A 50,807-nucleotide genomic window follows, 5' to 3' on the forward strand; every position below is an offset into this window, starting at 1 on the left:
TGGCTCCTCGAGCTGGACTCGAACCAGCGACCAATAGATTAACAGTCTACTGCTCTACCAACTGAGCTATCGAGGAACAACGTTCTCACTGTGGCGGAGGGGCAGGGATTCGAACCCTGGGAGGGCTATCAACCCTCGCTGGTTTTCAAGACCAGTGCTTTCGACCACTCAGCCACCCCTCCAGTGAGGTCGCGTATATTAAAGGATTCCGCGTTTGTGTCAATACTTTAAAAGGGAAAAAATTAATTTTTTGTAGAAATTCCCCAGATCGGTATGCTGATAAATACTCACACCCATCAGTTCATTCCCAGGCTGTACTTCTCACCGTAGGTTTCACTACGGCGGTATTCCCCCGGCGTCATGCCGGTCCACTTTTTGAAAGAGCGGAAAAACGCCGAGGGTTCATCAAAGCCCATCAACGCCGCCACATCATTAATCGATAACTGTGGCGAGTCCATATAGTTGATCGCCGCTTTCTTACGACAGTCATCTTTAATTTTCTGATAGGAACTGTTTTCTTCTGCCAGACGGCGCCGCAGCGTAGAGACCGACATATTCAGTTTAAAGGCGACCTCTTCCGCTCCGGGTAGCTCGCGACTGAAATCTTTCCCCAGCATCGCCTTCACCTGAGAACGCAGACTCTGATCGTTGTCCACCATCACAATCAGCTGAAACGGTGCGGTTTGCAAAAACCCCCGCAAACTCTCATCGTTCTGAATGATCGGATAATCCAGATAACGGGCGGGGAAAACGATCGCGTTATCGTGCTGATCGAATTTTATCTCCGACTGAAACAGAGTCTCATAATGGTAGCTGTCCTCCTGCCTGGGAAAGGTGAAGTAGGCCGCTTTCAGATCCAGCCGGGAGCCGATCAACCAACTGATAAAGTGGTGCCACATAGACAGCCCTGTGCGCACAACCCCGGGGGCTTCATGCTCAAGCATCTCTCGCACCTCTTCTGCCGGCACCGAACTCACCGGTGCAAACGAGAGTTTGGCATAACGACCTTTGCGAATCAGATAGGGCTTAACCTTTGTCCCCCGACAGATCTCGTAAAAAGCGCTGCAGCGATAGATCGCCCGCTCCAGGGTGGTGCAATGAATAATCGCATGACACATCATCCGGAAGGTACCGTTCGGCACCCGGCCACCGGATACCATGCCAAAAGACTCATCCTGCGCAGTCCACATTATCCGCTGATACAACTGACCGAATTTGACAGCAGAAAACTCCGTTCGCTGCTCTATTTCGGTCGGATCAATACCCACCTCTGCCAACAGTTCTTCCAGGTTATAGCCCTGTTTCTCGACCTGCGAGAACAGGTATCTTACATATCCTGTTGGCACGGTGATGGTCTTTTCCATCATAATTGCTCTACTTCGCTAGTGTTATTGTCATTTTTATCTGTAAAAAACTATTCTCTTAACTTATATCATTAAAAATCAAAAAAACAGCTGCGACAATTTTTGTCAGTAAAAATGACAGCTATTGTTATTGTGGACATAGCGGCAGATAACCGATTATCTAATCTGCCTTAATTTCAAATAACGAGTGCCTTCGTCTGTTAGCAGAGCCTGCCAGCAGATCAACAGGCAGGCAGCACCCGGCCAAGCCGGCTGAAGCCGAACAAACAAAAATAACAAGTTACCGAGAAGGTGAACTAAATGGCAAAGAGATCGATACGGACGTCAGCATCCTGGCGCACCGCTCCTGTACGCAATAAACTTGCGCAAAGCGTAACCCTTGCACTGCTGACAGCCTCAATCGCTGCTCCCGCTAACGCGGTAGAATTTAATCTTGGTGAGATCGAAGGACGATTTGATTCGCAGCTGTCCATTGGCTCGAGCTGGCGAATGAGTGATGCCAATAGCGATCTGATTTCTGCACCTAATGGTGGCACCGGACTAGGAGGTGGCAGTTTTGATGATGGTACTCAGAACTACGCCAAAGGCGATGCATTTTCGACTGTGTTTAAAGGTGTTCATGACCTTCAGCTGAGTAAAGACAATGTCGGTATCTTTATGCGCGGAAAGTACTGGTATGATTATGCCCAGAGTGAAGGCAACGCAAATCACGGGCATATTCCCAATGGCTACGCCTCCAACAGCCAGTTGGATGATAGTGGTTTTAATGACTACGCCAAGTTCTCCGGTGCTGAAATCCTGGATGCCTACGTTTTCGGTTCATTTGATATCAATGACAAACCACTTGATATTCGTCTCGGCCGTCAGGTCGTAAACTGGGGAGAGAGCACCTTTATTCAGGGCGGTATCAATGTTATCAACCCGTTTGATGTCAGCGCCTTCCGCCGGGCTGGAGCTGAGATAAAAGAGGGGCTGCTACCGGTTAACATGGCCTTTGCGTCCTTTGGACTAACCGATAACCTAAGCGTTGAAGGTTTCTATCAGCTGGAGTGGGAAAAAACGGTAACCGAAGGCTGTGGTACGTATTTCTCAACTGCAGATATTAGTTCTGAGGGTTGTGATGGAATTCGGGTAGCACCTACTAATCCGCTGCACCCTTTATACGGTCTTAGTAGTTTGAATGACCAGGTTTACTATAATAACTTCAGCAGCCGGGTTGTTTTTCGTTCAAACGAAGGAATCAGAGAAGCTGATGATGGCGGGCAATTCGGTCTGGCCTTCCGCTACTTTGCAGAAGAGCTGAACAGTACTGAGTTCGGTTTATATTTTGCCAAGTACCATAGCCGCCTTCCTTTGATCAGTGGCGTTAATACTACAAGCCTGAACCCCTTTGCTTCTCAATATTTTATTGAATATCCAGAAGACACAAAAATGGTCGGCATTAGCTTTAGCTCTAATATCGGAGATGTTGCCTGGTCTGGAGAGATCAGTCATAAACAAGATGTCCCTATACAACTAAACGGCGCAATGCTGGTTGGCGCAATATTGACAGGAGGTGCAGACCCAAGCAACCCAGCCAGCAGCAGAGTCAGTGCAGCAGGTGCTGGTGGAGAAGTCAGTGGTTACGATATGTTTGATGTAACGCAAGTACAAACAACCTTTATCAAATATATCGACCAGGTCATGGGAGCCAGCCGCATGGCGTTGATTGGCGAGTTGGGCTGGACCCATATTCACGATCTGGATGAGAACGCCTCTGCTATAAAATATGGCCGCAACAGTGTCTTTGGCTTTTCTAATAACGACACGGATGGCTTTGTAACTCAGGACTCTTTCGGCTATGTTGTTCGTGCAAACCTGTCTTACTCTGATGTTTTTGCCGGTGTTAATCTGAAGCCCGAGATCAGCCTTAAACAAGGCATTGATGGTAATGGCCCTGAACCGGGAGCTGCTTTCCGCGAAGGAGAATCTTCAGCAACTTTAAGTCTCACCGCGGACTACCTGAATCAATACCAGGTACAACTGGGCTACACCAGCTTCTTTGGTGGTGATTATAATGCGATTGATGATCGTGATTATCTATCGCTCAGCGCTTCAGCTTCTTTCTAAGAGTTAAGGATTACAGGAGAACATTATGAATTACAGATCGACCGCCCTGATCCTTGGCTCAGCCCTGGGATTAAGTTTTAGCCTGCAGACACTGGCTGCTGTGTCAGATGCCGAAGCCGCCAAGCTGGGTGCATCATTAACCCCGATGGGGGCCGAGATGGCCGGCAATGCAGATGGCACCATCCCCGCCTGGAAGGGTGGCATGGTTGCTGGTGGAGAACGTTTTAAAGACCCCTATGCCGGTGAGCAGCCTTTAATAACAATTACGGCTCAGAACGCGGCAGAGTATAAGCAACACATGACACCGGGCCAGCTGGCACTGTTTGCTAAATACCCTGACACCTTCCGGATGAATATCTATCCAACCCATCGCAGTGCCTCCCTGCCCCAGTCGCAGTATGACAACGCCCGTCAGAATGCGGTGAAATCAGAACTGGTAGACAACGGCAACGGACTCAGTGCGAATACCCTTGAGGGGATCCCCTTCCCGATCCCGCAAAATGGCCTCGAAGTTATCTGGAACCATATGTCCCGCTACCGTGGCGGCGCACTTGAGCGGACGTTTGTTCAGGTGCCGGTGCATGAGAATGGTAACTTTGTACCGGTCAAAATCACCGAGAAGATGTCCTGGCCCAGCTACCTGAAAGAGGGACGTACCGAGCAGGATGATAATATTCTGTTTTACTTCGTTCAGGAGATTCAGGCACCCGCCCGTCTAACCGGTAATGTGTTGCTGGTACATGAAGCACAGAACCAGATCGCCAAGCCTCGTCAGGCATGGATCTACAATGCCGGACAACGCAGGGTACGCCGCGCACCACAGATCGCCTATGATGCACCGGGAACCGCCTCCGATGGCCAGCGTACCTCTGACAATCTGGATATGTTCAACGGTGCGCCTGATCTGTATGACTGGACGCTGGCAGGTAAAGAGGAGATCTATATCCCCTACAACAGCTATAAGCTGGCTGACCGCAACCTGAAATACAGCGATATTCTGCAGAAAGGACATATGAACCCTGACTACAGCCGGTATGAGTTGCATCGGGTATGGAAAGTAGAAGCCACCCTGAAAGAGGGCGCCCGGCATGTTTATGCTAAACGGGTTTTCTATATTGATGAAGATACCTGGCAGGCAGCCGTTGTCGACCACTATGACGGTCGCGGCCAGTTGTGGCGTGTCGGGGAAGCCCATCAGATGCAGTATCAGGATGCACAGGTGCCATGGTTAACCGCTGAAACACTCTACGATCTGCAATCCGGACGTTATCTGGTCGGTAGCCTGACCAATGAGGAAGGTGATGGGTTCGACTTTAATGCCCGCTTCAAGCATAGCGACTTTACGCCGCAGGCGATCCGCCGGATGGGCATCCGTTAAACGTAATTCCTGACGAGTTAAAAATCCTCGTGCGTTAAAATAAAAGAAGGAGCCTGTGGCTCCTTCTTTTTTACACTTCTAACGTATCTGAATGCCTAACCGTGACGATGCATAACGCGCGCCTGAACCGCAGAGGCCGTTCGTGCCCCCTGCTGCCAGGCCGCCAGGGCCTCTTCACAGCCACTGCACACTCCGACATTCAGTTCCCGATCAACAATAATCCAGGTACATTTTCCATAATCCGTGTCGCAGCTATGATGATCATCACAACCACAACCGATACAATGCGCCAGCACTAACTGACTTTGCTTCATGAGTGTCTCCCACTTTTTTGTTTTTATCTTTACTGCAGGGAGATAATGATAGGCTAAATATGTCTGACTTGCCGTTCTACTAAATAGTTATTCTGAATGAAAAAACATCAACGAATGAGATAATAGTTGCGCAGGTTTACACTTCAGCCTAAAAACACTGACACAGATCAATGTCCGCACTGCGGTGCAACATCGATTCCTGAGAGCCAATCAGAAAACTATCGACCGTCAATCCGTAAACCGTTTTAAAACTTTTTTGGAGAGCATCTGTTGAACGCTATGCAGGGAACCGAGATCGCCCGTAATTTTGATGAGTACGGTCCTATTTACGTTTACGATGACGGCCCCTATCGCTACATGAGTTTTGGCTCCGGGGGGGAACAGAGTCGTATTGAGCGCAGTCGCCCGGAATACCCGGTCTATCAATATCTGCAGGCGATGTTGCTGGGGCTGTTATACCAACCCGACCCGCAACGGGCGCTGATGCTGGGTCTGGGCGGTGGCTCACTGGTGCACGCACTGCTGAGTTATTCTGACAACCTGCAGATCAGTGTGGCTGAATTGAGACCGCAGGTACTGGCGACGGCCAGTGAGCATTTTTTGTTACCGGATACCGGACGACTGACCATCACCATCAGTGATGCCCTGGAATACCTCTGCAAAGAGACAACAGCCTCCGACCTGATCTTTACCGATCTGTTCAGCGATGCCGGGATGCAGCACCTGCAGTTACAGCAAGAGTATCTGCAACAGTGCTTTCGTCTGCTGACAGATCAGGGAGTACTGGTGTTGAATCTCTGGGATGAGGGTCATGGTTATCATCCCCTGGCCAGCCAGCAACTCTCGGACCTGTTCGGCGACAACTGGCTCTGCTGCACAGTCGACAGCGGCAACCTGATCGCCTTTGCATTTAAGAGCGGCAAGCCTGAGTCCAACCCCAGAGCGCTGTTAAACGGCGCTAAAAAGTTAGAAAAGCGGTTGGGGTTTCCTGCCCGTAAGCTGCTCAACCGGTTGCGTGAAATCTGAGTGAGGCAGGATTGAAAAGAAATCCTGCCTAAGGGTTAATTTCCCAGCCTAATACTGGGATAATCTGCACCTATACTATGTGTTATTCCCTGTTATTGCCGAGAGATTCAGCCATGCCTCTGTTAGATAGCTTTACTGTTGATCATACCCGCATGAATGCACCAGCGGTTCGCGTTGCCAAGAAAATGACCACCCCCGGTGGCGATACCATTACGGTATTTGATCTGCGCTTCTGCCGCCCGAACGAAGAGATCCTGAGCGAAAAAGGGATTCACACCCTTGAACACCTGTTCGCCGGTTTCATGCGTGATCACCTCAACGGCAACGGCGTTGAGATTATCGATATCTCGCCGATGGGTTGCCGTACCGGTTTCTACATGAGCCTGATCGGTTCACCGGAAGAGCAGAATGTCGCAGGCGCCTGGCTGGAAGCGATGGATGATGTACTGCAGGTTGAACAGCAAAACCAGATTCCTGAACTGAACGAATATCAGTGCGGCACCTACAACATGCACTCCCTGGCTGAAGCAAAAGCGATTGCTGAAAATATCCGTGGACGCGGCGTTGGTATTAACAGCAATGATGAGCTGAAACTTGATCCTGAATTTCTGCAGTCTCACTCCTGATTTAACGCAGATTTCTGATCCGGAAACGGAGCCTGGCAAAGCCCGCTCCGTTGTTATTTTTTAAGAGGCAAAGACCCCCATGGCAATGATCGGCCGGTTCAACAATCTGGAAGTAACCAAACAAGTTAAATTCGGCGTTTATCTTGATGGCGAAGAGCTCGGCGAAATTCTGCTGCCCCAGCGTTACGTGCCTGAAAACACTCAACCAGGTGACCGGCTGGAGGTGTTTATCTACCGTGACTCTGATGACCTGCTGATCGCCACCACTGAAACACCAAAAGCGCAGATCGGTGAATTTGCCTGCCTCAAAGTGATCGATCTGAACCGCACCGGCGCGTTCTTCGACTGGGGACTGTCAAAAGATCTGCTGGTACCCTTCAGTGAGCAGAAAAAAACCGTTGAGAAAGATCAGGAACAGATCGTCTATCTCTATCTGGATCAGGAAACCGACCGCATTGCCGGTTCCACAAAACTGAACAAGTTTCTCGATAACTATCCTCACAGCTACGAGAAGGGTCAGCAGGTTGACCTGATCATCGAAGAGCACACCCATATCGGCTATAAGGCGATCATCAACGGCCAGCACTGGGGCGTGATCTACGACGATGATCTGTTCAAGCCGGTGCGTTATGGTCAGCGCATGAAAGGTTTTATCAAACTGGTTCGCCCGGATGGCAAGATCAACCTGAGCCTGCAACAGCTGGGCTATGGCAAGACCGATGATCTGGGCAAGCGGATTCTGCATCTGTTGGAAGATCATGATGGCTATATCGCGGCGAATGATAAAACCTCTCCGGAAGAGATCAAACGGCTGTTCAGCTGCAGTAAGAAAGCCTTTAAGTTGTCTATCGGACGTCTCTATAAAGAGCGTAAATTAGCCATTGAAGAGAGCGGCATCCGCCTGCTGACAAAGTAGGAATATAGCAGAGGCCGTAGCGCTTACCTCTTACAAAATACAGGAAAACCCTGATAAGATAGCCCTCACCTTATTTAAAGAGAGTGCGCTATGACCCAGGCCCTGATTATTGCCTCCGCAAAAACCGTCGATGACAGTGGCTCACTGAAGCACTGCCTCGCACTGGAAGCCACCCTGCATCAGCAGGGTGTCCGCTTTATCGAACTGGTCATCGACCCTCTCAGCACCCCCTGGCACAGCGAACTGGAACAACATCACTACCGCAGCGGCTGCGGCCCGATTGAAGCACTGGCGGACGCCCGACAGCTGATTAGCAGCGGCGTAGCCGATGCCGTAGTGATCAGCGGTAAAGATATGTTGCGCACCGGCTATGAGCGCCAGCAACGGCTTGACCTGATGGCGATCTATGGCGACAACTATCCACTCACCGCGGCCTATAACGAACTGGCAGAACAGTTTATCCACCGCCACGGTGCCGATGACAAACTATTTCAACAACTGGCTCATCATCTGTTCGAAAACTATAAGTGCAGTTACCGCAATGTGGTATCAGAACGTCTGTCAGCCGAACAACTGCCGGATGAACGCTGGTATAACCATATTACGCCACTCTTCAGAGGCGTTGACTGCGCCAACCCCCTGATCGATTTCTCCGGCCGTTTACTGATCAGCAGTCAGGAAGTAGCACAGCAATTATCCGTACCAACCAAGGAATGCCTGGAGATCGCGGGGGTGGGACTGGGCTTTCTCCCCGGTGATGGTCAGCAACATGTCGAGGATATTGTGAGCTACGCCCACCTTGAGACCGCCTACCACACGGCTTGTGAACAGGCAAATACCGACTTCGCCCAACAGTTTCGCAACGGTGATGCGCTGCTGGAGGTCTACACCTGCTATCCGGTGGTGCCAATCGCATTCTTGCTGACCAGCGGACTGGTGGACCTGTTAGAACAGGTGCCCGCTTTTCTCGAACAGCATCTGATCACGATCACCGGAGGGATGAACCTGGCGAAAGGCCCATGGAACAACCCCGCCCTTAACAGCCTGATCGAAATGCACCAGCAACTCACTGCCAGCCCCGACCATCACCTGGGCGCAGTTCATGGTAATGGCGGACTGGGTTATAAACAGGGTGTTGCGCTACTCAAAACGTTATCCTGAAGCGGTCACAAACCACCGGTAAAGTTACCCACAGAATCTGTGTATAACCTCTGGGGAAAACTATGCATAACCCCCGCATAGATTCTCCTACGCCCGCCAACAGGGGCTTTCAGGTTGTTGCGTAGATTCTATTCAAAGGGTAACTTAGTCGCTTTATCAATCACCTGATTGAGTTCAATATCGGCGCAGGCATAGAGCAGACAGTCACTGATGGCGATGGCCGGATTCGTGGTGATCATAAACAGCTTCAATTGTTGGGCAGAATACAAACCCGCCCCCCGACTTAAAAAATAGTGCGGCATAACCGCCTCCCCCTGAGCACTTTGCACCCTGAAAACCGACATACCCCGCGGGCCTAACCAGCCCAGTCGGGTCAGTGCCGGGATCACGCCAAAATTAAACTTTTCCACATCAAAAGGTACGGTCAGATCCGCACCCGCGACCGGCTGCTCCGCAAACGCGATGTGGCAATCAGCGGATAACTGCAAGCGTACTGCATCCCGGTAGAGATCCATCACCAGCCCTTCTGCTGGCTGCAACACATCCGTATTAAACAGATAGCGCTGTAACCCCTCCTCTGCCAGTTGATCTGCTTGCGGTTGTTTTGCGCCGCCACACTCGATCGTCACCACCGGCAAGTGCTCACTACTCAGCTCCATCAGCGCCCCTAAACGTAGCTCTGTGACAATCATTCGCCGGGTAAACAGTGAAACCAGGGCTTCATGTACCGGGCTTTCACAGGTTACCACGCCAAACCCGGGGCTCATGCCGGAGGTGTTATGGATATCCAGCAAAGCCTCAGGCTGATACTGCTGTAACAGTTCCATAAAATGCCGGGCGATATGCCCCTGATGGTCATCAAAAGGCGGGGAAAAACAGCGGTTCATATCCCGCTGTCCGGGGATCTGACGATGACAAAACAGCGTTTCATGCAACGCGGTCTGTACTGAGGCGATAAGGCAGATCAGTTTAACCGCAGGACGTTCACCGCTGCGCAGCCATTTAAGCAGTGCTTTAACGCCGGAGGGTTCATTGCCGTGCAACAGGGTAGCAACCGCCCGGCAACGACGGTTATCCCGGCCATCGACAACGATCAGAGTCGGGCCGCCAAGACGCCGGAGAAACTCACCCGTGTCCTCAGGAAGCGAACCGGGCTCGGGGTTATGCATAAACTGTATCGGCTGAGACTGCCGCTGCATCAGATATCCTCCCACTGTGCCACCGGGCGATTATTAGCGCAGTGCTCGATATAGTGTTCCAGCATCCGGCGCAGCGCCCGGCGTTTTACCAACTTGGCGGATAACCGCTCAAACTGGCGCAACTGCCAACAAGCACCATTGGTTTTCGCCTGCAGACGCTGGCGGATTATCCCCAGATAGTGATCCACCTCTGCTTCATCAATTCCAGCACCCCGTAACCCTTTATGGGCAGTGGGTAGCAAACTGGCAACGATATCCGCAACCGGAAGCCGGGTTGACTGCTCGCGGGGACCATTTGGCCACATCAACTGAGCCCTCATCCCAAACCGGGCCGCCTGATAAAAGTTATATTCCAGGGTTTTGAAAGGCAGCGCCGGAATGATCTCCTCGATGCGTGAACGCAACCCCTCAGCCAGACCGATCATCAGTGCCGCATTTGCCATCATATCGCAGGCGCTCGGGCCTGCGGGTAGCGAACGGATTTCGATACGCAGATGACCGCCGTCAGCGGGGTCATACACCGGGCGGTTCCAGGGCCATACCGTGCCTTGGTGCAACGTCAGTTCGAACAGGGAGGGATTCTCCCCCACCCCAGCCACCCTGCCTGCACGGTTATGACTTTTTTCACACACCGGCAAAATCGGTTTATGTAGGTATACCGCTTCAGCAAACAGCTCATGCACACCATTGCGCACCCAGCCATGGCCAAAACTTACCCGTTCAGCCTCGCCGGTTTTCACCGAACGGTGACTACTGCCATCAATCGCATGCTGAAACAACGGCACCCGGGTTTCATGCCAGAGTCGGTTACCCAGCAGGAACGGCGAGTTTGCCGAGATTGCCAGGACCAAGGGTGTCACCAGTTGGATCGCATTGAAACTGGCGGCAAACTGCTGTGGTGTTACCCGATAATGCATCTGCAGAGAGGTATTGGCGCCCTCCAGGGTCACATCCGAAGCTCGCAGGGAGATCGGATCTTCGCCATCAATTTTTATCGCGACTGTTTCGCCACGCATCTTTGCCAGTGCCTGGGTAAGCGCATGGTAACGGGACAGATCGGTCATCGCGTGCAAACCAAAATCTTTACGCTGCAATGTCGGCAGGATACCAATTGGCAGCACCCGGCCCTGATGGGCTTCTGCCAGTGTATTGAGCCGCGCCAATACTCTCAGAATCTCAGACTCTATATTTGAAAATGGGGTACCCGCCATCGCCACCGGGGTCAGATTGTACTCAAGGTTGTAGCGGTTCAGTTCCAGCGTCAGTTTTGGATCCCCCAGTTGTTGCTGTATTTCACTGTTGACCGGCAGCGGGCAGCCCGACTTATCAACAATATAGAGTTCCAGCTCAGCGCCAAGCGTTGCCGCACCCACACCAAAACCGGGCTTTTGCAGCAACTGAGCCAGCTCATCCAGATTAGCAAACAGCTTACGGGTGAAGCGCTCATAATCCTGCTGAGTGAAGTCAGACTTTTTAATCTCAAGTCCCATAATCTGATCCATTCCGGGTAACACCGTTACACTCAGTTAAGACGCAGGCCGATCATTCTTCAATATTAATACCCACTGAGACCGGTTTTTATCCCCGAATTCTGTGGATATCCTATGGGAAAACCTTTGTATAGCCCGTTATAACCCGGCTTAGAGCAGACCCCGCGCTGCCGATAAAAAGCGGTTCAGTTTATGAACAGCACACATGCGGCGGTCTGAAGCGTTACCTGAATGCCCAAAAGTAATACCAATAACCGAGGCGCAACCCCCTTTGCTGCGGTGCTGATAGCGGGCAACATTGACCGGATGCAATGACAGATAAGATTTTTCTTATTTAAAGATCATTATTCGCTAATATATAGCGAACTTTCCTAACAGGCTCACCCGTAATGCAACAGGATCTGACTCCGGCTAATAAACACCTTATCTTTATCGGAGGCGGTCACGCTCACGCGCTCGCCCTGCTGATGATGGCGATGAACAAGCCTGCAGGTGTGCGTATTACACTGATCTCTAATCTGGTTCAGACCCCTTACTCAGGCATGTTGCCCGGGCTGATTGCCGGACACTACAGCTTTGATCAGGTGCATATCGACCTGGGGCGTTTCTGTCGTTATGCGGGCATCGACTTTATCGAGGACACCGTAACCGGCATCGATCCTGTTGCGCGAACGGTGCAGTGCCTCAATCATCCGGCTTTCAGCTACGATCTGCTAAGTATCGACACCGGCTCGACACCGGACCTGAGCAGCATTCCCGGTGCCGCAGAGTTCACTATCGGTGTTAAGCCGGTAAAACAGCTGCTGGATTACTGGGAAGACCTGCAAAACCGTGTAATGCAGGGGGATGACCGTGTGGACTTTCATATTGGCACCGTCGGCGGAGGTGCCAGCGCAGTCGAAGTATTGCTGGCGATGCAATATAAACTTCACAAAATGCTCAGCAAAGAGCAGCGCCGTACCAGCCACCTGCACTTTCATATCATCTGCGGCCCGCAACAGATTCTCACCGGCCATAACAACCGGGTTATCAATCGCTATCTGCAGGTGCTGAAGCAGCGCAATATTGAGCTGCACACCAACTTTCGCGTCGATCAGGTGAAACAGGGCCGGGTGATCAGCGACTCAGGCGAGACCATCGAGCTGGACGAAATTATCTGGGCGACCTCCGCGACCGGTGCTGAATGGCCATCCCATGCCGGGCTTGAATGCTCGGATAATGGTTGTATTCGGGTCAATGACTATCTGCAATCGCTGTCTCACCCGGAGATATTTGCGGCCGGCGATATCGCCGAAATGATCAACTATCCGCGCCCCAAAGCCGGTGTATTTGCCGTGCGCCAGGGCGCACCACTATTGCATAACCTGCAGGCAGCGCTTGCCGAACAGCCCTTGACCCGCTTTAAACCGCAGAAACAGTTTCTCAGCCTGATCAGCACCGGAGATCGCTATGCGGTCGCCTCCCGTGGACCCTTCAGTTTCGCCGGAGCCTGGGTGTGGCGCTGGAAAGACCGTATTGATCAGAAATTTATGCAACGCTTCAGCGATCTCACCCAACTCCCGGGTCAGGTTCCCGGTGCAGAGCTGAAAATTGAAAACCCGGATATGCGCTGCGGTGGCTGTGGTGCGAAAGTGGGCCATAGTATTCTCAACCGGGTATTGAAACAGTTACCCGCGCCACCTAACGAAATTGAGATCGGCCTTAACCGCCCCGATGATGCCGCTGTGATTGACGTACCTGAAGGCAAGTTACTGGTGCAATCGGTTGATAGCTTTCGTCAACTGGTGAACGATGACTTTCTCTTTGGTCAGATCGCAGCAAACCACGCACTGGGAGATATCTTCGCTATGGGAGCCGAACCCCACAGTGCCCAGGCGATTGTCAGCCTGCCCCATGCCAGTGATGAGATTATTGAGCAGCGACTGCGCCATCTGTTACTCGGCGCGAGTAAAGTATTTACCGAGTGTGGTATTGGGTTAATCGGCGGCCATACCTCTGAAGGCACCGAACTGACACTGGGCTTCACCATCAACGGTCTGGCTGACCGTCGGCAACTGCTCACTAAACAGGGGCTGCAACCGGGCGACCGGTTAATCATCACCAAACCACTGGGCACCGGCACCCTGTTTGCCAGTGATATGCGTAGTCAGGCCCAGGGGCGCTGGATCAGCCAGGCGCTGCACCATATGCTGCAGTCCAACTATCAGGCCAGTCAAATATTCACCGCCGCAGGTGCGCACGCCTGCACCGACATCACCGGTTTTGGCCTGCTGGGGCACCTGCATGAGATGCTTGACGGTACCGACCTGGGTGCACGTTTGTGGCTGGAAAAACTGCCCGCCATGGATGGAGCGCTGGCCTGCCTGCGGGCAGGCTTATTCAGTTCACTGCATACTCAAAATCGCAAATTTGAACACTCACTGCTGAATCTGGATGAGTTTAATACCGACACTGCGATCGAGTTGCTATTCGATCCACAAACCGCAGGTGGCCTGCTGGCGGCGGTCAGTTCAGAAAAGGCGGACGACGTGGTGGCCGAGCTGCAGGCAGCGGGTTATACCGAAGCCTGCGCCATCGGCAGCGTCCGGCAAGAGGGTAACGACTCCGTCACGCTAATGTAAATAGACACGCTTTTAGCTGTACAGGTAAGTTTTATCGGGATTTTAAACGATCAGCGGCATCAAAAGTGATCGCTGATCGATTCCAGCTTCAGCGCGGTGATATAACGCAGAATGACATCCCGGTCAGCGGTAAACGCCAGACCAGACTGCTGATCGGGTACGGACAGCGACATCACCCGACAATGCACTTCAGAGGGTTGTTCATCGAATGGCAACTGCAGTTTAAGAATGCACTCCTGCTGCTCACTTCGGGCTTGTTGCAGGAGTTCCGGATCCTGCTCCTTAGTCAGCTTCAGCAAGCCCCCACTGGTGCTGAAATTAATCATGATGCCACTGATCGTAACCTCGCCAATCACCAGCTCAGAGGGAATCGCACAGGGATAGCGTGGCTCTTTGCGGAGCATACGCGACTGAATCTTTTTCGGGTACGTTGACATCAGCAGCCTGCCTCCCAGCAGAAACAGATCAACAACCTCCGTTTCAAACGCATACACCCGGCCATGAGAGATCATCCGCATCACCAGCTTACGCTTCTTGGTAAAGGTATCTCTGTAAGTCAGTTCATCAGTACCCATGCCACTTTTTTTCAATTGTGAAACAGCGGGTAAGCGGGTGACCAAAACTTTCCCCTCAATGCCGAAGAAGCGGGAGATATACTTAATACCACTGACAGTATCACTAACCTGAATAACACAACCTTGTTCAATAGCAGGGAATTCATCCAAAAGAACACTCTCATTATTACTCAGCATGAATACCCCTCTACTGCACAATTTATTTCCATAGAAATACTACATTGCCCCATCAGGGTCAAAAAGCATCTCACCATTTTGGTATTTTCAGGTTGATTTCATTGCCTGGCGGTAGGCTTAACCAATTCAGTGATATTGTTTGGAGAGATAACCGATGAAAACCAAGATAGCGGTGTTGTTAGTCGCCCTGACGGGTATTACCGTACTCAGTGTAACGGCAGGCACAGAAACAGTCGTTCGCGCCGACCTTCAGCAACAGGGGCTCAAAGTTGCTACCTTTGCCGGAGGGTGCTTCTGGTGTACAGAAGCGGGCTTTGAAAAACTCCCCGGTGTTAAAGATGCAGTCTCAGGCTATGCCGGTGGTCAGAAAGCGGACCCAACCTACAAGGAGGTCTCTTCAGGCAGCACCGGCCATACCGAAGTGGTTCAGGTGTATTATGACCCGAACATTATCAACTATGAGGGTTTGTTGCAGTCACTCTGGCGACAGATGGATCCTACGGATGGCAATGGTTCCTTTGTCGACCGGGGCAACCAATACCGTCCCGCGGTGTTCTATCACAATGAACAGCAACGTATGATCGCAGAAAAATCGATGCAGGAGCTGGCAGCGTCCGGACGCTATAGCAAACCCTTAGCGACCGAACTGACAAAGTTAACGGTGTTTTACCCGGCGGAAGATTACCATCAGGACTACTACAAACGTAATCCGCTGAGATACAAATACTACCGTTTTAACTCAGGCCGCGATCAGTATCTGGAAAAAACCTGGGGCGATGATCTGCATCCAGACTTCACCCAGTTCGGCCGTGGCCAAAAACAGGGGGCTAACGGTGAAGAGGCCAGTGCCGATGCAACAGAAACTGTGACGACTTACCGTCAGTTCAAAAAACCCTCCGATGCACAGCTGCGCAGCAAACTGACCGATCTGCAGTATCAGGTTACTCAGGAAGATGCCACCGAGCGAGCATTTCAGAATGAGTTCTGGAATGAGAAGCGGGAGGGGATCTACGTCGATATCGTCAGCGGCGAACCGCTGTTCTCGTCAAAGGACAAATATAAATCCGGCACCGGCTGGCCAAGCTTTACCCGGCCGATCACCTCCGAAGCGGTTGCTGAGCATAGCGATACTAAGTTCTTTATGACCCGCACCGAGGTGCGCAGCCGGTATGCTGACTCCCATCTGGGGCATCTGTTCAATGATGGTCCAAAACCTACCGGACTGCGCTACTGCATCAACTCGGCCTCATTGCGTTTTGTTCCCCGGGAACAGATGGCTGCTGAGGGATATGGCGAACTGCTCAGCCAGCTTGACAACTAATGCGATGAATAACGCTCAGACAGTGGCCATCACTGCTGAGCGATTCTTAAAAATAGGATAAACTGCGGTAAAGATTCCCGACCGGAGCCGCAGTTTGTCCCACTCACAACGATATACATCTGATGATCGACCCATTGCTCGAGTGCTGATATTAACAACACTGCTGTTAATCGCCTGGCCGCTCTCTGCGATGCAGCTGAATGATCCGCGCTCTGCAGCGGTTTATATCCTTAAGTTGCGACCTCTGATCAACGCCTGTCTTAACCAGGCAAATGCCAGCAGCCGTCTGGCTGAAGTATGGAACAGTCCACCCTGCCAGCAGTTGCTGGATGAAGAACCCCAATTTACCACCGCCTGGCAGCTAATACTGCCAGAAGGCGAAATTAGCGCACTCGCCGAAGTACCCTATCCACTGCGTAAACCCACGATGGATACCTATTCTGAATACAAACAACTGGCGGAGCGGATTGCCCGACTCAGTCGCTAAGCAAATTTATTTTAATATTTTTTCGCCAGCGCTATTTACCCCGAAAGCCTGAATAAACCATTAAATCAGATAGATAGCGCACACCAATTTAAAGTCTGAAAAAAAACTAAATATCAAGTCTTACCTTTGCCTTTCTGATCTCTATAATACTCCCTCTTTTTGCCAGCGGTACCGGGTAATATCTTGATTATTTTCACCATCACCAACACAGTTTCAAAACAGGTCTATGTCGGCTCCACACGTAACGATATCGATAGTCATTGGGAGACGCTGTTAATTGCAGCGGAGTCCGGAGTTGAGGCCGAGCTTTATAATGCTATACGGCATGACGGAGCGCAGAGCTTCGCCATCACCGAATATGGTTTCGCAGACAACCTCAGTGAAGCACGCGAACTGACGGCTGACGCACTGGAAACCTTTGGCGGTAAAAGTCTGCAAGGACTCATCACCAAACCAAAGCCCAGTAAAGTTCACCGTCAGAGCCCTGCAGAACGTAAAGCCGCACTCGCCCTGCTGGAAGAAGCTGAGCAGAAAGCGTTGCTGAAAGGTGAGATCGAAAAACCGACCGGTGAAGTTGATCTGAAACTGCTCGCGCAACAGCGTGACGCAGAACTTGAAGCCCGAATTGTGCGTGAGCGTCAGGAAACCATGGCGATGAACAAGGTGCTTGCCGCAATGGATTCCCGTAAACGGAGCAAATCCTCGAAAGCAAAATCCAAGGCATCAGCCCCGACACCGGTCAGCCGTGCAGCCGCACCCAAACTGGCAACAGGCAAAGTCGCATCAGCAACTCAGGAAAAACTGATCCGGGAAAAGATTGCCCTGGAACGTGATGACCGTGAGTATAGCAAGATCTCCCGGCAACAAGCTGAAGCTCAGGAGATGGCAACGGTGATGGCACGGATTGATGCCCGTGCTCAGGGCATGCGTAAAACCGCACCCAAAGCGAAACCGAAATCAGCCATCCGCAGCAGTCTGCCGCTGACAGTGAAAAAGCCTGCTGAAGCGCTCAAAGAGACTCGCCTGGAGCTGGATCGGGATACGGTCAGGAGTGCCGAGATAGCGATCATGCAGCAGGAAAAATCCCGCGCAGCTTCGGGTATATCTCTGAGTGCGAAACAGACCACTCCGGCGCGTCTCAATCTGCGTCCAGGCCTGGATAAAGATCAGAAGATTGCCCATACCATTGCCCGCTATCGCAATACCGCTGAGCCGACGGTCACCAAGACCGGCCATGGTAAGCAGGAGCTGATTAGCTCCCTGCAGGCCAGACTGGCCCAGCGTAAAAGCTAAGTACTCTGCCAACAGACTCAGTTCCCGGTATCGATCAGTGGTGACGGGAACTGAGCTGTCAGATCTGTAAAAAATAGCTGAAATCCTGCTTCAAACCGAGGATAGTGCAGCGCCAGTTCCTCGCCCACTCCCTGAAACTCATTGTTAAAGCGTATCCGTCCGGCGATCCGGTCCAGCGCGTAGACAACCCCTTCCAAGCTTTCATAACTACCAAACCAGTCAGATTCAACTATCCGTCGGGTGACTCGCTGCATCCGCTGTGGCATCAGTGGCTGACCGGCCATCAGATCCCCATAAAACGCCTCAATTACCTGATCTTTTGGCTGCGAGCTGAACTGTTGCCAGTGATTCAACAGATAGTGATCAAACAGGACATCCAGCGCAATACCGGCAAACCGGCGTCGCTGTTGACTGAAGTGCGGTTTCATCTGCCGCACCAGCGGGTGCTGATCGGTAAACTGATCCACTCTGCGATGGTTGATCAAGCCCTGCAATACGTCAGCTGGTAAAGCCTGCTGGTCGACACCACGGGCGAAGTCACCGAGCAAATTCCCTACCCGGGATTCCACCGTGGCGTCAGCCAGCACCAGATGCGCGAAAAAATTCAAATAAAAAACCCCGGATCATGTCACAACAACTGACAGTATCCGGGGTTTTAAGATCAGCAGCAACCGGGGTTGCTATAACATTCAGTTAAGCCGTCACACTCAGTTAAGACGTTCAAACACCGTAGCAATGCCCTGTCCCATACCGATACACATGGTCGCCAGACCCAATGTGCCATTGTTCTGCTCCATCACATTCAACAGCGTGGTCGAGATCCGGGTGCCTGAACAGCCCAGCGGATGACCCAGAGCAATCGCGCCGCCATTGAGGTTAACTTTCTCTTCCATCTGATCCATCAGTTTAAGATTCTTCAACACCGCCAGGCCCTGGGCCGCAAAGGCTTCGTTCAGCTCAACATAATCGATGTCTTCGATTCTCAGCCCTGCTCGCTTCAACGCTTTCTGCGTTGCAGGTACCGGGCCATAGCCCATGATAGAGGGATCACATCCAGCCACCGCCATTGAGCGGATCTTTGCCCGTGGGGTCAGACCCAGTGCCTGAGCCCGGGCTGCTGACATCATCAGCATCGCCGATGCACCGTCAGAAAATGCTGAGGAGGTCCCTGCAGTCACCGTACCCACTTTCGGTACAAAGGCAGGTTTTAACGCAGACAGCACTTCTACCGTAGTTTCCGGGCGGATCACCTCATCCTGCTCCAGCAACGATTTAAAGCCGTTTTCATCATGCCCCTCAACCGCAACGATCTCATTATCAAAACGTCCCTCACGGCGCGCCTCATCGGCCAGACGGTGGGAACGGGCACCAAAAGCATCCTGCTCTTCACGACTGATCATGTTCATCCGCCCGAGCATCTCAGCGGTCAGACCCATCATCATCGCCGCTTTGGCGACCTGCTTGCTCATCTGCGGATTGATATCGATACCGTGCAGGATATCCAGATGCCCCATATGCTCCACCCCGCCGACCATAAACAGATCGCCGTTGCCACACATGATCGCCTGCGCTGCCGAGTGCAGTGCAGCCATCGAAGAGCCACACAAACGGTTAACGGTCTGCGCCGCCACACTGTGGGGCAACCCGGCCAGCACCGCAGCGTTACGGCCGATGTTAAAGCCCTGTTCTTTGGTCTGGTTAACGCAGCCCCAGATCACATCTTCAATCTCTGCCGGATTGACATTAGGATTACGTTGCAACAGCGCCTGCATCACCCGGGCAGATAACTCTTCAGCCCGGACATGTCGGAAGGAACCGCCTTTGGACCTGCCCATCGGGGTGCGCACCGCATCGACGATGACTACATCATTTGGATTCAGACTCATCTTCGATTCCTCCTTAGTTAGCGTGCTTGTTGGATTGAGCGTTGAGGTAAGTAGCGCCGTTTGCAGCCATCTGCTGCATCATTTCGGTTGGCTGATACAGCGGCCCCAGATCAACATACTTAGCCGCCATCTCACAGAACGCCGCCAGCCCCATCTCATCCAGATAGTGGAACACTCCACCGCGGAATGGCGGGAAGCCGATACCGTAAATCAACGCCATATCCGCCTCTGCCGGTGAGGCAACAATTTTTTCCTCCAGGCAACGCACGGTCTCAATACAGAGAGGAATCATCATCCGTTCAATAATCTCCTGCTGTTCAAACCCCCATGCAGTGCCAACAGTGCCTTGCAGCAGCTGATCGACCTCGTCATCGTGCAACTTGGCGGGCTTGCCTTTGCGATCCAGCTCATAACGGTAAAAACCTTTACTGTTTTTCTGACCGAAACGCTCCAGAGAGTACATCCGGTCAATCACCGACTCACCTTCATGGGACATCCGTTCCGGAAAGCCTGCGGCCATCACCTGATCCGCATGATGTGCCGTATCAATACCGACCACATCCAGCAGGTAGGCAGGCCCCATTGGCCAGCCAAAGCCTTCCATCACCTTATCAACCTGACGGAAATCAGCGCCGTCCTGTATCAGGCCATTAAAACCACCGAAATAAGGAAACAACACCCGGTTTACCAGAAACCCAGGGCAGTCGTTTACCACGATCGGCGTTTTACCCATGGCGGTTGCATAAGCAACCGTACGGGCAACTGTGGCATCCGAGGTTTTCTCCCCGCGAATTACCTCCACCAGCGGCATCATATGTACCGGGTTAAAGAAGTGCATACCGCAGAAGTTTTGCGGACGCTTAAGCGATTTCGCCAGCTCTGTAATTGAGATGGTGGACGTGTTTGATGCCAGCACCGCATCGTCGGCGATATGCTGCTCGGTTTCCGCCAGCACCATCCCCTTCACTTTGGGGTTTTCAACCACCGCTTCAACCACCAGATCAACCGTGCCAAAATCACCATAACTCAGGGTTGGTCGGATGCGGTTGATGGTTGCCGCCATCTTCGTTGCATCTGTCCGCCCCCGCTTCAGCTGGCCAGCGAGCAGTTTATTCGCTTCATCAAGACCCAGCTGGATCGCCGACTCATTGATATCCTTCATCAGGATCGGCACCCCTTTCGAGGCCGATTGATAGGCAACACCACCGCCCATAATGCCAGCGCCGAGAACCGCCGCCTGCTTCACTTTTACCGCCGTCGACTCATAGCCCCGGCTGACTTTTTTGACATACTGGTCCTTCATAAACAGACCGACCAGCGCTTTAACCACCGGCCCGGAAGCCAGTTTAGCGACCCCCTCAACTTCGGCCTGAATCGCCCGATCACGATCCATACCGCAGGATTTCTGAATCGTTTTCACCGCCTGTAAAGGCGCAGGATAGTGAGGTCCGGCTTTGGCGCCGATCATCCCTTTCGCCGTTTCAAAGGCCATCATCTGCTCAATCTGATTCAGCTTCACCGGGCTCTGTTTTTCAGTGCGGCGAGCCACATAATCGAATTTACCTTCGGCACACTGACGCAACAGACTGATAGCCGCCTCACGTACCCTGTCCTGAGCAACAACCGCATCCACGGCACCATCTTTCAGTGCCGCATCGGCGCGTTTCTCAGCGCCGGTGCAGATCCATTCATTGGCATTATCGATACCGATAAGCCGGGGCAGACGCACAATACCACCCCAGCCCGGGTTGATGCCCAGCTTAACTTCCGGCAAACCGACTTTGGCTTTTTCACCCATCACCCGATAGTCGGTAGACAGGCAAAGCTCAAAGCCACCGCCCAGCGCCAGGCCGTTAATTGCAGTCACCGTAGGACAGGGCAGATCTTCCACTGCATTAAAGATTCCGTGAGTTTCCAGCAGCTTAGCGATAAGTCCCGCTTCCCCCTGGTCAAACAACGAACTGAACTCGGTAATATCAGCACCGACAATAAAACTGTCTTTAGCGCTACTGAAAAGCACCCCTTTAATACCATCCACTGCGCTGAGCTGCGTTACCGCATCTTTAAGCTCACTCAGCGTGAGTTGATTAAACTTATTCACCGGTTCATTGTTGAGATCAAAACACAGCTCATACAAGCCGCTGTCGATCTCCTGAACCTGAATAGCCTTTCCTTCAAATTGCATGGTGCACTCCATACTCAGGATAATTATTGTTAGTCATAGTCAACATCTGACGCCTCTGTACGCCGGACTGCCAAATCAGAAACCGGGAGATAACACTGCGTACAGTACAGATTGTTTAATACTAGTCGCGAAGGATTTTCCAGCAATAACAAAAATAGCCTTTATCAGTAACAAAATCGTCTACATTTCAATTATTTACTTTTAAAACAATATATTACATAAAACCTACAATTAACAATTATGAGCAAAAAAACTATCAGCAGTGCCTCTCCCCGGTTGTATTGAGCATAAAACAGATACCCAGCTCCCGGTAGAAAAGGCTGCTGCATATCAGATTGAGACAAATAACATTACAATAGTCCGAAAACAGCCACCCTTTCAGACCGCTCATCATGCACCCGACTATTTTTGACAACCCGGTATTCCAACCCGCGCTGCGCTGGGCTTCCCGAAAATTTCTGAAAATGAAAGGATGGCAGCTGGACTTTACAGCGATACAAGGGATCGATAAGTGTGTGCTGATCGGCGCACCTCATACCAGCAACTGGGATCTGCCCTACGCACTGATGCTGGCGTTTAGCCAGGAGTTTCCTATTTACTGGATGGGTAAGGTGCAAATCTTCAGGTTTCCAGTGCGCCACCTGATGATGTGGCTGGGAGGCATTCCTATTGACCGGTCAAAATCGTTGAATGTCGTCTCTCAGGCGGCGGCTCAGTTTAACAACGCAGATCAGCTCTATCTGGTGATCGCGCCCGAAGGCACACGCTCTCAGGTTGATGAATGGAAAAGTGGTTTTTACCATATCGCCTATCAGGCGGGTGTACCGGTGATGGCGGCGTATATCGACTGGCGTGAGCGGCGTGCTGGTATCTACACCGCTTACCACACCAGCGGTGACAGTGAAAAAGATATTGCTGAGATCAAAGCCCTTTATGGCGACCTTCTGTTACGCCATAAGGGCAACAAGTAACTGTTTAAAAGCGAGAAAAGTCCGGCTCACGCTTCTCGACAAAGGCCTGTAACGCCTCTGCCGCTTCCGCTGACTGCAGCCGTTGCGCAAACTGTTTGACTTCGGCCACCAACACCGCGTCCAGTTGCTTCTGGGTATGACTGCGCAGCATCGCCTTACTCTGCCGTACTGCCTCGGGTGCCATGGCCGCCAGCTTTTCCGCTTCCAGCATTGCAAGGTCCTGCAAACTGCTGTGCATAACGACCCGATTAACCAACCCCAACTCCCGGGCAGTTGACGCACTAAATGCCTCTCCCATTACCAGCAACTCAAATGCCCGTCGATGCCCCACCAGCTGCGGCAGCAACAAGCTTGAGCCACCCTCAGGCACCAGACCCAGTCGGGCAAAAGGGAGTTGAAAACGGGCCTGATCACTGGCGATCACCAGATCACAATGCAGCAGAATAGTCGAGCCTATACCCACCGCTGCACCGGGCACCACCGCCATCACCGGTTTTGCCAGGGAAGCGATTGTCTGTAAAAACAGCAGAGGCGCCCCTACCGCATCCGGTCGGCTGGCGGCGGCAATAAAATCGGCAATATCGTTACCCGAGCAGAAACTGTCATTATCGGAGCCCAGCATAATCACTCTGACATCCGGGTCGGCATCAGCGTTGATAAGTGCATGAGTCAGCCCTTCATACATCGCCAGCGTAAGTGCATTCTTTTTATCAGACCGGCTTAACAAAATCTTACAAATACGATTTTCGGTGGTGATATTAAGCTGTTCGCTCATATCTTACTCCTGTTTAATTCAGACAGATTCTGCGGGGCTTCTGGTTCTGCAGGGATATAATGATCCGGCAGCAGCACTTTTATTACATCGCTGTTTTGTGCCCAGCTATGACAACTGTTTATCATCATTGGCGCACCCAGTTTCATTACGTCGATATCACTGTTTGGCCAAAGGGTCTGTATTGCTGTCGTGGCAATGGTGGGCAACAACTCATTCAGATGAGTACAGCCCAGATGACCGCCCAGCAGCGTTTTACACTGCCGTGGCCACCCGGGACCAATACGAGTGCCTTCCAGTTTTTTAAATGCGGTGGCAATTTTTCTGCAGATATTAAAGGGGGAGGCATCGATAAACACCTCCACCTCATGAATCAACAATGTCTGATCCAGGGTCACCCGCAACCCCAGATCATGGAACGGTTCACCGGCGGGAACATCTCCACGCATTGGCAACGCCACTGTCGCGGTTTTAATATCGGTCATCCTGGCTTCGATGTCCCATAAGCCATCTTCCCGCAGATAACCTAAGCACTCTACCGATCGGCGATGCTGCAACTCCCGTCGAACCGGGCTGGACAGAGACATAATAAGATCCGGCGTTCAGGCAGCGTGACTGCCGGGCTTATCGGTTCGCAGCAGACGCCGCAGCACTTTGCCCACATTTGATTTTGGCAGATCATCAACAAACTCAACCACCTTAGGCACCTTGTAAGGGGTCAACCGCTCTTTACACCAGAGACGAATCTCCTCACTGGTCACCGCATCCTTTGCCACCACAAAGAGCTTTACAATCTCGCCGCTATGCAGATCGGGAACACCCACTGCAGCACATTCGACTACCGCGGGATGAAGGGTGACGACATCCTCAACCTCATTCGGATAAACGTTAAAACCGGAGACATTAATCATATCTTTCGCCCGGTCAACGATGCGCAGATAACCATCTGCTTCGATAATCGCCACATCACCGGTAATAAAATAACCATCATCGGTAAAACAGCTTTGCGTTGCGCGCTCTTTCTGCCAGTAACCCAGCATCACCTGAGGCCCTTTAACGCAGAGCTCCCCCGGCTCACCCACGCCGAGCGCCTGACCATCTGCGCCGACGATCTTCACCTCGGTCTCAGCTACCGGCGGGCCAATAGTACCCAGGCGGATATTTTGCGGCGGGTTCATCGCCACCGCAGGTGATGTTTCAGTCAGACCATAGGCTTCCAATACCTGGCAGCGGGTCAGGTTTTCCCAGGCATTTGCAGCCGCCTGAGTCAGCGCCATACCACCGGAGAGGGTGACTTTAAGATGGCTAAAATCGATCAGATGGCTGTCTTTATGGTTACAGATCGCGACAAACAGGGTATTCAAGCCGATAAAGGCCGAGACCGCATGCTTTTGCAGTTCTTTGATAAAACCGGGTATATCACGGGGGTTGGCGATCAACAGGTTATTACCGCCCAGCTCCAACACCGCCATGGTGATGGTAAACGCATAGATATGATAGAGCGGTAGCGGTGCCACCACCATCTCCGCCCAGTGTTCATCAGCAGCGGAGATCAGTTTGACCCCCTGAAGGAAATTGGAGATCAGATTGCCATGGGTCAGCATTGCACCTTTGGAAACGCCAGTGGTACCACCGGTGTATTGCAACACCGCAACATCACTGCACGTCTGGGGCACGGACTGTGGCTGCTGACCGGCTTTTTGATTTAAGGCATGACGCAGTTCAATCGCCTGGGGCAGATGAAACGAAGGCTCCATCTTCTTGATATATTTCACCACAGAGTTGATCAGCAGCCGCTTTAATGGCCGGTGCAGATCAGCAATCTGGGTGGTAAAAACATATTTGATCGAGGTGTTGGCGATAATTTTATCAACATTATGCGCAACCCCTTTATAGACAACCAGTGCTTTAGCACCCGAGTCCTTAAACTGATATTCCAGTTCCCGGGGGGTGTACAACGGATTAGTATTAACGATGATCAGACCCGCTTTCAGCGCGCCGAACAGCACCACAGGATACTGATTCAGGTTTGGCAGTTGAATAGCTATACGGTCGCCCGGCTGCAGATCGGTTTCCTGCTGCAGATAAACGGCAAACGCATCAGACAACTGCCCCAGTTCGGCATAGCTCATCGAATTACCAAAGCTGGTAAAGGCAGTTTTAGAAGCATAATCACTGACGATTCGCTGGATAACATCGGTCAGTGTACTGTAGCCTTTTGGATTCAGACTATCTGGAATCCAGCTGCCGCGTGGTTTTTGATCCATGTTCAGATCCCGTTTACTGTAATTGTTATTGTTGTTTAGCTGTTAAATACAGGATTCAGTGCTCAACCTGTCTCTCTCAGCATAAGTGCTCAGATAAAAAAGTCGAATAAAATCAGCAGCAACCGTGACATAGTGCAGCTAATTCAAGGGTTAACCGGCGGGAAACAGTGCTTCCAGTCGGGTGGCCAGCATAACATCGCCTTCCGCACGGATACGGCCTGACATAAACGCCTGCATGCCATTGGTTTTACCATCCAGCACCTCTTTAAAGGTCTGACTGTCCATCATCAAAATCACACTGGGGCTGTCATGTTCACCCTTTTCCAGCACGCAGTCGCCTGCTGAAATGGCCACATAATAGGCATCCCCTTCATCCAGCTTATATTGGAATACTGCCTCAAGACCGGCGGCAGCTGCACTGTTAAACCGTCCGGCCATGGTTTCAAACAACCCCTGAATCTCTGACATATCACTCTCCCTTGTTGAAGTTGCCTGCGGCGTCAGACCTGAACGTCTATGCCGCAAGCGGTAATTAATACTGATCAGTCCGGTCAGCAACACCCGACCGGCTTTGCTTCGAACCAGCTTTGTTACAAATAGCTTCATCGTTATTTCAACAGGCCGGATCAGCAGGAAAACTCTGCTTCATCCATATCCAGCAGATTATCCGCACCGGAATCGATGGTCGCTTCCAGCGTTTTCGTCCGTGGTAATATCCGTTCGAAATAGAACCGGGCAGTTTTCAGCTTCGCCTGATAGAAGCTCCGGTCGCCCTCTCCGGCATCCAGTTTCTGCTGCGCAGTAACCGCCATTCGGGCCCAGAGATACGCCATAGTGATATAACCGGAGTACATCAGGTAGTCGACAGAGGCTGCGCCCACCTCTTCCCGGTTGAGCATCGCTTTCATACCGATACGGGTGGTCAGATCGCCCCACTCTTTATTCAACCGGGCAAGCGGATTGATGAACTCCTGCATGGCGCGATTCTCAGCCTGAGACTCGCAGAATTTATGCACAACTTTGGTAAATGATTTCAGCGACTCACCCTGGGTCATCAGCACTTTACGACCTAACAGATCGAGCGCCTGAATACCGGTGGTGCCTTCATACAACATCGAGATACGGCTATCACGGACATTTTGTTCCATGCCCCACTCACTGATATAACCATGACCGCCAAAGATCTGCATTCCCAGGTTGGCCGATTCAAAACCGGTTTCGGTAAGAAACGCTTTGGCAATGGGCGTCAGGAATGCCAGCTGAGTATCCGCCTGTTGACGCGCCTCAGCGTCGGTTGTCAGGTTGACTCTGTCGACCAGTTGCGCGCAGTAGTAGATCAATGCCCGACCGCCCTCAGCAAAGGCTTTCTGGGTCAGCAACATACGCCGCACATCGGGGTGCACAATAATCGGATCAGCGGGTTTATCAGGACAGGCAGGGCCATTCAGTGCGCGCATCTGCAACCGATCCCGGGCGTAGGCCAGCGAATTCTGATAGCCCCATTCGGTATGTGCCAGACCCTGCAGTGCAGTGCCAATACGTGCGGTATTCATAAAGGTGAACATACAGTTCAGACCTTTGTTTTCCGGGCCGATAAGATAACCTGTGGCACCATCAAAGTTCATTACGCAGGTAGCGTTGCCGTGAATACCCATCTTATGTTCCAGTGAGCCACAGCTGAGGCTGTTGCGTTCACCGACATTGCCAGCACCGTCCGGCAGAAATTTTGGCACGATAAATAGCGAGATCCCTTTGGTGCCCTGAGGCGCATCCGGCAAACGGGCGAGCACAATATGCACAATATTATCCGCCATATCGTGTTCACCTGCGGAGATAAAGATCTTGGTGCCGCTGATGGTATAACTGCCATCGGCCTGAGGTTCCGCTTTGGTTTTCAGCATCCCCAGATCGGTACCGCAATGGGACTCGGTCAGACACATGGTGCCGGTCCACTCGCCGCTGATGAGCTTGGTCAGATAGGTTTTTTTCTGTGTTTCAGTACCATGGGCTTCGATGGTGTTCATCGCCCCGTGACTCAATCCAGGGTACATACTCCAGGACCAGTTAGCTGAACCGACCAACTCATTGAGTATAATGCCGATCGATTCTGGTAAGCCTTGCCCGCCCCACTCAGGGTCATGGGCCAGCGATGGCCAGCCGCCCTCAACAAACTGCTGGTAAGCCTCTTTAAAGCCGGTGGGAGTCTTTACCTCGCCATCGTTTAACTGGCAGCCTTCCCGGTCACCCACCTGATTCAGCGGTGCAAGCACGCGCTCTGCGAATTTAGCCCCCTCCTCAAGAATGGCACTGATCATATCCGGGGAGGCCTCTTCACAGCCCGGCAGACTCTGATAGTGTTGTTCACTTTGCAGCATTTCATCCAGTACAAACTGAATATCTCTTAAGGGCGCTTTATATTCCGGCATGATGACACCTCGACAGATCCTGTATCGCGCGTTGCCTCTAAGACACAACACGCTATTGTTATTTATTGTATGCACTGAGGATCTACGAAGCGCCGCCATTAACCAATAACAAAACCTTTCATTATCACTAACACAAAAATTCATAAAGCCAATTAATTAGGATTAACCTTTATAAATCAATGAAATAAAAAACAACACACACTCAATTTTTGTTAACAAAAAAGCCCGGACATGCCGGGCTTGAGGATTAAAATCAATTTACTGCTGCAGTACCGGCACCACCTCATCAGCAAGGCCGATGCGCAGCACCAGAATATCGCAGTCCAGCCGCGGCAATATTCGCTCCGCGGTGTTGCCGATCAGCGCACCTTTGATGCCACCCCGGGCACGGGTGCCTATCACCACGAGTCGCGCAGCCAGCTGAGTTGCGGCCTGTGGAATCCAGTATTCAGGCGGCCCTTCACCTACCGCCACCGCCTGTGCATGCAGCTGCAGCCGTTTCAACTGTGCCTCAAGCGCCCGATGCACTTTAAGCTGAATCAGCTCTTCTGACTGCATCACCGGGTCAGCCCCCATCATCGCCGAGGGACAGGCAACCGCCGCTGTCAGCGCCGAGCCGGTAGCCAAGGCAATCTGGGCGGCCACCTGCAACAGATCATCATTGAGCTGGAGCTGATGCCGGTCATCCGCCAGCGGATTAACCGCTGCCATGACGATGCCGTCCTGCCAGAGTTCATCCCGCTTAACCAGCAGCACCGGACAGGGTAGCTCACGCAGAATCTGACCATCAATAGAGGTCATAAAGCCTTTTTTCCGGGGATCACAGCTTTTCACCAACAAACCAGGAGACTGCTGAGACAGTATCTTCGCCAGTTTTTTCAGCAACTTATCCCGAACGCTGTACAGCAGCGTAACGGCAATGCCCTCACCCTCCAGCTGCGCCATCGCTTCTGTAGCCTTTTCACTGTCATCACCCAACCAGATCAGCGTCACCGGACTTTGCAAACGACTGGCAATAAGACCACAGCGCTGCAGTGCTAAACAGCTCTGATCCTGTTGATCCAGCACCAGCACTATGCGTTTACTTAGTAACATTTTTCATCTCCGCTTGGGTCGTACTTTGCACCACATCACACTTTAACAAACAGGCCAGAGCGGGCAGTAACACGAGCGCTCCCAGCATATTCCAGAGGAACATAAAGGTTAGCAGCACGCCCATATCTGCCTGAAACTTGATCGGCGAAAACACCCAGAGCACCACCCCGATAGCCAGGGTTAAACCGGTAAAAGCAACCGACTTACCGGTGGTTTTAAGGGTATTCAGATAGGCCTCCTGCAACGACATCCCCTGCACCAGATAGGTGTTAAGTTTAGAGTAGATATAGATGCCGTAATCGACACCGATACCCACCCCCAGTGCAATCACCGGCAGGGTTGCCACTTTAACGCCGATACCAAAACTGGCCATCAGCGCCTGACAGAGAATCGAAGTCAGCGCCAGCGGTGCAATAATACAGATCAGGGTTTTAACCGAACGGAATGTCAGCAGACACAACAGACCCACCACAGCATACACCCAGGCCAGCATCTGATACTGCGCAGTACCGATCACCTCATTAGTGGCAGCCTCGAAGCCGGAGTTGCCTGCGGCCATCTCAAAACGGATCTGATCAGAATCATTTTCAGCGGCGAATGACGCTATCTGCCGGGTGAGATTGGTCAGGGTTGCCGCTTTGTGATCATCGAGAAAGATGATTACCGGCAGCAGCGAACAGGAGGGGTTCATCAACCCGGCAGGCACATAGGAGAGGGAGGCGTTGATCACCAGCTGGTTACGGCTGATTGTCCGCCATTTAAGATTGCCCTCGTTCAAACCCGAGGTTACCCGCTTAGACACATCCACCAGCGATACACTCGACTGTACCCCCTCAATATTGGTCAGGTAGTACTGAAAGCGGTCCACCAGTGACAGCGTGGCAAAGCTGGAGCAGTGATCTGTCTCAGTACCGACCATTACCACAAAGATATCGCTGGAGGTGGAGTAGTGCTGGGTGATAAAACGGTTATCAACATTGTAGCGGGAGTCCGGACGCAACTCTGGCGCACCGCTATCGAGATCACCGATCTGCAGTTTCTGCCCCTGATACACCCCACCCACCAATAACACCAGCGCAACGGCAACCGCGACCCGGGCACCTTTTGGTGTGGCAAACCAGGTCAGCAGGCGCCAGACACTATGTTGGTTCTGTTCAGCGTTTCGGGCTCTGCGGGTGGCCTGCTCGCCAATCCCCAGCAACGACATAATCACCGGCAACAGAAACAGATTGGTCAGAATAATGACCGCAATCCCCAACGATGCCGCAATTGCCAGATCCTGAATAACACGGATCTCGATCACCATCAGGGTAACAAAACCGATGCCATCCGATAGCAGCGCCGTCAGGCCCGGAATATACAGTGCCCGGAACGCCCGTCGCGCCGCCAGCCAGCTGTCTGCCCCCCGGGCACTTTCGAGCGCGATGGTATTAACAATCTGCACCCCGTGACTGACCGCTATAGCAAACACCAGAAAGGGTACCAGCATCGAGTAGGGGTCCAGTCCGTAACCCAGCAGTTTCAGCAAGCCCAACTGCCAGATCACCGCAATCACCGAGCAAGCGAGCGGCACCAGCGTGCCCGTGATACTGCGGGAATAGAGATAAAGCAGCACCAGCGTAATCAGCAGCGCGATAGCGAAAAACACTGCTACCTGCGCAGCACCATCGATCAGGTCGCCAACAATCTTGGCAAAGCCGGTGATATGAATCGTAATGTTATCAGACTGATAACGCTCCCGAATCAGGGTTTCCAGTTGCTGAGACAGCGCCTGGTAATCCAGCTTTTCACCGCTATCCGGATGTTTATCAAACAGCGGTACCTGCACAATCGCCGAGCGGAAATCATTGGCCACCAACCGCCCCACCTGACCGGAGCGCAGAATATTCAGCTTGACCTGTTCAAGGCTGGCCGCAGAGCCATCATAATTCGGCGGAATTACCGGGCCTCCGACAAACCCCTCTTCGGTCACCTCTGTCCAGCGCACATTAGGCGTCCAGATGGAGGTCAGCGCTGACCGGTCAACACCGGGAATAAAAAACAACTCATCGGTAATCTTCTGCAGTGTCTGCTGAAACTCAGCGGTAAAGATATCTCCCTCTTTCACCGCCACCGCAACCCGCACACTATTCCCCAGCCCGGCGAGGTCATCACGGTTTTTGAGGTAGTTCTGCACATACGGATGGGAGGTGGGAATCATCTTTACAAAACTGGCATCAGGTCTGATCTGCACCGCATGCCAGCCCAGAAACAGGGTCAGCGCTGCAAATATCAGCAATACCGGCAGGCGCCAGTGAAATAGCACCCGCTCAGCAAACTCTTCTGAACCTTTAATCGGCGCCAACAGGATCTGCGACAACTTATTCATGGCCAGCCTCCAGCGTCAGCAACCCACCTTCACCCACCAGAACGTATTCTCCCTTCAACGCAACACCTGCACTGAAAGAGCGTCGCCCGCCACTGTCGAGCGGAGTAAATATCTCACCATCATCACTCTGTAAAATCAGCCCCCCCTGACCCAGCAATACCAGCTTATCAGCCCCGGCAACCGCACTCAGCAAGGTAACGGAATAACCCGTGTCAACCGGCAACCACTCCAACCCTGTCACTGAACGGTACAAATTCCCCCGCAGCCCCATCAGATACAATCGGTTTTTGAACTCGGTTATGCCAAAGAAAGAGCCATCATAGGGGGTCTCGATACGACTCCAGCTATCGCCGCCATCGGTCGAACGAAACAACAGCCCCGCCTCACCGGCGATATACAGATTGCCCTGGTGGTCTGCGGTGATCGCATTCAGATGGAAGTTATCGGGATTATCCAGACGGTCACCCCAGTAGGCCCAATTATTACCACCGTCCTCGGTTTTCAGCAACAGACCATAACCCCCCAGTGCAAACCCCTGTTGCGTATCGTCAAACCAGATATCCAGCAACGGTACTGTTGCACCGCCTTCCTGCGCCGCGATCGCATCATCGACCAGCCAGGAAATACTATCCAGTTGCTTCGCCAACGATTCATTGTCCGGCTCAGCATCCAAACGAAGCTGCAATTGCGCTGCTTTTTCCTGCAATCTCTGCAATCGTAACGCATTAATCTGCACACCATTTAACTGCGTGTGCCAGCTGACACCACCATCATCGGTTGCAGCAAGCAGGCCATCATGCCCTGTCAGCCAGCCACGGGAAGGGTCAGCAAAGCAGACAGAGGTAAGCATCACACTAAACGGGGTTTGCTGCTGCTGCCAGCTGCGCCCCTGGTTCACTGAACGCATCACGATCCCCTGATCACCGACGGCGACCAACTGATCGCCACTGGCCGCAATATCCAGCATCAGTGCCTGACCGGAACGAGAGGAGAGCAGCGAGGGGGTGTTGAGGCGGTCGAGAACCGGCTCTGCTGAGGCGCAACCTGCCAGCAGACTTAACGGCAGAACAACAGCCTGGATTAAACAGCGGATGAGTGAGCGGATCGGGTCCATACTTTTCCCAGTTATTATCATTATTCAGGAATCAATTTTCGCTTTGACATTAGCATCTATCAGTAACGCTCGAAAATAAATGTCTAAGGGCAGGAATCATTAACAAAAACGGTCAGATGCTCAATAACAAATAATGGCAATATTATTAACACTTTCTACCAGTGAGCCGAAAAAAAACTCATCAGATCAATTTAACCGCATAAAAGTCCTCTACTTAGATTGCAATTAGTCTATAGCCGGAGGTAGAGTTAGCGACTGCGACAGAGGTGCTTACATTCTTTCTGTATAATCTGCGAATAGGCTCGAAGCTTACTAAAAGCCGACTATCCTCAGACATCTCCCCTAACAGGGAAGCCTCTGCAAAGAACAATAAATGGAGATTAGCTCGATGAATCAATTCCGCAAAACATTGCTGAGCCTGAGTACTGCTGTATGCATTATGGGCTTAACCGCTGCTGCACAGGCAGACACGCTTAAAATTGGTCTGGCTGGCCCTGCAACGGGTCCTGTTGCTCAGTATGGCGACATGCAAAAGATCGGTGTAATGGCCGCGATTGAAGATATCAACAACGCTGGCGGCGTTAATGGCATGATGCTCGAAGGTGTTATCTATGACGATGCCTGCGATCCTAAACAAGCTGTCGCTGTCGCTAACAAAATCGTTAACGATGGCATCACTCAGGTGGTAGGTCATCTGTGCTCCTCTTCAACTGAACCGGCTACCGACATCTATGAAGAGGAAGGCGTGCTGATGATCACTGCAGCCTCTACCTCCCCTTCCATCACGGAGAAAGGCTATAAAATGGTGTTCCGCACCATCGGTCTGGACAGCCTGCAAGGCAGCATGGCGGCGCAGTATATTCTGAATAATGCGAAACCTGCCCGTGTTGCAATTATCCACGATAAGCAGCAATACGGTGAAGGCCTGGCAACAGCGGTACGCGATCAACTGGCCGAGAATGACGTTAAAGCGGTGATGTTTGAAGGCGTTACCCCCGGTGACAAAGACTTCTCTGCACTGATCGCTAAACTGAAGAAAGAGAACGTCGACTTCGTTTACTACGGTGGTTACCACCCGGAGCTGGGACTGATCCTGCGTCAGTCTGCTGAAAAGGGCTTTAATGCTCAGTTCATGGGGCCTGAAGGGGTAGTTAACTCTGACCTGGCGAAGATCGCTGGCGATGCGTCCGAAGGCGTACTGGCAACTGCACCGAAAAGCTTCGACCAGAATCCGGTCAACGAAGCGCGTGTAGCGGCGATCAAAGCGAAAGGTGAAGACCCAACCGGTCCGTTTGTATTCACCGCCTATGCCGCCGTTGAGGTCATGACCAATGCGATGACAGCGACTAAATCGACTGATTCCGAAGCGCTGGCTGAGTATATCCGTACTCACGATTTCGATACTGCGATTGGTAAAGTAAAGTATGACGAGAAGGGCGACCTGACTGAGTCCACCTTCCTGGTATACCGCTTACACAAGGATGGCTCTAAGTCTCCTGCTGAGTAATTCAATGTAATATCAATAGATTAGCAAACTGCGGCGCACATGCCGCGGTCCGCCAATCCCGATTCCCTGGTGCCGCGATCCGGCATCGGGGATTCGTTTTATATGGTCCCTGCAAATGTCAGAATTTTCGCTTTATCTGTTGCAACAGCTCATTAACGGGCTAACCATCGGCTCCACCTACGCCCTGATCGCCATCGGCTATACAATGGTTTACGGCATCATTGGTATGATCAACTTTGCCCACGGCGAGATCTATATGATCGGCTCCTACGTGACATTTATTGTTATCGCAGGCCTGCTGGGCATGGGAATAGTGAGCCTTCCCATCATCCTGGTTATCGCCCTTGTGGTCGCGATGTTTATCGCCAGCACCTACGGCTGGACAGTCGAACGGGTTGCTTACCGTCCACTACGGGGTTCGAACAGACTGATTCCGCTAATCTCAGCCATCGGTATGTCTATCTTCCTGCAGAACTTTGTCGTTCTGGCTCAGGGTTCACGGGATGTTGCTCTGCCGCCACAGATTATCGGTGGCTGGAACTTCGGCGATCCGAGCACCTTTGAGGTCTCCCTCTCTTATATGCAGGTGTTGATCTTTGCTGTCACCTTTATCAGCATGACGCTGCTAACACTGTTTATCTCCCGCTCCCGCATGGGACGTGCCTGCCGCGCCTGTTCCGAGGACCTGGGGATGACCAATCTGCTGGGGATCGATACCAATAAAATCATCGCCCTCACCTTTATTGTCGGCGCGGCACTGGCTGCTATTGCCGGATTGCTGCTGGGCCTCTATTACGGCGTCGTCAACCCATTTGTGGGTTTTATCGCCGGTCTGAAAGCCTTTACCGCAGCGGTTCTGGGCGGGATCGGATCAATTCCCGGTGCAGTGTTGGGTGGTCTCATTCTCGGTGTCACCGAGGCGATGACCTCAGCGTTTTTTCCATCAGAATATAAGGATGTTGTATCGTTCGGCCTGCTGGTGATGATTCTGTTATTCCGTCCAAGCGGACTTCTGGGCAAGCCGGAGGTAGAGAAAGTATGACCTCTTCTAAACTGTATAATGCAATTTTTGCCGCAGGAATCGCACTCATCCTCGCCTGCCTGATGATTGGGGTTAAACTGGATACCGACAGCAGCGTGTTGGCGGTTAAAGGCGCAACCGCTGAACAGTGGATATGGATCGCTGTCGGGATCTCAGTGGTGTTTCTATCACAACTGTTCAGCGCTCAGGTCGATGCACTATTCGGTGCCATTCCCAAACCCAACTTCAAAGCGGTGCTGCCGCAAGAAAAGAAGATGGCCGTCCTGAAACCCTGGCTGATCTCTGCGGTTATTGTCGGCATGTTAATCTGGCCGTTTATGGTTTCACGGGGCACTGTTGATCTGGCGACCCTGACACTGATCTACATTATGCTGGGACTGGGACTGAACATTGTGGTAGGCCTTGCCGGCCTGCTGGATCTGGGTTTTGTCGCATTCTATGCTGTAGGCGCCTACACCTACGCCCTGCTATCGCAATATTTTGGCATGTCATTCTGGGCCTGCCTGCCAATCTCAGCAGGACTTGCCGCGCTCTTCGGCTTCCTGTTAGGTTTTCCGGTTTTGCGTCTAAGGGGCGACTATCTGGCAATTGTCACCCTCGGATTTGGTGAGATTATCCGTATTCTGCTGAATAACTGGACCTCTCTGACCGGTGGTCCTAACGGTATTTCCGGTATCGACAAGCCCACTCTGTTTGGTCTGGAGTTTAATCGCCGGGCAAAAGAGGAAGGCGCAATGACCTTCCACGAATACTTTGATATGGATTATTCCAGCTCCTACAAAGTGATCTTTCTCTACCTCATCGCGGTGCTGCTGGTGATCTGCGTCATCTATCTGATCAACCGCCTGATGCGGATGCCAATTGGCCGTGCCTGGGAAGCCCTGCGGGAAGATGAGATCGCCTGCCGCTCTCTGGGCCTCAACCGCACCGCAATTAAGCTCTCGGCGTTTACACTGGGTGCCTCAACCGCGGGCTTTGCCGGCTGCTTCTTCGCCGCCCGCCAGGGCTTTATCAGTCCCGAGTCGTTCATCTTTATTGAGTCTGCCATCATTCTGGCCATTGTGGTACTCGGCGGTATGGGCTCACAAATGGGGATCATCTTTGCGGCCATTATCATGACCATTCTGCCAGAGCTGGCGCGGGAATTCTCCGAATACCGGATGCTGCTATTCGGCCTGCTGATGGTAGTGATGATGCGCTGGCGTCCGGAAGGACTGGTACCAATAAAACGACCGAACCTGGAGTTGAAACAACAATGAGTCAGTTACTGCTGGATGTAAACGGCCTGACCATGCGCTTCGGCGGCCTGGTAGCGGTAAACGGCGTAAACCTGAAGGTTAAGAATCGCCAGATCGTTTCAGTCATAGGCCCGAACGGTGCGGGTAAAACCACCGTATTTAACTGTCTGTCAGGTTTTTATATTCCCACAGAGGGCAGCGTCATGCTGAAAAACCAGCAGATTGCCGGACTGAAAGATTATCAGATTTCCCGTAAGGGGCTGGTACGCACCTTTCAGCACGTCCGTCTGTTTCAGAAGATGACGGTGATTGAGAATATGCTGGTTGCCCAGCACCGCCATTTGAATACCAACCTATTTTCCGGTTTACTCAAAACGCCGAACTATCGGCGCCTGGAAAAAGACGCAATGGAGCATGCCGCTCACTGGCTGAAAGAGGTGCGACTGCTGGACTATGCGAATCGTGAAGCGGGTAACCTGTCTTACGGACAGCAGCGCCGTCTTGAGATTGCCCGTTGCATGGTCACCCAGCCTGAACTGCTGATGCTGGACGAACCGGCTGCGGGTCTCAACCCCAACGAAACCAAAGAACTGGATGAACTGATCATCAGCCTACGCGATGAACATGAGATATCTATTCTGCTGATCGAACACGATATGAGCCTGGTTATGGGCATCTCCGATCATATCTACGTGATTGCACAGGGCACGCCGTTAGCTGACGGCAATGCCGAGCAGATCAAGGGCAATCCCGATGTCATCAAAGCTTATCTCGGGGAGGAATAAGATGCTGCTGATCGAAAATGTAAACACCCACTACGGACAGATTCAGGCACTGCATGATGTCAGCATTGAGATCAATCAGGGTGAGATTATCACCCTGATCGGTGCCAACGGGGCAGGCAAAACAACCCTGATGATGACCATCTGTGGCGATCCCAAAGCGTCCTCCGGCAAGGTCACCTTTGAAGGCGAAGAGCTGGGGCAGTTCAATACCCCGGAGATTATGCGCAAAGGACTGGCCATCGTTCCTGAAGGACGACGGGTCTTCAGTGCCATGACAGTGGAGGAAAATCTCTATATGGGGTCATACTTCCGCACCAACGAGCAGGCTGCAGAAACCATTAAGTATGTCCTCGATCTGTTCCCTCGCTTAGAAGAGCGCTTTAAGCAGCGCGCCGGAACGATGTCAGGTGGCGAACAACAGATGCTCGCCATTGGCCGGGCATTGATGAGTAAACCCCGCTTGCTGCTGCTGGACGAGCCATCACTGGGACTGGCACCGATTATTATCAAACAGATTTTCGATATTATCGAGCGTCTGCGGGATGAGGGCGTCACTATCTTTCTGGTAGAGCAGAACGCTAACCAGGCACTGCGGATAGCTGATCGGGGCTATGTACTGGAAAATGGTCGAATCGTTAAAACCGACTCCGGTGCTAACCTGCTAACCGATGAGTCGGTGAGGCAAGCCTACCTCGGCGGCTAAACGCCAGCTGAAAACGTCACCAAAAAGAGACAAAAACCAGCCACAGGGCTGGTTTTTTTATTTTCCTGTTCTCATAACAACAAGCATTCCCCCCTAAAGCTGACCGAAATCATGCATAAGTGCTGTTATCGTTTCCAAAACAGTGACTTACATCAACGTTTTTTATCCATAAGTTTTGTGCTAAGATAAGTCGCATATATACGACACAAAAAGTCATCAAAAATGACTCATTTATGTCACACATAAGCTACACTGATTAAAAAACACACAGAACCACTGCTGCAAAAGGACTTCTCCACAGCAGAATCAGTATTCCGAAGACCGTTTTGAGGTAAACCAAATGACATGTCTATGCCCACAGTGCAAGTCACTACTGGAACATCAAAGCATCAGTCTGCACAGCCGTCTCGCTGAAGTAAAACATATCCATAACAACACCCTCTATGTGTGCAAGGATTGTTCTGCGCAGATCGGTCTGGTGAGCGTGCCACACAGCTGGCAGCTGATGCCGTACTCCGAGAACCAGAAAGTCGCCTGATTTTCTGCCTGACGCGCCAGCCCGGTAAGGATGGCGCGCAGACTCTTTACAGGTTTGATATTTCTGCCATTGCGCCGTTAATTCTGGCACACTGGCCTGCACCTACAGATAAGTGCAGAGACCCGATGAGCCAGCTTGAAACACTCATTAACAGCAGTGACGAAAACCTTCTCACCCTGCTTTCCAGCCTGTGCCAGGGCGCCATCGCGATTGACCAAAAATGTCGCGTCGTCTGGCTGAGCCAACAGTATCGCGAGTTTCTTGACCTCCCCAACGACGCAAACCTCAACGGCCTCCCTGTTGAAGAGATATTACCCACTACGCAACTACCCCGCGTCGTCAAAACAGGCCAACCCAGCTTTCTCGACCTTATGCAGATTAACAACCGCTGGTGTGCCGTTACCCGACTACCGTTAAAAAACCCGGACGGTTCGGTATTCGGCGCGATCGGTTTTATCTTCTATGACAACCTGAACAACCTTCAGCCACTGTTTGATAAATTTGCCCGACTGAAAAAACAACTGGTGTCCGAAAATCTGTTGCGTACCAGCAAATATGAACTCGACGATCTGATTGGTAGTTCGACCCCGCTGCTCAAAATTAAACGCCAGGCGATCCGAGCGGCACAGCTTGATACCACTATCCTGCTATTGGGGGAAACCGGCACGGGCAAAGAGCTTCTGGCACAGGGCATTCATAATGCGTCCCCTCGCAGAGATGGCCCCTTTGTCGGCATCAATATGGCAGCATTGCCTGAATCCCTGGTTGAATCAGAACTGTTCGGCGCTGTTGCCGGGGCTTTTACCGGGGCGAGCAAAAGCGGACGACAGGGCAAAATACAGCTGGCCGCCGGCGGCACACTGTTTCTCGATGAGATCGCCGATATTTCAGCGGCAATTCAGGCAAAACTCTTACGAGTACTGCAGGAGCGGGAAGTTGAAGCCCTGGGCTCCAACCGTTTAGAAAAAGTTGATGTAAGAATTATTGCAGCAACATCGCGAAACCTTAAGCAACTCGTTGATGAGGGGCTGTTCAGAGAGGACCTTTACTACCGTCTGAATGTTCTCCCCCTTAGGCTGCCAGCCCTCCGGGACAGACTGTCTGATATACCCGCTCTCTGTGCCCATCTGTTGCAGAAAATATCCCAGGACTCGGGCCTTCCGGCGCTGGGTCTCAGCAGCGAGGCGATGACCTGGCTGCAACAATACCCATGGCCCGGCAACGTCAGGGAGCTGCATAACCGCCTTGAACGTGCCTGTGTGATGGCCGAACTGGATGCTATCTACCCGGACGACCTGGGTGCCGATGATATTGTGCAGTCGACCCCGATTGGCACGGATAACAGTCTGGCTCACAGCCGCGACAGAGCCGAATCGCAGATGCTGCAGCAAGCATTGGAACAATGTCAGCACAATAAAACCCGGGCAGCAAAACAACTGGGAATCTCCCGGGCGACCCTCTATAACCGCATCCGCCGCTTGAATATGTAAAGGACTGCATAAAAAATTAGACATAATTTATGCATAGCGTCTAAATAGTTTTACATCTCCCGCAGATTTTTTTGACCCGAGAAAAGATAACTATTTGATAATTATATAGTTACTGCTTATGGCCCTGCATTTGCTATAGATAGCTCTACTATTAAAAAAATAATAAACATCAGGATCTATCCATGTCTAAGCAGATCAGTGCAGAACACGCCGCGCAACTTATCCCCGACAACGCTACACTCGCCACCGGCGGTTTTATCGGCATCGGTTTTGCCGAAGGCATTGCCAAAGCGATAGAGCAACGTTTTATTACCAGCCACCACCCGCAGAAGCTGGCACTGGTCTATGCCGCTGGCCAGGGTGATGCGCAACACCGAGGGCTGAACCACTTCGCCCATGAGGGGCTGGTACGTAAAGTGATCGGCGGCCACTGGGGATTGGCACCGGGCCTGGGCAAACTGGCGACAGATAACCGCATTGAAGCCTATAACCTGCCTCAGGGGGTCATCTGTCATCTATTCAGGGATATCGCTGCAGGAAAGCCCGGAACCCTAACCAAAGTAGGCCTGCACACCTTTGTTGACCCGCGCCAGGACGGCGGTAAAATCAACAGTCGCAGCCGCGCCGATCAGGTAGAACTGATCAATCTTCACGGTGAAGAATATCTGTTCTATAAAGCGTTCCCCATCAACATCGCCCTGTTACGCGGTACCACTGCAGATGCGGATGGCAATATCTCTATGGAGCGGGAAGCACTGCCTCTGGAATCACTGGCGATCGCTCAGGCCACCCATAACAGCGGCGGTAAAGTCATCGTACAGGTGGAACGCATCACCCATCAGCATCACCTGACACCGGACCGGATTAAAATTCCGGGAATACTGGTTGATCATGTCGTCGTTGCTGACCCTGCGGACCATCCGCAAACCTTTGCCGAACCATTCAATCCAGCCTACTGTGGCGATGTCGTCGCCCCGATAAGCCTTGAGTTTGAACCACTGTCTGCCCGTAAGATCATCGGTCGCCGGGCATTGATGGCACTGCGTAAACAGTCGGTGGTCAACCTCGGCATCGGCATGCCGGAGATGGTTGCCACCGTCGCTGCAGAAGAGAAAATGCTGAATGACTTTACCCTTACTGTTGAGCCTGGTGGCATCGGCGGACAACCGGCCAGTGGCCTCAGCTTCGGCGCGGTCAGCAATGCATCTGCGGTGATCGACCAGCCCGCACAGTTTGACTTCTACGACGGTGGCGGCCTCGATCAGGCATTCCTCGGGCTGGCCGAGAGCTGCCCTGAAGGCCATGTTAATGTCAGCCGTTTTGGCAACAAACTGGCAGGGGCTGGCGGCTTTATCAATATTACTCAGAACACCCACGACCTTTACTTTCTCGGCACTTTCACCTCCGGCCCGCAACAGATTGAAATCAACGACGGTGAGATAAAGATTATCGAAAATGGCCCGGTGAAAAAGTTTCGCCGCCAGGTGCAGCAGATAACGTTCAATGGGGAATATGCAATACAACAGGGCCACACCGTCACCTTCATCACCGAGCGGGCAGTGTTTATGCTCACCGCTGAAGGATTGAAACTCACCGAAATAGCTCCGGGTATTGATCTGCAAAAAGATATTATAGAGCAGATGGAGTTCACGCCCCTCATCGATGAAAACCTGATACAGATGGATACGCGTCTGTTTAATCAGGGGCCGATGAACCTGCAATACAGCGGCAGCCACCCAGCGGGGCATATGCGTAAAGTCTGGTCACAATTGGTGACTAACCGTGACGATGAAGCCGAAGATTTAGAAAACTGTATCGCCAGTTAACAGATAGCTTTTCAGCCAGCCTTAGTCAATACTGAGGCTATCACTTGCGCGGCTTAAGGACAGTCTATGAAAATGCTGACACTGGTACGGCACGCTAAATCAAGTTGGGACGACCCGGAACTGTCCGACTTTAACCGCCCCCTGAACAAACGCGGTAAGCGGGATCTGCCGTTGATGGCCGACCGTTTACAGGCATTTGGCATACAGCCAGACCTCATCCTCAGCAGCGGAGCCCGCAGAGCGATCACCACCGCCGAGCAGGTGGCCCTGGCGCAGGGCTATCCTGCCAACAATATCATTGAAGTGCCTGAACTGTATCACGCCCGGGTAGAGACCCTGATCAACCTGTTGCAGGGACAGTCAGATCACTATCGGCATCTTATGGTGGTCGGGCATAATCCAACCCTGGAGATGGCAGGCTACTTCCTCACCCATGAAACAGTTGCCAACTTTCCCACCTGCGGGGTCATGCAGATCGCCCTCAGCATTACCTGCTGGGAGGAACTATCGGAATCCTGTGGCACCCTGGAACGGCTGGATTATCCGAAACTGCACCAATAACAACCCGACACTAGAGAGCACTTGCAGCATAGGTGTATACTGGGTCAATACCTCACTTCGCCTTTTAATCTGCATAATGGAATCGCTGCGTTGAGCCTTTATATCGACACGCTGTTATTTACCAGCAACATTGTTGCGCCGATCTTCTTTATCGTTTCGCTCGGTTATCTGCTCAAACGCTGGCGTATTATTGATCAGGGCTTTATCGACACCTCGTCGAAACTGGTGTTTACCATTACCCTGCCGGCGCTGGTGTTTATGAGCATCTCCCGGATGGACTTTCAGGCGGTTTTCAATCCTACGCTCCTGGGTTACTTCATCATCAGCACGCTCATCAGCGTTGCTATCCTCTGGCAGGCCAGTAAGTATTTCATCAAAAAACCGGAAGACCTCGGAGTGTTTATTCAGGGATCATTTCGGGGCAATTACGGCATTATCGGACTTGCGATCAGTTTTAACATGTTCGGCAACAGCGGCCTGGCGCTGGCTTCACTGTTACTGGTCTGCGTCATCCCGCTCTACAATGTACTCTCAGTTCTGGCGTTATCATTACCGATGCAACAAACCAATGGACCCAGCATAACCCGCCCGATCAAAGAGATCGCCCGCAACCCGCTGATTATCGCTGTACTGCTGGCACTGCCGTTTTCCTATTTTGGCTGGGGACTGACAGCCGTGGGAGATAAGATCGGCAACTATTTTGCCAGCCTGACGCTACCGCTGGCACTGCTGGCGATCGGCGGATCACTCAACCTGAGAAGCCTGCGGGACACCTCCGGTCAGTCCAGCTGGTCAACCCTGATCAAACTGGTGATTATGCCGCTGGTTCTCACCTTTGGTGCCTGGCTGTATGGTTTTAAAAGTCAGGAACTGGGCATTCTGTTTGTGCTGTTTGGTTGCCCAACAGCTGCAGCCAGTTTCATTATGGCGAAAGCGATGGGGGGCAACGCTCAACTGGCGGCCAACATTATTCTGACCACCACACTGGGCTCTGTTATCACCCTCAGTGCGGGGATCTATTTTTTACGTTTATGGAATCTGATCTGATTACGATAAGATAATCCTATTCAGATATACGGGGTATTGCGATGCTGCTGGCCTTTTTAGACAACTTGCTAAACCTGTTTCTCGATACAGCTATCTGGCTACTCTTCGGTCTGATTCTGGCAGCCATACTGAAAGGCTGGATCCCCACCTCACTGGTAAAGCGGTGGCTTAGTGGCAAAGGTGCCGGATCGGTTATCCGGGCAGCCTTCATCGGTGCGCCGCTACCATTGTGCTCATGCGGCGTATTACCCACCGCCATAGGCCTGCGACGCTCGGGTGCATCCAAGCCCGCCACCGTATCATTCCTGGTTGCCACACCTGAAACCGGGGTTGACTCAATCTCAGTAACTTATGCCTTGCTGGGGCCTGCGATGGCGGTCATCAGACCCATATCCGCAATCGTCAGCGCCATTGTCAGCGGCCTGTTGATCATTCTGTTTGATCGCGACGACACCCATGAAAAACAGAGCCCGCCGACAAAAGCAACGCCTGAGAAAGTAAGCAGTTGCTGTAGTACAAAAACAGCCGTTGCCAGTCGTCTCTGTTGCGGTGAAGAAGAAGAAGAAGAAGAAGAAGAGGTTTCCAGTAACTGTTGCAGCACTAACAAGGACGAAGCTTCCAGCAGCTGTTGCAGCAGTAAAGAAAAAACAGAGGCTTCTGGTAGCTGTTGCGGCAGTATAGAAGAGCCCATCGCAGCCTCATCCGACGGCTGCGGAGGGCTTCAGACTGAAGTCAAAAAACCCGGCATTCTCGCAGGTCTGCAGTTCGCCATTGTCGATATTCTTGACGATATATCCAAATGGCTAACCATTGGTCTGATACTGGCAGCAGTTATCGCTACTCTGGTAGAGCCATCAAGCCTGAGCCAGTGGGGTAGCGGCCTCACTGGAATGCTACTGATGCTGATCGTAGGTCTGCCGCTGTATATCTGCGCTACAGCATCGACACCGCTGGCCGCTGCGCTGTTGGCCGCAGGCATGTCTCCCGGCGCCATCCTGGTGTTCCTGTTAGTAGGCCCTGCAACAAATATTGCATCAATTGGTATTCTCAGCCGTGAACTGGGCGTGAGGGCAGTCATCATCTACCTCTGCGGCATCAGTATCTGCGCGGTTATGCTAGGGCTGGCAACAGACATTATCCTTAACAGCCAGACACTCAGCGTTGGTACAGCAATGGCCCATCATGACTCAGAGGTCTTTACCCTACTCAAATGGGTTGCGGCTATTCTACTCTTCGTACTGGCGGTTAAACCCCTGCGACAGCTATTTTGGAGAAACAACAAGGCAGCCTGCGCATGAGTTTTTTCACCCGGCGCAGCCTGAATAAGTTGCAACAAGCGGTGATTTCAGGGGATCTCGCTTTACTGAAGAAACAGTTTAATAAGCTCGATCAGACACTTTTGACAGAACACCCGTTCAGCTATGAAAACCGAATCTGCAACCTGCCCGAACTGGCCATTTATTCTGGTCAACCAAAGTCTTTAGAGCACCTGTTACAAGCGGGCTGCAGCCTGGAAACAGTCCACCCTGAACCACTGCTTTATCAGGCACTGCAACATCCGCAACAGAGTCTTAAACTGATCACCGTATTACTCCAGGCAGCAATCCCTTTAGACTATCCGAACAGCGATCCACAGCACGCCCTGTTTGCCTGTTTCCGCTTCTGTCCCACCAGTAGCCTAATGCTGCATTTGAGTCGTCTGAACGAATACGGGGCCGATCTCAACCAGGCAGATGCAGAGGGCCAAACGGCTCTACTACTGGCCTTGCAGTCAGAACATAAACCGCTGGTGCAGATGCTGATAAACAGTGGGGCAGAGATGCCGGAAACGATCCCGCAGGGCTGGTGCAGTGAGGAGATCACCGGCTACGCCAGACGGCTGGCCGATGATCTTAAGATCAGACAGATGATGCTCGTCTAACAGGCGCTGTTAACCCTCAGTATTACTTTTTCAGCGCCGCAATCACCGACACCTCGACCAGCAACTCGGGGCGCGCCATCCGCGCTTCAACGCAGGCACGGGCCGGCGCATATCCTTCCGGCACCCAGCTGTCCCACACCTCATTCATCTCGGCAAAGTCTTTCATATCACGAATATAGAGGGTCGCAGAAAGGATATGTTGGCGATCACTGCCCGCCTGTTGCAGCAGTTGATCAACCTTCTCCAGCATGGTTGCCGTTTGCTCTTTGATGCCTGCGGCAGCATCTTTAGCCACCTGGCCACAGAGATAAACAGTATCATTATGGATAACAATACGGCTCATCCGCTGGCCGATCTCCTGACGTTCAATAGACATGATTATTCACCCTTAATAAAACCAGAGATTGTAGTAGATCAGCCGCCAGACGTCAGCCAGATGCGTCTGAATTCAGACCCATTGCTGGTGAAAACCGATAAAGTCGGAAAAATATCAGAAAATAAGACTAACGCACGAGAATAACAGGCCCGACTGGCCGCTACCCCTCAGAGACGCGGAATTTCAATCGCCGGACAACGATCCATAACCACCTGCAGCCCAGCGGCCAGGGCTTTTTCAGCAGCCGGTTCATTGATGACCCCCAACTGCATCCAAACCGTTTTCGCATGTACTGCAATGGCTTCATCAACGATATCACCGGCTTCAGCAGAGTTGCGGAAGATATCCACCATGTCGATCGGCTCTTTAATATCAGCCAGCGAAGAAACCACCTCACGACCATGTATCTGCTCTCCCACTTTAAGCGGGTTCACCGGAATCACGTTATAACCTTTAGCCAGCAGAAAATGCATCACCTGATTACTGGCGCGGTGGGATTTAGGGCTTGCCCCCACCATCGCAATCGTTTTGGTATTTGCTAATATCTGACGAATAGTTTCCATTATATACGGTACCTCTTAATTATTTTTATCACCGCAGCAGGGACACTCAGGGTCCCGTCGCAGCGTCAGTGTTCGCCAGTCCATATGGCGACCGTCCAGCAGTAATAACCTGCCCACCAGCGGCTCACCGAGACCCGCCAGCACTTTCAAAGCTTCCATCGCCTGCACCGAACCGATAATACCTACCAGCGGTGCCAGCACCCCACTCTCAGAGCAGGTGAGGTTTTCCTCGTCGCCGTCCCGATAGAGACAGCGGTAACAGGGCGCATCTTCACTGCGGGGATCAAACACCGCCACCTGCCCTTCCAGGCGAATCGCCGCTCCTGAAACTAGCGGAGTTTTATGCTTCACACAAGCAGCATTCACCGCAAAACGGGTAGTAAAGTTATCGCAGCAATCCACCACCAGATCACTTTCAGACACCTGTTTTTCCAGTGCTGCGGCGTCCAGGCGAGCATTAATGGCCACCACATCGGTATCGGGATTCAGCGCTGCAAGCGTTGCTTTTGCCGAATCAACCTTAGCCATGCCGATGGTCTCTGTACGATGCACGATCTGTCGTTGCAGATTGGTCAGCTCAACCTGATCATCATCCACCAACACCAGCCGTCCAACACCTGCAGCGGCCAGATACATCGCCACAGGACTGCCCAGCCCACCCACGCCGATGATCAGCACGGAAGCCTTTAACCAGGCTTCCTGCCCGGCAATATCTACCTCGGGCAACATAATCTGTCGACTGTAACGCAACAGCTGATCATCATTCAGCATCTATTTTTCTCTTCTTCCCCGCAGCTATCTTGCAAAGGGGCGCTGTTCCACACAGCCCAGGTTATACGATCATTGCCGCCATAATCCTGAGCCGAATCAATATCGCTATAGTTAAGTTGCAGCAATAGCTGCTGCACGGCTGCCGCCTGATCATAACCATGCTCGAATAGCAGCATGCCACCTTTAACCAGATACTCACGAGCCTGTGTGGCTATATGGCGGATATCGGCCAGCCCGTTATCCTCGGCAATCAGCGCACTCAGCGGTTCAAAGCGCACATCCCCTTGCCGCAGATGCGGATCATCGGGATCGATATAGGGAGGGTTACTGACGATCAGGTTAAAAACACCCGTAACCGGTTCAAACCAACTACCCTGTATTACTGTGACATTCGCCAGACCGATTCGTTGCCGATTTATTTCCGCCAGTATCACCGCCTCAGCGACACGGTCCACTGCAACCAGCTGCCAGTCCCGACGTTCTGAAGCCAGTGCCAGTGCAATAGCACCGGTTCCGGTGCCCAGATCTAATACTCTGGCCGCTGAATCGGGCATAAGTTCCAACGCTTTTTCCACCAGGCACTCAGTATCGGGACGAGGGATCAGGGTGGCCGCGTTGACTTCAAGATCCAGAGTCCAGAAACCCCGGCTACCGATCAGGTGTGCCACAGGCTCACCCTGAATACGCCGCTGCAGCAGTTGCTCAAATGTAGTTTGCTGGGCAGCGGTGAGCTGATGCTCTCGCCGGGTAAACAGAAAAGTGCGATTGCACTCGAGGATATGGCAGAGCAACAGCTCGACATCGGCGGCGGGACTTTCGCTACTACCAGAAAGTCGCGCCGCACAGGCCTGCGCATCAGATATATTCATAACGGTCAGAATCAGCTGTCGTCGGACAGTGCACCCAACAGCTCGGCCTGATACTCACTGACCAGCGGGTCGACAACCGACCCCAGCGCCCCTTCCATCACTTCCAACAGTTTATACAGAGTGAGGTTGATGCGGTGATCGGTAATCCGTCCCTGAGGAAAGTTATAGGTACGAATCCGCTCAGAGCGATCACCGCTGCCGACCAGTGACTTACGGGTGCTAGCCTGCGCGGCGGCATGTTTTTCCTGCTCTGCCGCCTGTAAACGTGAGGCCAGCAGAGACATCGCTTTGGAGCGGTTCTTGTGTTGTGAACGCTCCTCCTGACACTCGACAACCACACCGGTAGGAATATGGGTAATACGGATCGCAGAGTCGGTTTTGTTAACGTGCTGACCACCGGCACCGGATGAGCGGAAAGTATCCACCCGAAGGTCAGCTTTATTGATCTGAATATCACTGACCTCATCCATCTCTGGCATCACTGCAACGGTACAGGCGGAGGTATGAATACGTCCCTGGGATTCAGTCTCAGGCACCCGCTGCACCCGATGCGCGCCGGATTCAAATTTCAGACGGGAATAAACATCTTTGCCGATAATTCGGGTAATCACCTCTTTATAACCGCCGTGCTCACCCTCGTTAGCGGTGATAATTTCCAGCTTCCAGCCCTGCGCTTCAGCATAGCGTGTGTACATCCGCAGCAGATCGCCGGAGAAGATCGCCGCCTCATCACCACCGGTACCGGCACGCACTTCAAGAAAGACGTTACGAGCATCATTCGGATCTTTCGGCAACAGCAGAATCTGCAGTTCCTGCTCCAGGGTTTCGATATTATCTTTCGCCGCAGAGAACTCCTCTTTCGCCATCTCGCGCATATCCGGATCAGAGTCATCCAGCATCAGTCGCGCCTCATCCAGATCGGCCTCAGCCGCCTGGTAAGACTGAAAACATTTCACCACAGGCTCAAGCTCGGAATACTCTTTTGAATACGCCCGAAACTTATCCTGATTAGAGATCACCCCGGCATCTCCCAGCAACGCCGCCAGTTCTTCATACCGGTCGGCCAGGCTTTCCAGTTTAAGGGCTATCGATTCTTTCATCACTAATCAGTCTTCTTTTACAGTATGAGATAGCTGAAACAGATCCTGCGCCATCTCGAGATAGTCATCACGTCCCTCAGCACTGGCTTTACGTAGCTGCACTGTCGGGCTGTGAATTAATTTATTGGTTAAACCGCGCGCCAGATTGTTCAGCACCTCTTCGGCACTCTTACCATTACTCAGCAGACGCAGGGCTTTCTCTAATTCGGCATCGCGCAGCTGCTCTGCCTGCTGACGCAGCGACATCACCGTCTCAACCGCACCCAGTGAGCGCAGCTGGCGCATAAACTCCAACGCGCCAGCCTCAACCAGCGTCTCCGCTTCCTGCGCGGCCGTCTGACGATGCCGGACATTTTCCTCGATAACCTCTTTCAGGTCATCGACGGTATAAAGATAAACGTCATCCAGCTCAGATACTTCGTGTTCAATATCCCGGGGGACCGCAATATCCACCATAAAAATGGGGCGGTGCTTGCGTTTTTTCAAGGCAGACTCAACCGCCCCCTTACCCAGAATTGGCAGCTGACTGGCGGTTGAAGCGATGACAATATCGGCGTCTTCCAGCGCGTCAGGAATATCGCCCAGTAAAATCGCCCGGGCATTAAACTCTTCAGCCAGGGCTTCTGCCCGGACTAATGTCCGGTTGGCCACCGTCATCTGCTTAACACCGGCTTCTGACAAATGCCGGGCAACCAGTTCGATGGTTTCACCTGCACCGATCAACAGCGCCTTGCTGGTGCTCAGATCAGCAAAGATATGCTGCGCCAGGCTGACTGAGGCATACGCTACCGAAACCGGGTTTTCACCAATGGCGGTATCGGTACGCACCCGTTTGGCGACCGCGAACGTCTGCTGAAACAAACGGTCCAGTTCCGCACCGACCACCCCAGCGCTTTGTGATACCGCATAACAGGATTTAAGCTGTCCGAGAATTTGCGGTTCGCCCAGCACCAGCGAGTCCAGACCACTGGCAACCCGCACCATATGCTGAGCCGCTTCCTGGCCCCAATGGGTATAACTGCAGGCCTGTAACTCTTGCGGGTCCAGACTGTGATAGCCCCCTAGCCACTCCAGTAGTGCGCGGGTGCCCTCCAGCTCTGTAGAGCAGTAAAGTTCGGTGCGATTGCAGGTAGACAGTATCGCCACCTCTTTCAGCTGCGCCAGTTCACAGGCCTGCGCCAGCGCATCGGCCATCTGTTCTGGCGCAAACGCAACCTTTTCGCGTACCGAGACCGACGCTGTCTTATGATTAATGCCTAACGCGAGCAAAGCCATAGAGGAAAATCACACCCAGATTGAAATAGCGCGTCATAATACACCTTATTCAGC

General features: G+C 52.2%; 45 protein-coding genes and 2 tRNA genes. 23 read left to right on the forward strand and 24 right to left on the reverse strand.

Annotated elements, in window-relative coordinates; genetic code table 11:
- From Q0499_RS15885 to Q0499_RS15895, 3 genes are all read right to left on the reverse strand, one after another.
- Positions 1–76 (reverse strand) — tRNA-Asn (locus Q0499_RS15885).
- Between the two features lie 15 nt (positions 77–91).
- Positions 92–182 (reverse strand) — tRNA-Ser (locus tag Q0499_RS15890).
- A gap of 114 nt (positions 183–296) precedes the next feature.
- A complete protein-coding gene (locus Q0499_RS15895) occupies positions 297–1,364 on the reverse strand; it encodes an AraC family transcriptional regulator (protein WP_299201178.1) in 1,068 nt (355 codons plus the stop codon).
- A 300-nt stretch (positions 1,365–1,664) separates the two neighbouring features.
- On the opposite strand from Q0499_RS15895, the gene Q0499_RS15900 reads away from it, so the two are divergent.
- Both Q0499_RS15900 and Q0499_RS15905 read left to right on the forward strand, forming a co-directional pair.
- On the forward strand, positions 1,665–3,473 hold the full coding sequence (locus tag Q0499_RS15900) for a DUF1302 domain-containing protein (protein ID WP_299201068.1): 1,809 nt from the start codon (positions 1,665–1,667) through the stop codon (positions 3,471–3,473).
- A 25-nt stretch (positions 3,474–3,498) separates the two neighbouring features.
- Positions 3,499–4,851, forward strand: coding sequence for a DUF1329 domain-containing protein (locus tag Q0499_RS15905; RefSeq protein ID WP_299201071.1), 1,353 nt, complete (start codon positions 3,499–3,501; stop codon positions 4,849–4,851).
- Between the two features lie 95 nt (positions 4,852–4,946).
- Here Q0499_RS15905 and Q0499_RS15910 read toward each other — a convergent pair whose 3' ends face one another.
- On the reverse strand, positions 4,947–5,165 hold the full coding sequence (locus tag Q0499_RS15910) for a hypothetical protein (RefSeq protein ID WP_299201074.1): 219 nt from the start codon (positions 5,163–5,165) through the stop codon (positions 4,947–4,949).
- A 279-nt stretch (positions 5,166–5,444) separates the two neighbouring features.
- On the opposite strand from Q0499_RS15910, the gene Q0499_RS15915 reads away from it, so the two are divergent.
- The 4 genes from Q0499_RS15915 (at position 5,445) to Q0499_RS15930 (ending at position 8,894) form a co-directional block, all read left to right on the forward strand.
- Complete coding sequence (locus Q0499_RS15915) at positions 5,445–6,191, forward strand: fused MFS/spermidine synthase (RefSeq protein ID WP_299201180.1); 747 nt, start codon at positions 5,445–5,447, stop codon at positions 6,189–6,191.
- Positions 6,192–6,304: 113 nt separating this feature from the next.
- Positions 6,305–6,817 carry an S-ribosylhomocysteine lyase gene (gene luxS, locus Q0499_RS15920; protein ID WP_299201077.1) on the forward strand — a complete coding sequence of 171 codons (513 nt, stop codon included), beginning with the start codon at positions 6,305–6,307 and terminating at the stop codon, positions 6,815–6,817.
- 79 nt (positions 6,818–6,896) lie between these two features.
- Positions 6,897–7,733, forward strand: a complete 837-nt coding sequence (locus Q0499_RS15925; RefSeq protein WP_299201080.1) for a S1-like domain-containing RNA-binding protein — start codon at positions 6,897–6,899, stop codon at positions 7,731–7,733.
- 90 nt (positions 7,734–7,823) lie between these two features.
- Positions 7,824–8,894: a hypothetical protein gene (locus tag Q0499_RS15930; RefSeq protein WP_299201083.1), complete on the forward strand. Its 1,071-nt coding sequence runs from the start codon at positions 7,824–7,826 to the stop codon at positions 8,892–8,894.
- Between the two features lie 128 nt (positions 8,895–9,022).
- Here Q0499_RS15930 and Q0499_RS15935 read toward each other — a convergent pair whose 3' ends face one another.
- Both Q0499_RS15935 and Q0499_RS15940 read right to left on the reverse strand, forming a co-directional pair.
- Positions 9,023–10,093, reverse strand: a complete 1,071-nt coding sequence (locus Q0499_RS15935; RefSeq protein ID WP_299201086.1) for a succinylglutamate desuccinylase/aspartoacylase family protein — start codon at positions 10,091–10,093, stop codon at positions 9,023–9,025.
- Positions 10,093–11,595 (reverse strand): glutamate--cysteine ligase, encoded by a 1,503-nt coding sequence (locus tag Q0499_RS15940; RefSeq protein ID WP_299201088.1) that lies wholly within the window; start codon positions 11,593–11,595, stop codon positions 10,093–10,095. The genes Q0499_RS15935 and Q0499_RS15940 overlap by 1 nt, the downstream gene beginning before the upstream one ends.
- Positions 11,596–11,972: 377 nt before the next feature.
- On the opposite strand from Q0499_RS15940, the gene selD reads away from it, so the two are divergent.
- On the forward strand, positions 11,973–14,204 hold the full coding sequence (gene selD, locus Q0499_RS15945) for a selenide, water dikinase SelD (protein ID WP_299201091.1): 2,232 nt from the start codon (positions 11,973–11,975) through the stop codon (positions 14,202–14,204).
- Between the two features lie 59 nt (positions 14,205–14,263).
- On the opposite strand, the gene Q0499_RS15950 is transcribed toward selD, so the two are convergent.
- Entirely contained in the window at positions 14,264–14,956 is a 693-nt protein-coding gene (locus Q0499_RS15950) for a PilZ domain-containing protein (RefSeq protein WP_299201094.1), read from the reverse strand.
- A 154-nt stretch (positions 14,957–15,110) separates the two neighbouring features.
- Here Q0499_RS15950 and msrB point away from each other — a divergent pair, with 154 nt between their 5' ends.
- The 3 genes from msrB (at position 15,111) to Q0499_RS15965 (ending at position 18,057) form a co-directional block, all read left to right on the forward strand.
- Complete coding sequence (msrB, locus tag Q0499_RS15955; RefSeq protein WP_299201097.1) at positions 15,111–16,277, forward strand: peptide-methionine (R)-S-oxide reductase MsrB; 1,167 nt, start codon at positions 15,111–15,113, stop codon at positions 16,275–16,277.
- 94 nt (positions 16,278–16,371) lie between these two features.
- Positions 16,372–16,764, forward strand: a complete 393-nt coding sequence (locus tag Q0499_RS15960; protein WP_299201100.1) for a hypothetical protein — start codon at positions 16,372–16,374, stop codon at positions 16,762–16,764.
- A gap of 183 nt (positions 16,765–16,947) precedes the next feature.
- Positions 16,948–18,057 carry a hypothetical protein gene (locus Q0499_RS15965; RefSeq protein ID WP_299201103.1) on the forward strand — a complete coding sequence of 370 codons (1,110 nt, stop codon included), beginning with the start codon at positions 16,948–16,950 and terminating at the stop codon, positions 18,055–18,057.
- A 17-nt stretch (positions 18,058–18,074) separates the two neighbouring features.
- On the opposite strand, the gene Q0499_RS15970 is transcribed toward Q0499_RS15965, so the two are convergent.
- The 3 genes from Q0499_RS15970 to fadB form a co-directional block, all read right to left on the reverse strand.
- Positions 18,075–18,665, reverse strand: coding sequence for an ACP phosphodiesterase (locus tag Q0499_RS15970; RefSeq protein WP_299201107.1), 591 nt, complete (start codon positions 18,663–18,665; stop codon positions 18,075–18,077).
- A 99-nt stretch (positions 18,666–18,764) separates the two neighbouring features.
- A complete protein-coding gene (fadA, locus tag Q0499_RS15975) occupies positions 18,765–19,943 on the reverse strand; it encodes an acetyl-CoA C-acyltransferase FadA (RefSeq protein WP_299201110.1) in 1,179 nt (392 codons plus the stop codon).
- A gap of 13 nt (positions 19,944–19,956) precedes the next feature.
- Complete coding sequence (gene fadB / locus Q0499_RS15980; RefSeq protein WP_299201112.1) at positions 19,957–22,128, reverse strand: fatty acid oxidation complex subunit alpha FadB; 2,172 nt, start codon at positions 22,126–22,128, stop codon at positions 19,957–19,959.
- Between the two features lie 392 nt (positions 22,129–22,520).
- On the opposite strand from fadB, the gene Q0499_RS15985 reads away from it, so the two are divergent.
- Positions 22,521–23,099 (forward strand): 1-acyl-sn-glycerol-3-phosphate acyltransferase, encoded by a 579-nt coding sequence (locus Q0499_RS15985; RefSeq protein ID WP_299201115.1) that lies wholly within the window; start codon positions 22,521–22,523, stop codon positions 23,097–23,099.
- A 4-nt stretch (positions 23,100–23,103) separates the two neighbouring features.
- Here Q0499_RS15985 and Q0499_RS15990 read toward each other — a convergent pair whose 3' ends face one another.
- The 8 genes from Q0499_RS15990 to Q0499_RS16025 all read right to left on the reverse strand — a co-directional run bounded on the left by Q0499_RS15990 (position 23,104) and on the right by Q0499_RS16025 (position 33,141).
- Positions 23,104–23,874 (reverse strand): enoyl-CoA hydratase, encoded by a 771-nt coding sequence (locus Q0499_RS15990; protein ID WP_299201118.1) that lies wholly within the window; start codon positions 23,872–23,874, stop codon positions 23,104–23,106.
- Positions 23,871–24,458 carry a DUF2889 domain-containing protein gene (locus Q0499_RS15995; RefSeq protein ID WP_299201121.1) on the reverse strand — a complete coding sequence of 196 codons (588 nt, stop codon included), beginning with the start codon at positions 24,456–24,458 and terminating at the stop codon, positions 23,871–23,873. The genes Q0499_RS15990 and Q0499_RS15995 overlap by 4 nt, the downstream gene beginning before the upstream one ends.
- 15 nt (positions 24,459–24,473) lie before the next feature.
- A complete protein-coding gene (locus Q0499_RS16000; RefSeq protein WP_299201124.1) occupies positions 24,474–26,138 on the reverse strand; it encodes an AMP-binding protein in 1,665 nt (554 codons plus the stop codon).
- A gap of 150 nt (positions 26,139–26,288) precedes the next feature.
- Positions 26,289–26,744 carry an SCP2 sterol-binding domain-containing protein gene (locus Q0499_RS16005; RefSeq protein WP_299201127.1) on the reverse strand — a complete coding sequence of 152 codons (456 nt, stop codon included), beginning with the start codon at positions 26,742–26,744 and terminating at the stop codon, positions 26,289–26,291.
- Positions 26,745–26,764: 20 nt separating this feature from the next.
- Positions 26,765–28,564, reverse strand: coding sequence for an acyl-CoA dehydrogenase C-terminal domain-containing protein (locus Q0499_RS16010; protein ID WP_299201130.1), 1,800 nt, complete (start codon positions 28,562–28,564; stop codon positions 26,765–26,767).
- A gap of 258 nt (positions 28,565–28,822) precedes the next feature.
- Positions 28,823–29,659: a universal stress protein gene (locus Q0499_RS16015; RefSeq protein WP_299201133.1), complete on the reverse strand. Its 837-nt coding sequence runs from the start codon at positions 29,657–29,659 to the stop codon at positions 28,823–28,825.
- Positions 29,646–32,027: an MMPL family transporter gene (locus Q0499_RS16020; RefSeq protein WP_299201136.1), complete on the reverse strand. Its 2,382-nt coding sequence runs from the start codon at positions 32,025–32,027 to the stop codon at positions 29,646–29,648. The genes Q0499_RS16015 and Q0499_RS16020 overlap by 14 nt, the downstream gene beginning before the upstream one ends.
- Positions 32,020–33,141, reverse strand: coding sequence for a YCF48-related protein (locus Q0499_RS16025; protein WP_299201139.1), 1,122 nt, complete (start codon positions 33,139–33,141; stop codon positions 32,020–32,022). Before Q0499_RS16025 ends, Q0499_RS16020 begins: the two co-directional genes overlap by 8 nt.
- Positions 33,142–33,529: 388 nt before the next feature.
- Here Q0499_RS16025 and Q0499_RS16030 point away from each other — a divergent pair, with 388 nt between their 5' ends.
- The 12 genes from Q0499_RS16030 (at position 33,530) to Q0499_RS16085 (ending at position 45,799) form a co-directional block, all read left to right on the forward strand.
- Positions 33,530–34,648: a high-affinity branched-chain amino acid ABC transporter substrate-binding protein gene (locus Q0499_RS16030; RefSeq protein WP_299201142.1), complete on the forward strand. Its 1,119-nt coding sequence runs from the start codon at positions 33,530–33,532 to the stop codon at positions 34,646–34,648.
- A gap of 115 nt (positions 34,649–34,763) precedes the next feature.
- Positions 34,764–35,690 (forward strand): high-affinity branched-chain amino acid ABC transporter permease LivH, encoded by a 927-nt coding sequence (livH, locus tag Q0499_RS16035; protein ID WP_299201145.1) that lies wholly within the window; start codon positions 34,764–34,766, stop codon positions 35,688–35,690.
- Positions 35,687–36,949, forward strand: coding sequence for a high-affinity branched-chain amino acid ABC transporter permease LivM (locus tag Q0499_RS16040; RefSeq protein ID WP_299201148.1), 1,263 nt, complete (start codon positions 35,687–35,689; stop codon positions 36,947–36,949). Before livH ends, Q0499_RS16040 begins: the two co-directional genes overlap by 4 nt.
- Positions 36,946–37,713, forward strand: coding sequence for a high-affinity branched-chain amino acid ABC transporter ATP-binding protein LivG (gene livG / locus Q0499_RS16045; RefSeq protein ID WP_299201151.1), 768 nt, complete (start codon positions 36,946–36,948; stop codon positions 37,711–37,713). Before Q0499_RS16040 ends, livG begins: the two co-directional genes overlap by 4 nt.
- Position 37,714: 1 nt before the next feature.
- The gene (locus Q0499_RS16050) at positions 37,715–38,416 is read left to right on the forward strand and encodes an ATP-binding cassette domain-containing protein (protein WP_299201153.1); all 702 of its coding nucleotides are present in this window, start codon (positions 37,715–37,717) and stop codon (positions 38,414–38,416) included.
- Positions 38,417–38,756: 340 nt separating this feature from the next.
- Positions 38,757–38,954 carry a hypothetical protein gene (locus Q0499_RS16055; RefSeq protein WP_299201155.1) on the forward strand — a complete coding sequence of 66 codons (198 nt, stop codon included), beginning with the start codon at positions 38,757–38,759 and terminating at the stop codon, positions 38,952–38,954.
- 125 nt (positions 38,955–39,079) lie between these two features.
- The gene (locus Q0499_RS16060) at positions 39,080–40,444 is read left to right on the forward strand and encodes a sigma 54-interacting transcriptional regulator (RefSeq protein WP_299201157.1); all 1,365 of its coding nucleotides are present in this window, start codon (positions 39,080–39,082) and stop codon (positions 40,442–40,444) included.
- 182 nt (positions 40,445–40,626) lie between these two features.
- Complete coding sequence (locus Q0499_RS16065) at positions 40,627–42,270, forward strand: CoA-transferase (RefSeq protein ID WP_299201159.1); 1,644 nt, start codon at positions 40,627–40,629, stop codon at positions 42,268–42,270.
- A 66-nt stretch (positions 42,271–42,336) separates the two neighbouring features.
- Positions 42,337–42,831, forward strand: a complete 495-nt coding sequence (locus Q0499_RS16070) for a histidine phosphatase family protein (protein WP_299201161.1) — start codon at positions 42,337–42,339, stop codon at positions 42,829–42,831.
- Between the two features lie 90 nt (positions 42,832–42,921).
- A complete protein-coding gene (locus Q0499_RS16075; RefSeq protein WP_299201163.1) occupies positions 42,922–43,878 on the forward strand; it encodes an AEC family transporter in 957 nt (318 codons plus the stop codon).
- 41 nt (positions 43,879–43,919) lie between these two features.
- Positions 43,920–45,176, forward strand: coding sequence for an SO_0444 family Cu/Zn efflux transporter (locus Q0499_RS16080; RefSeq protein WP_299201165.1), 1,257 nt, complete (start codon positions 43,920–43,922; stop codon positions 45,174–45,176).
- Entirely contained in the window at positions 45,173–45,799 is a 627-nt protein-coding gene (locus tag Q0499_RS16085; protein ID WP_299201166.1) for an ankyrin repeat domain-containing protein, read from the forward strand. Before Q0499_RS16080 ends, Q0499_RS16085 begins: the two co-directional genes overlap by 4 nt.
- Before the next feature lie 22 nt (positions 45,800–45,821).
- Here the strand turns inward: Q0499_RS16085 and Q0499_RS16090 are convergent, their stop codons facing one another.
- The 6 genes from Q0499_RS16090 to hemA all read right to left on the reverse strand — a co-directional run bounded on the left by Q0499_RS16090 (position 45,822) and on the right by hemA (position 50,753).
- Complete coding sequence (locus Q0499_RS16090; protein ID WP_299201167.1) at positions 45,822–46,175, reverse strand: RidA family protein; 354 nt, start codon at positions 46,173–46,175, stop codon at positions 45,822–45,824.
- A 167-nt stretch (positions 46,176–46,342) separates the two neighbouring features.
- Positions 46,343–46,738 (reverse strand): CoA-binding protein, encoded by a 396-nt coding sequence (locus Q0499_RS16095; RefSeq protein WP_363317813.1) that lies wholly within the window; start codon positions 46,736–46,738, stop codon positions 46,343–46,345.
- Between the two features lie 15 nt (positions 46,739–46,753).
- Complete coding sequence (locus Q0499_RS16100) at positions 46,754–47,509, reverse strand: molybdopterin-synthase adenylyltransferase MoeB (protein ID WP_299201170.1); 756 nt, start codon at positions 47,507–47,509, stop codon at positions 46,754–46,756.
- Positions 47,503–48,378, reverse strand: a complete 876-nt coding sequence (gene prmC / locus Q0499_RS16105; protein ID WP_299201172.1) for a peptide chain release factor N(5)-glutamine methyltransferase — start codon at positions 48,376–48,378, stop codon at positions 47,503–47,505. The genes Q0499_RS16100 and prmC overlap by 7 nt, the downstream gene beginning before the upstream one ends.
- A gap of 11 nt (positions 48,379–48,389) precedes the next feature.
- Positions 48,390–49,478, reverse strand: a complete 1,089-nt coding sequence (gene prfA / locus Q0499_RS16110; protein WP_299201174.1) for a peptide chain release factor 1 — start codon at positions 49,476–49,478, stop codon at positions 48,390–48,392.
- A 6-nt stretch (positions 49,479–49,484) separates the two neighbouring features.
- Complete coding sequence (gene hemA, locus Q0499_RS16115) at positions 49,485–50,753, reverse strand: glutamyl-tRNA reductase (RefSeq protein WP_299201176.1); 1,269 nt, start codon at positions 50,751–50,753, stop codon at positions 49,485–49,487.
- Between the last annotated feature and the right edge of the window lie 54 nt (positions 50,754–50,807).

Source organism: uncultured Amphritea sp. (genome assembly GCF_937127095.1).
Taxonomy (GTDB): Bacteria; Pseudomonadota; Gammaproteobacteria; order Pseudomonadales; family Balneatricaceae; genus Amphritea.

Coding starts and splice junctions, on each gene's coding strand:
- Q0499_RS15985 (WP_299201115.1), top strand. CDS start 22,521: ATGCACCCGACTATTTTTGACAACCCGGTATTCCAACCCGCGCTGCGC.
- Q0499_RS15930 (WP_299201083.1), top strand. CDS start 7,824: ATGACCCAGGCCCTGATTATTGCCTCCGCAAAAACCGTCGATGACAGT.
- prmC (WP_299201172.1), bottom strand. CDS start 48,378: ATGAATATATCTGATGCGCAGGCCTGTGCGGCGCGACTTTCTGGTAGT.
- Q0499_RS16065 (WP_299201159.1), top strand. CDS start 40,627: ATGTCTAAGCAGATCAGTGCAGAACACGCCGCGCAACTTATCCCCGAC.
- Q0499_RS15925 (WP_299201080.1), top strand. CDS start 6,897: ATGGCAATGATCGGCCGGTTCAACAATCTGGAAGTAACCAAACAAGTT.
- selD (WP_299201091.1), top strand. CDS start 11,973: ATGCAACAGGATCTGACTCCGGCTAATAAACACCTTATCTTTATCGGA.
- Q0499_RS15905 (WP_299201071.1), top strand. CDS start 3,499: ATGAATTACAGATCGACCGCCCTGATCCTTGGCTCAGCCCTGGGATTA.
- prfA (WP_299201174.1), bottom strand. CDS start 49,478: ATGAAAGAATCGATAGCCCTTAAACTGGAAAGCCTGGCCGACCGGTAT.
- Q0499_RS16005 (WP_299201127.1), bottom strand. CDS start 26,744: ATGAAGCTATTTGTAACAAAGCTGGTTCGAAGCAAAGCCGGTCGGGTG.
- Q0499_RS15940 (WP_299201088.1), bottom strand. CDS start 11,595: ATGGATCAGATTATGGGACTTGAGATTAAAAAGTCTGACTTCACTCAG.
- Q0499_RS15950 (WP_299201094.1), bottom strand. CDS start 14,956: ATGCTGAGTAATAATGAGAGTGTTCTTTTGGATGAATTCCCTGCTATT.
- Q0499_RS16100 (WP_299201170.1), bottom strand. CDS start 47,509: ATGCTGAATGATGATCAGCTGTTGCGTTACAGTCGACAGATTATGTTG.
- Q0499_RS16090 (WP_299201167.1), bottom strand. CDS start 46,175: ATGTCTATTGAACGTCAGGAGATCGGCCAGCGGATGAGCCGTATTGTT.
- livG (WP_299201151.1), top strand. CDS start 36,946: ATGAGTCAGTTACTGCTGGATGTAAACGGCCTGACCATGCGCTTCGGC.
- Q0499_RS16030 (WP_299201142.1), top strand. CDS start 33,530: ATGAATCAATTCCGCAAAACATTGCTGAGCCTGAGTACTGCTGTATGC.
- luxS (WP_299201077.1), top strand. CDS start 6,305: ATGCCTCTGTTAGATAGCTTTACTGTTGATCATACCCGCATGAATGCA.
- fadA (WP_299201110.1), bottom strand. CDS start 19,943: ATGAGTCTGAATCCAAATGATGTAGTCATCGTCGATGCGGTGCGCACC.
- Q0499_RS15915 (WP_299201180.1), top strand. CDS start 5,445: ATGCAGGGAACCGAGATCGCCCGTAATTTTGATGAGTACGGTCCTATT.
- Q0499_RS16020 (WP_299201136.1), bottom strand. CDS start 32,027: ATGAATAAGTTGTCGCAGATCCTGTTGGCGCCGATTAAAGGTTCAGAA.
- fadB (WP_299201112.1), bottom strand. CDS start 22,128: ATGCAATTTGAAGGAAAGGCTATTCAGGTTCAGGAGATCGACAGCGGC.
- Q0499_RS16080 (WP_299201165.1), top strand. CDS start 43,920: ATGCTGCTGGCCTTTTTAGACAACTTGCTAAACCTGTTTCTCGATACA.
- Q0499_RS16095 (WP_363317813.1), bottom strand. CDS start 46,738: ATGGAAACTATTCGTCAGATATTAGCAAATACCAAAACGATTGCGATG.
- hemA (WP_299201176.1), bottom strand. CDS start 50,753: ATGGCTTTGCTCGCGTTAGGCATTAATCATAAGACAGCGTCGGTCTCG.
- Q0499_RS16040 (WP_299201148.1), top strand. CDS start 35,687: ATGACCTCTTCTAAACTGTATAATGCAATTTTTGCCGCAGGAATCGCA.
- Q0499_RS16060 (WP_299201157.1), top strand. CDS start 39,080: ATGAGCCAGCTTGAAACACTCATTAACAGCAGTGACGAAAACCTTCTC.
- Q0499_RS16050 (WP_299201153.1), top strand. CDS start 37,715: ATGCTGCTGATCGAAAATGTAAACACCCACTACGGACAGATTCAGGCA.
- Q0499_RS16015 (WP_299201133.1), bottom strand. CDS start 29,659: ATGTTACTAAGTAAACGCATAGTGCTGGTGCTGGATCAACAGGATCAG.
- Q0499_RS16070 (WP_299201161.1), top strand. CDS start 42,337: ATGAAAATGCTGACACTGGTACGGCACGCTAAATCAAGTTGGGACGAC.
- Q0499_RS16085 (WP_299201166.1), top strand. CDS start 45,173: ATGAGTTTTTTCACCCGGCGCAGCCTGAATAAGTTGCAACAAGCGGTG.
- Q0499_RS16055 (WP_299201155.1), top strand. CDS start 38,757: ATGACATGTCTATGCCCACAGTGCAAGTCACTACTGGAACATCAAAGC.
- Q0499_RS16010 (WP_299201130.1), bottom strand. CDS start 28,564: ATGCCGGAATATAAAGCGCCCTTAAGAGATATTCAGTTTGTACTGGAT.
- msrB (WP_299201097.1), top strand. CDS start 15,111: ATGAAAACCAAGATAGCGGTGTTGTTAGTCGCCCTGACGGGTATTACC.
- Q0499_RS15935 (WP_299201086.1), bottom strand. CDS start 10,093: ATGCAGCGGCAGTCTCAGCCGATACAGTTTATGCATAACCCCGAGCCC.
- Q0499_RS16025 (WP_299201139.1), bottom strand. CDS start 33,141: ATGGACCCGATCCGCTCACTCATCCGCTGTTTAATCCAGGCTGTTGTT.
- Q0499_RS15895 (WP_299201178.1), bottom strand. CDS start 1,364: ATGGAAAAGACCATCACCGTGCCAACAGGATATGTAAGATACCTGTTC.
- Q0499_RS15900 (WP_299201068.1), top strand. CDS start 1,665: ATGGCAAAGAGATCGATACGGACGTCAGCATCCTGGCGCACCGCTCCT.
- Q0499_RS15910 (WP_299201074.1), bottom strand. CDS start 5,165: ATGAAGCAAAGTCAGTTAGTGCTGGCGCATTGTATCGGTTGTGGTTGT.
- Q0499_RS16000 (WP_299201124.1), bottom strand. CDS start 26,138: ATGGATCAAAAACCACGCGGCAGCTGGATTCCAGATAGTCTGAATCCA.
- Q0499_RS15990 (WP_299201118.1), bottom strand. CDS start 23,874: ATGAGCGAACAGCTTAATATCACCACCGAAAATCGTATTTGTAAGATT.
- livH (WP_299201145.1), top strand. CDS start 34,764: ATGTCAGAATTTTCGCTTTATCTGTTGCAACAGCTCATTAACGGGCTA.
- Q0499_RS15995 (WP_299201121.1), bottom strand. CDS start 24,458: ATGTCTCTGTCCAGCCCGGTTCGACGGGAGTTGCAGCATCGCCGATCG.